Here is a 57,671-nt window from a genome sequence, read left to right on the forward strand (position 1 = left end):
CGTCATGCTCGCCGATGACGATCATTGCGTTGCCCGCTAATTTGCGCAGATCTGAAATGTACCGGTTACGCGGGTGATACGACGTGCTGAGGCGGTAGGAGTACGAGAGTGTTTCGGTGCCGTCCCGGTATCGGATGGGCTTGTTAAAGTCAATGACCGGAAGCGCATTGAGTCCGCGAATGCCGAGTGCATTCAGGATGATCAGACCGATCAGGCGGCGCGCGTGAAGCTGTGCCCAGCCGCCACCCGACCCATCCCTGAGTGTCCGGGAGGTCGGAATGACGGGACTCGACAGCAGGAATCGCGAAACGAGGTGGGCATGGGTACCGCCTGCGAACCGGGTAACAAACCCACCACCACTGGAATGTCCTCCGAGGACAACGGGGCCACCATGCCCTTGTTTCCGGAGTTCGGCGATCAGATCGGCAATGTCGTCTTCCAGTTGGCCGATGTATTCAACGTCCCCCCGGTGGCGGCCAGACTGATAGTGTCCGCGGAGATTTGGCAGGATTACCTTGGCCGCGCCGGCCTGGCTTACAGCCGAAGCCAGCGCATGGTAGGAGCGCCCGTGATACGACGATCCATGCACGAAGATTAGAATCGGGTTGGCGGAGGACGCGTAGAAGCGAAAGGCTAGTTGCTCGCCGTCTCTGGCGGGGTATCGGCAAAGCGAGGGTAAATCGCTATCGGGCACCGAATGCAGCGAGGCAAATCCGAAAACGTCCTTCTCCTTTGGCGCGGGCGGCGACGCTACCAATACGATGGCGACGCCGATAATCAGCACGAACACTGCAAGAGCTATCCCTACTACGAGCAATATGGTCAAGGTGTCTCCAGGCATGATTATGATCGGGCAATATGCGATATGGTCGCTCATGCTAAGACCGTGCGTGTAGCAGATCTTGCTGGATCTTTAAGCGATTGTCGACGATTCAGGCAGGCGTCTCGAACGGCCGGTTGTGGCCGAACGCGGGCCGACGGCGAACGCAACAGATCGACCCTGAGCCGTGATTCTGGCGCCTCGCGCAGCGATGTTGGCTGGTAATGCCGCTGATGCGCCCTACTATCGTTTGCAGGCAGCTTACTAATTTCTTCCAGCCGAGTTCATTTGGAGTGAGGTCTGCCTTAAGAGCCCCTCCCTCGCAGCACGGTGCGAACGATCGTCGTCTCTCGTTATCACCTGTGCGACATCCCGCTTTCTTGCCAGGAGACCCCGGAATGTCAGACGATCCCTTTGCTCAACTGAAGGCAGTGCAGCGCGAAGCGTGGGCGGTGTTTGCGCCGTTGGAAGTGGTTACGACGATGCCGGCGGCCGAGTTAGTTCGCTATGCACGCGTGTCTCCACAACACTCCGTACTCGACGTTGGTTGCGGCACCGGTGTGGTGGCGGTGACGGCAGCACGCCTCGGTGCTCGTGCAAGTGGCGTGGATCTGGCGCCAGCGCTAATTGAGCGCGCGCACAAGAATGCCGCACTCGCCGATGTGGAGGTCGATTTCCGGGAGGGCGACGTCGAGGCGCTGCCCTATGCTGCCGCCAGCTTCGACATAGTGCTAAGCCAATACGGCCACATGTTCGCGCCGCGGCCTGAAGTGGCGATTGCCGAAATGCTGCGTGTACTAAAACCGGGCGGCACCATCGCGTTTTCGACGTGGCCGCCCGAGCACTTTGTCGGCCAAATGTTTGCACTGGTTGGCAAATACCAGCCACCGCCCCCGGGCGCAGCGCCGCCGCCGCAATGGGGCGATCCGAATATCGTGCGCCAGCGGCTCGGCGATGCGGTCAGCGATATCACTTTCGACCGCAGCGTGTTGCGCTTCCCGGCATTAAGCCCACAGCACTATCGCAAAGTGATGGAGGAGACGCTCGGGCCGGTGGTAAAGATGGTGCAGATTTTCAAAGCGATGAGTCAAAGCTAGCGACCTTCCGCGCCGAGTTGGACGGCTACATTGGTCGCCATCTGGAAAACAACATGCTGAGGCAGCACTATCTGATGACGCGCGCGATCAAGCGCTAAGTGACCGTCGTCGCTCATCCGGCGGGCGGAAGCGCCGCACTACAAAAAAGATCCAACACGGTCCGCGCGTTGCGCTGGCCTTGGTCCTCGAAATTGTTATTCTCACACCGACAAACGTCACCGGCGACGGCAAAGGACCGTGAACGACCCTGAAGAGACCTACAGCATCTCGAAAAATCAGTCCGCTTTCCATCTGATTTCCGCCTCCGACGAGTCGTTCATCGCGCTAGAACTCGGACACCAAGGGCGTGCGTCTGCCCGCAGATAGCGCGTGGAGGTACACTGAATTCCCGGTTTGGCCAAGACCGCGCGCAGGAGAACAGGGATGCCCCCGAACGCCCCGGCGGACAGGCTTGTGAAGTCCATTTGGTACCGCGCCAGTTTGCGCCCCCGTCTGACGGTCGTGCTGTGTTTCGTCGCAGTGTTCGCGATCACGCTAATTCTTGCAGTACACCAATACTTCCTTGTCCGCGCGCGGGAACTCGATCAGCGCTTGCATCGGCTCGAACTGCAGGCCATGACGCTGGATGTCGCCGTTCAAAACAACAAGCAGCAGTTGAGGTTTCTCCGCACCAGTGCCGAGCGAATGATTGCAGGTCCGTCTGCACCTTTTAGCCCAGCTTTGGATGCTCCATTCCAGACGGTGCTCAAAGCGCAGGAAGAGCCGGTGTGGAGCCTTCGGCTTCCGGAAAGTGACGTGCCCATTCGCGGCGTCGGCGCGCGACAACTTGCGAACATTCCGGGCCTGCAGCGGACGGAATCAACGTTTCTCGATGACCTGAGGCTGTCCCGACTGATGAGCAGGTTGCTCTCCGTCCAGTTTCGGTTGAGCACCAACCTCGAGCGTACGGCGTTTGTATCTGCAACGGGCGTGGTGGTCGCCTACCCCGCATTGAGCGACGAGCAGACAGTAGGCCTTGTTCAATCGCTCGCCAGTTCGCGGCTGCTTCAAGTCTCCCGGCAACACCCGTTGGACTATGACGTGATTTTCGATCCGATGTATGAACGAAAGAGTTCCGCAGGGCCGCGCCTGCTTTTCGGGACACCGGTCATGCGCAACGACGTGGTTCGTGGCGTCATCCTCTTTGTTATCCCGCAGCGCGCTGTCCAGGACTACATGCGGCTCGACACCACACCCGACGAGATTCACGCGTTAGTGCAACGAAACGGGACAGCCATCGCAACAAGCGAGAATACCTTCACGGCCACCGACGAGAACCGGCTCGGGAGACTGCCTGCTCCATGGAACGACCTTTCTGTTGCTCCGCTGTTTCAGACGGGCGGCGGCGTATTGAGCGCACACCAGAGTCTTCTTCTCTATACGAAACTGCCGAGCACAGACCTGGTTCTGATCGACTACGTCCCTGCGAAAGCAGTGTTCCTCGCGGTAGTCCGACTGACCAGCGCGGTGTTTGCCGGAATCTGGTTGTTGCTGGGATTTCTTCTCTGGGCCACGCTTCTCGTTGTCGACCAGCTTCTCGCCCGACAAATCGCACTCAGCGACCAGTTGAAGGCGTTGTCGCGGGTGGACCCGCTGACTAATCTCGCGAATCGTCGGCGTCTGGACGAGGAATTCAACGTATTCGCACGTGGGCGACACGCCGACCGATGCGTCGCGTTTCTCATGATCGACATTGACCACTTCAAGCGGGTCAATGATGTCTGGGGACACACAGTTGGAGACGAGGTGCTCAGGCATCTGGCCGGAGTGACCACGGCGGTCGTCCGTCCGCCTGATCTGGTTGCTCGATTTGGAGGCGAGGAATTCTGTGTTCTGCTGCCCAATGCCTCCGCGGACGATGCGGCCCGGGTCGCGGAACGCATCCGCCTGGCGGTCGCTCAGACTGCATTCACTCCTGGCCAGGCAGAACTGAGACGTTTTGCGCCCGGCAGCGAGATCTGGATCACAGTGTCGATCGGCGTAGCAGAGATGGTATCTGACAACTGTCCCGATCTTGAATCGCTGGTCGCGGTTGCTGACCAGCGACTATACGCCGCAAAAGAGGGCGGCAGAAACAGGGTTGTGGCGGACGGGCCTGCGCGAAGCTGCGAAGTGGGCAGGCAGCAAGAGTAGGCGGTGGGTGTTACGCGACCACATCGACAAATGTGCGGCCGCTTTGGGCGCAAACTCAACCATCCAGCGTCGAAACATCACAGGCCCTTACTGGCCGACCGCGGGCATCAACTTGCCGGTCCGCCAAGGAGGCGACGTTCTACCTGCCCGTACCGCCTAGGCGGAGTCGAAGTGCGTTCACCAAGGCGTTGCAGGTGCGCAGCAGCCATGCTAGTTGCTCTGCATCTCGCGCGGCCCCATCTCCTTGAGCTTCGAACTGAAGGCTGAGGCGTCCCGCTACCCGCTCGCCATCCTGCCCTTCGTTGATCTTGAATCGAATTGGCTGCCCGACTTCCTGTTCTAGCGCAGCCTGGTCCTCAATGAGCGCTTGCAACGCTTCCAGCCCGTCAGCGCCCAGAAACTTGACGAACAGGCCCGCCGTCCCCGGCTGCTCCCGGTAGGCAACGAGCCCTTGCACGGGGCCCGGTAGGTCTAGGCGGACGAAGTTGTTCCCGCCGTGTCGGGGCGGCGTCTGGTCCGGGTGGTCGAACTTCACCTGCTCAATGAATTTGTCCCAGAACGCGCGGTTGTGGAGCTTGGACGCGCTAATGGCCTTCGGTTGAGCCATGACCTCGAGCGCGGGCGCCGCTTCATCAAGCGCGGTTGTGCGCTCCAGCGGCACGCCGTCGGGGCGCACGAGCACCTCGCGTTGCACGACTTCTGTGTGCAATGGGACGGACGGCACGAGAAGCGTGCGCCCAACTCCGTCGCGATACGTGCGCACTTCAACCAGCGCCAGTTGAGACAGCACACCGCCCTGCGCGGTGAGCAGCCGGCGCAACGATTGTAAGTCGCTACGAATGCCGTCGCCTGCGATGGCGCAGAGGAAGTCACCACGCTCGAGCGACCGGTTCACAGAGTCGACGAACGCTCCCTCGTTTAGTTCGGGATGCACGGCTTTGACCGCAGCGAATATGGGATTTTCGCCAGTTAGGCCACGAGCCTTCTTGAGACGCGCTTCAAGGTCTGAATACGTCCACTCGGACAGCAACGATGCATATTCGAACAACTGCGCAATGACCTCGCGGCGAGCTTCGGGGTTGCGCCACAACTTGCATTCGACAAGCACGAGTCGGCCAGTCGCGGAAACGCCCAGGATGTCGAGGAAAACGCTCGAGGAGCCATAACGCAGCGGGAGCTCGCGGCAGAGCGGCACGAAGCTCTCGCCGTGGCCGAACATCTCGGTCATGGGCAGAAGCGCCGGTAGGTCAAAAATCCGCACTTGCAGCCAGCGTTCGTTGTGACCGTTCCCGGCGGTCAGAGCGACTGGCTGAAAGGCTGCGGGCGAGTCGGCGGTCTGCTCGTCGTAGAGGTAGGTGGTCATGCACTGGTCTCGTGGTTCTGAGCCGCCCTGCTTCCACGTATGCGCGGGCGGATGTTATAGACGCCGACGATTGTACGGCTTCGCGTGACGCCTTTGCACCTCGTGCCGCTGGGCGGACTCCAGCTGGTTTATGTATTTGGGCGGGACGCTGTAGCGCTTGCGCTGGACGTAATTGACGCGGGTCGCTCTTCGGCGCTCTGTTGTCTGGGCGAAGCCGCCAGTTGAATGGCCGAATCACTGTTCGCGCCACCGACCGCTCGTGGCCTGTTGCAAGCCTCCGGAAAATCGATCGTAAGCGGACGCCCGAGCGGGGTAACAAAATCGAACTCCCATCTTCCTGTGGGAGTCTGTCATGAAGACCGAACAAGCCCGTGAGGCATGGAACAAAGGGAAGCTCATCGGCCAAAAGCCTCCGCTGCGGCCAAAAGACGTCTGGGCCATCAGGATCCACCTCCAGAACGCCCACGCCGTCCGTGATCTCGCTTTGTTCAACTTGGCCATCGATAGCAAGCTGCGCGGCTGTGACCTCGTCAGTCTGAGAGTTCGCGACGTTACTCACGGCAATCAGGTATTGCCAAGGGCGCTGGTTGTTCAGCAGAAGACCCAGCGACCCGTACAATTTGACTGACCGAGCCAACCCGGTGCGCCGTTGGAGCATGGCTCGAGAAGGCCTGCCTGAGGCCTGAGCAATGTCTTTTCCCGAGTCGACTTTCGGCGTATCCGCACATTTCGACCCGGCAATACGCCCGGATGGTACATCAATGGACGGCTGCCGCAGGGTTAGACCCAACCATTTATGGGACTCATTCGATGCGCCGCACTAAAGTGACATTGATATACAAGCGCACAAAGAACCTCAGGGCCGTGCAGCTGTTGCTTGGCCACAGCAAGCTGGAAAGTACAGTGCGATACCTTGGGATCGAAGTCGATGATGCCCTCGAGATCTCCGAGCAGACTGAGATCTAGCGGGACCGGCGCATGCCGCACGGACTGGGTATAAGTTCGTGTGGCTGCTTTTGGGCACTCCTCCGTCCGCGCGAAACCGGCCAGGAACGGTGGGTCGACATCGACGTCCTGATAATGGTCGCGCCCCTTTGAGTCACCCCAGTTCTGCGAGTGAGCACCCAAGCAGATCTGCTACTTGAGGGTGTACGTCAACGTGCCATACCCAAGTTGGTCGAAGCCACCGCTGGTCGAACCATAGTCGCCGCCACCGCCTTCCGGGCGCACCCGCTGCGCATATGCGGCAACGCCAGGCGCCTTGAGTTTCCTAAGCACCACGTAGTGGTTATAGAGCAATTCCCAGATCGGCCGCGTGTCGCCTCTTGATCCTGACGAAATCTCTGGCTGCGTCGCGAGACTGTCGGAATACAAGGTGTAGGGAACATCCTGGCCGAGGTTATATTGCGCGGCATATTCGGCACCCTTCAACAGACGGTTGCTGTCGTACCCGAACAGATCGTCTCCCTGATTCCAGGCCATCTGGCAAAACGCACCCGCCAGTGCGAAGTCGAGCATGGTGTGCCCTTGGTCGCGGCCGCTTTCCTGAACCTGACCGAGCCCGTTCGGATACAGTTTCCAGACGAGGTGTTCGATGGAACCGTTGCCCGCGCCATGCTTGAAATACTCGACCGCTTCCGTATAAATGTCCCGGCGGTCGGTCAGCACGCCAATCGCCAGCATCGACGCCATGTTGGCGAGATCCCAGTTTGCCCAGTAGTGATCGACCTTCGTGCCGTTGTGCTTGGTCAGGAAGTCGTGGTTCATCGTGTAGAACACGTTGAGCATCATCGACTGGAAACGACGAAAATCCGCCGCTTTCCACTGCGGCGACGAGCGCAGAATTTCTGCAGCGTTCGCCAGCTCGTAGCCGTAGATGCCGGAGGCGAGGAACTTGTCTGAGCTACCATCGATCTTCTTCAGATTGCCCGACCAGGCATTCAAGATCTCGATGGACTTGTCGGCGTAGGCGTCGTCACCGGAGACTTTCCAACGCAACGCGAGCGCATAGGCTGCAGCCGCGTCGTTGAACAGCAGCGGATAGTTCTCGGCATGATCGAGGTTCTTGCCGCGATAGATGGCATCTTGCGGGCGCGGAGTCCAGTCCAGCGACGCGTGGCGGTTGGCGATCAAGCGCTGCCAACCTTGCAGCCAAGGTTGTTTGCCGTACGCCACATCGACTCGCATACGCTCGAAGTCCTGCTCGCTGTGCAGCAGCCCAGGATGCGCGAACGGCTTCGCTTCGATATCGGACGGTCCTCGCGCGGCCACCGGAGCGGGTTGCCGGTCTCCGCCAGCGTAATTGTTCGCCGGTTGAGTGACGCAGGCCGAAAGGCTGGCCGCAGCGACGATCGACGCAGTAAGTGTCGATTTTCTGGACATGGGTGGATGTGCCTCAAGAATTGAACGAACGAGTGCCTCGCGCTTTGCACCGAGGGCAAGCCTCGCATCGGATGAACGAACGACTGAGAAGAATGGTTGACGTTGCCGGAACACGAAGCGTCACCGTGTACGCCCCTGCACGGAAGGCCGAGCCCAACAAGCTTGTCTGGGCGTATCGCTCTTGGTTGGACTGCACTGCCACCCAGTTGCCCTGGCTAATGTGTTGCCGATGCGGCTGATGCCGGGAGCGTTGTATACGGCATACGACATGAGGCGAACGAAGAACTAAGCCGACGAACAGAAAACAAGGTCCATAACCGTACAGGGGGGAAACGTCATCGGCGAATCAATACCAGCGCCTCCTTGCAAACTCCGGCCCAGCATAGAGATGACGGGATTAAATCCGGCAGGCATTTCGTTGGTAAAGGCCCCGTGCGGTCGAGTTGAGCGGCCGCTTTGCGCGCAGGCGACCGTCCCGTTAGGGTCGACCAGAGACGTTCTCACACCTGCGTGTCAACGTCTCGCACGTCGGTGATCGGCCACAGGTCAACCGCAAACAGTGCGGCGAGTCGAGTCGGCTGTCCGCCTCAATTGCGCTGCGCCTGAGGGCATTCCGCCTGATACCAACGATCGACCTGATGCTGCGCCGCATGTAGATTTTGCGGATAGTGCGGATCGAACCTTCTTGGGTCGTACCCAGCCTTCCTCAGCGCGGCCAGTTCACTCTGGTTTTGCTCTTTTGTGACGGGCGCGTGGTTCTTGATAGCGGCGAGATCGCGGCATTGCTTTGCGCTCAGATGTGTCGCGCCTTGCGCCATGGCTCCTGGGGCGATGCCAGCGAGCAAGATCGTCAACGCGGAAATTATCGGCCAGACCCTCGGCGAGTTCTTCATGTCACGTCCCCCTTCTGTGAGGCAACGCAGTACGGACGATGATACGCTCGACGGTGCGATGCCTGCGAAGGTGAGCGTTCATCGGCTTAAAAGGGAGAGACAGGTGACCTGAATACACCTGAAACCCGCCGCTGAGTCTGCGCTGGATCGAAGGGCAGTTCAGGGTCGCAAGTACGCATCCGCTGACAGTGAGACCTGACATTCGCGGTCGTGGCGGTTCGAATGACGGGAGTGCAACCTGAAGCTGCCTCACGAATGGTGACACCTGAGCGTCAGCAATGGCCGATAACTTGTCGTCGAGCAACGGTACGGAATGACCCGTCCTCTTCAAAACCCGCCCTGCGGCCTGATACGGCCCGAGAGATACCAACGACGCGAGATGACTCGATCGCTTGCGCACCGAAGCGCTTCCCTCGTTGGGGCGCGTCCATTGCCTGACTACGCTGCAGGAGTCCTGATCACCGACTCGCCCGAGATGCACGACGCGTCAAGCGGTTCGCCACGCGAATCTTGACATTACAGGTCAACTGTCACAGTTAGGGTCCCGCGGTCGGGGCCCGAATATTCAGCGAACGTCGCCCGCGTCCAACCGAGGGGCGCGGCATGGGCGCTGACCCGGCTGGCAAGGCGGACGCAGTTTCTCCTGCTGCCCCACTGCCCTCCTGACTGGTCTCCAGCACCGTCTCTTCGCTGTCGTCCGCTGGCGTTACGCGCAGTCGTTGCTCCGGCCGCGATCGTTTTCCGCGGTCAATGACCATCCAGTAGGTTGACCTTGATACACACTGTCGTGTAGCGCAACAACCTCTTCAATCCACAGGATGACATCGTAGCCTGTATCCCGAGCGTCATCACCTAAGTCGTGATCTAAGCTGATTTCCTCGACGATTCCGGATTCGAGCAGTCGGATCGCTTCATCAGGCCATTAGACGCGGAGCCAGCCCTTGGGTGTCGGGCGCTCATCGTCAAGAAACACCTTCATGTGTGATTTCCTATGCGTCGCAGCGCAGCGCCCGCGCTACCTCTCGAATTCGTTTCGCCGCGTCTCGCGACGTGTCAGAAACGAGTGTCCAGTCGTCATGCCACCAGCTTATAACTTCGGCGGCCTCGCCTACCGTGCGGGCCGAGACCACATCGCGAACTTCGTCTGCAACTTCACCCCACCAGTTGGCACCTTCGCCGTCGCTCGCGGTCGGGTCGATCGCTTGTCGATAGATTGCCTTTGCCGCATCAAGAGAGATATTCATCGTTTTTCGATCACGCTTCAGTCCTGGCCCGGAGCATCGAATCGTAGAGGCCGATTCCGGGCGTGACGGACAGTTTGACCCACCAGCAGAAAATGAACGACTTCTCATCGATCAAGACCCACGTCACGCCTACCACCGCAACCGCGACGGTCAAGAAAAGGTACTTTGCCTTCGCTCCCGCGTCCCCGCGTTTGCCTATTCCGCAAAGACTTCCTGCAAGGTTCGAAGGGTGTCCGACAACGTTTTATCTGCAACTGAGCCTTCCTTCTTGACCAGTCGCACCTTGTCGACCGCACGCATCTGATCCAGAAGGATCAAGCCGTGCTTGCGCTTGAACGTCACCGGAATCCGAAAAGGGGCTGGCCGCCCCTTCGAGGTCATTGGAGCAACGAGGACCGTCCGCAGATGCTCGTGCATTTCGGGAGGCGAGACCACGACACAGGGCCGCGTTTTCTGGATTTCGCTACCCATCGTCGGATCGAGCGCGACCAACCAAACGTCTCCGCGCACTACCATGCAAGCCCCTCGTCGTCGACGTTGGAGAATTCGCCCATCACCAACTCGTCATCACCGCTCTCCGCGAGCGCCTTGCTCGCTTCCGCCCATCCTTCACGGGGCTTGTGTCGGGGGCGTCGCAGCACAATTGCGTCGTTTTCGACTTCCATTTCCACTTCGTTCTCCAATCCCAACTGCGCGAGGACGGGCTTGGGAATCAGCACGCCTTGCGAGTTACCCATTCTGCGAATCGTCGTTTTCATAGGCTCTCCGTAAGTACAATGTTATGCCGCTAAGCGTGGCACGTCAACACAAAGTTATTACGCGCGAGACCGCGTGTCACTACCTGCCCTTTCGCACCCCCGCCGGACCTCGAGGAACACCAGCACGCTCCCGTGATTGCTTTGACCCATGTGCGAACCAGGCCCGTTAAATGTGCAGCAGCCTGCGGCAAAAAGGCGGCCGCGATGAAAACCGTGCTCACCGGCACTATCGCTGATGCCTGTTACAGGGCAGCGCAGTCGCCGAAAGGCGCTTTCCAGGTTAGAAGTAGTCGGACTGTTAGTTGCATTGTACTCCTTGGCCCCTGACGTCAACTTCAGCAGTTGCTCCGCGACTGCGGCGTCACTCCGGGGCACGCTCACGCCGACCGTGACGCGCGCAGTCGTGCCGCGTGCATAGGACATGTTCCGCGTCGACTTCGAGGTGCCAACGCTCGCCGACGCAGAGCTGTACGGAAGCAAGCTCGTCGCGGCGCTGGACCGCCACCTGCGCGTAAAGCGCGGTCGTCGCGAGCTTCTTGTGACCGAGCAGCACCTGGATGACGCGGATGTCGACCTTCTGTTCCAGAAGATGGGTGGCGAAGCTGTGACGCCTATGTCGCTGGATAGATAGGCGCCACTATCTGCCGTTCCGGACTATGTCGGGTAACGAGAACAAGTTTTTGCGAACGCCAGACACTCACGCGTCGTGACGCAAGGAAGCCCATCCCATCCCCCGACATAGTTTGCCCACCCTACAGGCTATTCAGGAAGCCGAGGAGTTGGTCTGTCGGCTGGTACCCCGCCCGGGTGAGCCCGGATATCCAGCGCCGCCATGAAGGAATCCCGAAACCGATCATTGACCGCGCATGGGATGCTCAGCTGCGACTGTGCCGGCGATATCGCAAGCTCGCAGCGCGCGGCAAGAATGTGAACACCGGTGTGGTTGCCGTTGCGCGAGAGCTCTCTGGGTTCATCTGGGACATCAGCAGACTGGCGATGTCCCTCGCCATACCGAAGGATGCCAGACCAGTCTGACACCACATCACATTAACGAGGATACGAGGAGTTTCCTGAAGGCGGCGTAGCCCGGCACCCGAGTAACCCGCGATTGGACTATGCAACACATCTCATGCGACTTGCGACTTTAGGTAGCGGCAGGCTCATAGGGCGGACCACAGTAATGCGGTAACCAACCCGCGGATATCAGTGTGACCCACCGTCGAGACGTACTGCTACGTCGCCCTCAGGAAATTCAGATGCACCAAACCCGAGAACCGATCGAGATTGACACAGAGAGTCATATCAGTCCATCGACCCGTTGCGGACTCTGGTCTTTCACACGATAACCGTCCCCTATCGAATGGAGAGCGGACGTCCGCTGAGTAATCGACGAGGCACTTGAAACAAATCTGATCTCGTGCTCCCGTCTGGGCCTATCACCGCGTTCATCGCCAAAACGGCGAGATAGTCGCCTGCCTCTCCAGGAAGACCGGCGGCGCAGCAGCCCGGTACGCTTCCAGTCAAAGAAGGAAACGCTTTCCTACCGCCGATGGTACGACTCGGTCTTTAAAGCGATCTGCCAGTGCGCCCATAGCTCGCCAACCAGTGCAGTGTGCGGCGGCGATCAGACTAAGACTGAACTGCTCTAGCGCTTCGACAGTGTCTGGAATGATGCTTTCTGTTGCACCGGACAAATGGAAACCGCCTAGCACCCCGTAGATCGGGAGGTCAGGGAAGCGATTGCGTGCATGAGTTAATACGTTGATGAGACCTGCGTGCGAGCAGGCTGTAAAAACAAACAAACCCTTGTTAGCGATATGCACGGCAACAAATCGTTCATCAACGAGCAGTTCGTCCAACTCCCACTCGCCGTCAGGACCGAGCCTGTGCTGGCCAGGCATGCCTCGTTCGAAGCTTGTCAAGCGCGGGATTTCGCCGCTAACGTAAAACGACTTCGACAGAACCGACTGTTCAACTTTCGTAACAATCAGATCTGCACCGTTACCGGCAAGCACCTCCTGGCTTGGAATATCCTCCATCGGCATCATGCGGCCCTGCGGAGTCTTGACCGCTCGCGATAAGAACATTTCTGGATGCATATAGGTTGGGACAGGTCTTCCACCATTCGCCAAAGTTATCATCTGCAGTGCCCGTGGCATCGCTGCGGCATGATCCCAATGTCCATGTGAAAGCACCATCGCGCCAACCTTGCCGAGGTCGAGGCCGAGCCTGACGGTATTGCGTTCGAATACCCATTCGTCAGGCCCCGTATCAAACAGAAGTGAGTGCGATGCGTCGCCAATTCGGACTGTAATCAGGCAAGACAGGCCGTGAGCGGCGCAACAAAGACATTTCCCGCTAAGCCATTTCATCCCGCGCCGCCACGCCCCGGCAAGCTCCGTTTCCACATTCTCTGGATTGGATGAAAGATTATCGGTCACGTTATCGACTATGACCGTAATCTCCATGCTGTCGACCGGCTCAATCATATCCACCTCCATAATGCCGCGGTTTCCGCGTCCATCCCTTACCTGATCAGTTCCGTCGCAAACCTTCCGCCAAGAGCGATTCCCGGACTTTCGGGCGATCCGCCGCGCGCTGCTGAAACGAAGTGATACTGGCAGCCGCGATAAATCGAGACCGACGTGGGCCGCCCAATTTGTTACTGTGAAACGATAGGCGTCGGCTGCCGCGAGCGTGGTGCAGGCTTGATTCCTCCAGTTTGCGCCAGAATTCCCAGTACCGACGAATGATTCCGATCAAATAGCTGGGCGATGTGCTGTAAAGACTCGCCTTTGCGCCAGCGCTCCCACATCAACGCCTTCTGGCTCTGGCTGTGATTTGCAACACTCCCGCCGCTCATGCGGCGTTCATTGTGTTGCATCGACCGGTTGAATCCGCCGCTTGGCAACGGACATTCGCGCAACGGAACGCGATGCACCGGACTTCTTGGCGATGGCCAGGAAGAATGCCATTCCGTCAGTCGTGAATAGGGCCCCGGATGTCAACTGCGCGCGAGACTTCGGTGCCGAGGATTGACGACGGTGCGAAGCAAACGGCCCTCATGATTCACATCGGCATTATTCTTCACTTGGGAAAAGGACGGCGAGATTTTGCTCGGCTCTAGTCCATGCACGCACTTGATACTGTCGACAAACAGAAACACTAGCGAAGAAGCCGATGATACCGGCTAGTGTGAACGTCCACGGCGGCAAGCTGCTCGCGCTTTTGATTGTCAATGCCACGAAGACGCCAGCAATCACGCTGCTGATGACGTTCACCATTCCTGCCGTAGTCATAAAAGACTGCAAACCGGTTAGCGGAAATCCAAAACTGCTTAGCGTGCCTCGGTAGTCGTCGTGTGGCGAATGCATTAGGTAAGGTCGTACACCCGGTGACCGTTCGACAAAATAGTGCCGGATTCGAGCCATTCCCCGTGCATGGACCATATCCTCGATAGCCACCTGAACTGAACGCACAAAAGTCACGATCCCGATGAAATAAAGCGACGGCAGAATGATGAGTGCGAATACATGAAACGCTTCCCCCATTTGCGTGACCTGTGCGACAAATCCTAATGTGACTGTAGCGCTTGAAACCGATGCAACGAAAAGATTGGCCCGCCCAATCCCTTCTTGAATCGTTCCAGTACGTGCTGTTTGAAGAACAAAGTGCTCCGTCGTCAGGAATTGCGCTTCCTGTTGGTTTTCGTCAGGCATGCTGATCCTCCTCGGAAACGGTCCCTCGCATCCTGCCGCAATTTACCCAAAGGACGCAGCGGAAGAGGAGCTCGGTGAAGACGGCCCTTCCCTAATTGCACTAAAACTTTCATTAAATCGGCGCTGCCGTTCATGTCGGCCAGCACGACCGAGAACAAACTCCTGGCGCCCGCAACGGTGGGCCAGCGCTTTACCCGTACACGAATAGTTCAGCGTCTAAGACGACTTGCGGACCAACGCTCGGCGAAGGTCGGGAAAATGTGAACGCGTCGTCCAGAAACGCGAGGTGCGCGCCCCTCACACGTGACGTGGTTGTCGAGGGGTACCGACTGGGCATTCAAGGGCCGCACGATCCCAGCCGCCAAGATCGGCGGCAAGTTGATAGGTGCTTTCAAGGAAAGCCATAAGCGTAGCTTCGGGATCGGACGAGCGTCGAACCGCATCGTAGGGCAGCACGAATTCGCCCCGTTTCTCGTCATAGTAAGCAGCGGCCGGTGTCGGACGCCCCGCGTTGAACCCATCAGGTGTGGGATACGCATAAGAATAGAATGCAGGAAAATCGATGCCATTACCGCCCGGCCAGAAGCCCGCCGATGAAACTTCGTGGCTGTAGGCCTCCCGTGTAATCGAATCCGGTAACGCGGGTATGCCGCCGGGATGGCGCGGCGCGGGTCGGCCTGAAAAGCGGGTTGCCGCCAAGTCGAAGCTTCCCCAGAAAAGATGTACCGGGCTCGCTTTACCGATGAAACTAGTATGGAAGCGCTTGAAGACTCGATCGACCGCGACCAACGCCTGAAAGTAGCGCGTAACCGCCTCTTTGTCGTAAGGCCGCTCAGCTTGGTCTACCGCGAACTGGATAGGATCGGGCACCTCGTTCGGCTTGCCAAAGTCGTCAGGCGTGGCACCGAGTGACCTGAGCAGATCGACAAACCGCGTGTGAAAGCCGGCTACCGACATACGCTCGAGCGCAAATTGCGACCGTCGCCCGTTTGTGGCGGAACCCGTTATGACATGGTCTAGAAGGTCGAAGCAAATCTCCACGCCGCCCGGATCGTCGGGGACGAGCGATGTCGTCAGACCACGAGTATTGACATAGAACGTCGCGTGCCAGGAGTGGTTTGTCCAAGGCGTGTGCGCTAACCGGTACTTGCCTACGATCTGTGCGTACAGGTGTAACGCGGAGCATGTCTCGTGCCACGGTTCATAAGGAATCTCGGGCCAGCTTGAAGTCACAACAGTACCCTCCGATATGCTTACCGCAAACTTTAAAAAGGGTAGATCGCCGCGCCCATAAATCAAGCCGCGCGTGCGCGCAAGATTTCCTACTACACCTGCCAAATGGATAATGTCGGACCATGCACTCAGCCGATGCGACGGCGGTCGATAGTCCGCTTATTGTTATCAAGGTAACCGAGAACAAATCGGCTCAGATGCGTCCCACCGCACGGACGAGCTTTGGCGTCGTTAGGCCTTCGGGCGCCGGTCCAGACTGAGCTACGTCTGATTACTTTGGGACAGTCGAATGCCTTGGAAATCGGCTAGGCGGGGCGTCTGAACGACCCCGGAAGCGGCCATCAACTTTGCGCCTGCGCGGACGACTGTTGAGGGTCGGTCGCCGACTCTCGCCACATGCGTGGTGGAGCCTTCGCCGGATCTGACATCGCGCCGTCAGATGACCGGTCCTGGTCAACGGCGCGCAGGCGCGTGCGCGTACTGATGGGCGGCTGCCCTTTCCTGGACGCAAATGCTTCGACCGCAAAGCGAAGCGACGCTCCCCAGCAGAATTGCCCCAGATCAGCAAAAGACAGCTTACAGGTCAAATGCGCTCCGATCTACCGCTTACCGGTTCGCGTCCGGGATGGCCCGGCAGGCATGCCTAGAGAATTCGGGCAGCCTCGCAATGCAGCTGGACGCTGGAGTCGATCAGTAGTGGTAGCGACACGAAATGATGTTGATCTGCGTGCGGTCTATTTCGTAGACCAGACGATTCGTCTCATCGATCCGGCGTGACGAGAACCCCGTCAGGTTTTCCTTCAATGGCTCGGGCTTGCCAATGCCCTCAAACGGGGAGCGCTGCGTATCCTTGATGAGTTGATTGATCCGCTTTAACGTCTTTCTATCCTGCCCCTGCCAGTAGACATAGTCGTCCCATGCCTCGGCGGTCCACATGATGTTCAAGGCGCCGCTCATTCGCTGTCTTCGACCAGCTTGCGGGACTTGACCTTGCCCGACCTTGCCTGCGCGATTGAGCGCTCCAAATGGGCTACGTTGGCCGGAGAGCGCAGCAGGTGGACCGTTTCCATCAAACTGTCGTAATGCTCCTGAGACATGACGATCGCGTTGGGTGCGTCCCGCCGGGTAATGAGCGTAACGTCTACGTCATCCACTACCTGGTCAATGACGCGCTTCAGATTCGCGCGGGCGTCCGAAAAGGGAATTGTGCGCATGCATCCTCCTTCGAGGCGGATTTGTACTAAATATCGTACAAGTCTACCACGCGCCTCAATCATGTACAAGTACTTGTACGTATTCCGCTGCACGCATCGCCAGCTTCCTGCGACGAGTAAATTGGAGCGCATGAGACGCAAAATCAAGCGGCAACACCCGCCAGTTGTACCTTCCCCGGAGAAATCCGGGCACGCTGACCATCCACGCCGGAGGCGCCCCGGGCCAGCCAGAAGCAAACGACCGTGCGCCAACGCCCTCCGGCTGAGGTCATGCGCGGGGAACCGGCGGTTACGGGTTGGCCGGGGACGGGGACCGTTAGTTGCACAGCGAAACAGAAGCGTGGCCTTCGATTGTTGGCGCAACCCCTCGTCAGCACTACCATGGGCGCCTGCAATCCGAGCGTTGGGGATCAAGGGCCAGCCAGCGGAGCCGGACGCTGGCACGGCGCCGTATCCGGTCTTGCCGGGCGAGATGCCGTTAAGTCATGAAAGCGTCAACCGTGCAAGCGGCAATCGGGTCGGGCAGGATCACTTCTGCTGTTCGCCTACCGTTCGACGAGTTCGCCTGCTTTCACTCTCAACAATACCCATGAATTCCCCCTTGCCGATACTAGAACAACGTCAATTGAGCGCTACTGCCATTATCCTTGCTGCGTGCTGCGCCCACAGCCCCCGCAGCGCCGCGCGAAGGTGCATGCCCGACCTGTTCCTGTCGCGATAACGCTCCCGTACCCTGATGACACTCTCGCCCCCAGTTGGGGCTCAGGACGACAGAAGAGAACCCCACATCGGGCCCGATCTGTATGAGCTCCTCTCAAGCGCCTTGCCTGTTCCGTCTCAGAATCAGCCTTCGCGGCGCAGCCTGCGGGCTTCGCTGAAACTCCCGGTTGCCGGTAGATCGCAATTGCCGCGCGGCAATCATAGGGTGCCGCCGTCAGGGGTTAGAACGACGAGTGTCTGCACCGGGCCTGGTTCTCTGAAAGTCGAACTCTGTCCTGTCCGTGGACTTGCTGATTGGCAGGTGTCATCCCGGCGTGGTAAAAAGTCGTCCTTGCGGGCGATCGCCCCCAGGCGATGTCGTATTCTCGCGATTTCAGGTTTCAACATCGACAGGATTCAATAGATGGCAACTGGCACAGTGAAATGGTTCAATGATGCGAAAGGCTTTGGCTTCATCACCCCGGATGACGGCGGCGAAGACCTGTTCGCCCACTTTTCCGAAATCAAGACTGAAGGCTTCAAGTCGCTGCAGGAAAACCAGAAAGTAAGCTTCGATGTGAAGATGGGGCCGAAGGGCAAGCAGGCTGCAAATATCAAGCCAGTCTGACCGGAGCGTCGCATCCCGATGTATGGCCCGTTCTGCGGGCCACTTTTTCTTGCACCCTGCGCATCAATCTTTAACGAAGCGATGGGCATCCGGCACATGCGCGCCATGCTGCTTGAGCGTGAACAGTAGTTTTGTGCAGAACACGATGTCCTGGGGCGTCCTCCTCGCGACATCGATCGATTCCCCGGATGATCTGCCGAAGCGCAAGCGTTTCGCCTGTCCGGCAGGGAATTGATTCGATGCAGCATAGGCATGAAGACGCAGGACAGAGCGCGCATTTGCGGTAGAGTTGATGTCGCGCTTTCGGCCACGCTGCCCGGATCCATCATCGCCGGCAAAACAGCGGATATCCTGTGACGGAAAACGGTTGTATTCCGCGCCGGTAACAACACTGTCCGCGACGAATCGCCATCCACGACCGGAAGCACTACGATCGAAAACATGCCGGTCGCCATGGCAGACGCTTGTCGCGAGATAATTTTCTGACAATTCGCACTAACCGCGCCAGACTGCCACCTCAATGTGGTGGGCCACTGCGCCTCGCGACGCGTGCGTGTTGAACCCACTCGGTCCCGTGCATGATCACGGTGACCGGGACGCCGTCCGCCGCGTAGATTGTTTAAATCAGGCGAGGCAAGTGCCGGAAGTTCGTGGCGCTATCCTCGCTGGGTGTCGATGCGACCACCCAGTGAATCGATGCTGCGAGCCGTGCTCTCAGGGGAATCGCCATGACGACGACTGAGTCACTTCTGACGTTGGCCGAATATCTCGAACTGTCCCTGAACTCTGGCGGAAGCGTCACCATGATGCAGAAATGCAATGACGTCTGTGCCATGTACGTTGGCGATGCAAGGCAAGATCAGGATCGCCTGAGATATCACGGGGACATCGCTGCGACCCAAGCCGAAGAGATCCTTGAGCAAACCCGCGCTGGACGAAACCGGCTGGAGATCGGCGGACAGCTACACCGTTTTATCCGGAGCTTCAAACATTTTGAGGATCGTGGCGCGGTCGTGTTCGCGCCGTCGTGACACCGGAGGGACGACGATTTCGGAAACCGTAAGGTTGGCGTTTCCGGGTATGTTGTCCATTCCCAAATACTGAAAATCCTCATCAAGGACTTGTCAGGCGAAGTCCGGCGCGATCGAATATGGCCGGATGGTCGACCTGCCGGTCGACGGCGACCAGCGTCAAGAGCGGGTCGTGCAAGCCCTCACCCCATTCGTCGATGCGACGATTTGTGGTGGCAAGCGGAGTACCGCGCCCTCCTCGAAGGGAATATCCGCTTGCCGTCGGCATCGTCGACGCCCCCCGCCCTCATCGCAGCGTCAACTGGCTCAATCGCCCTTGACGCCTCAAGCGGGGCCATGAATAGTTGCCTGAATTCTTGCGGTTCGTCATTCGTTATCCTATTTATTTAACATGCGTTCACGGAGAACCAGTACTTCCTGGAGCCCGCCCCCTCACCCGGGCGTACATTTACGCATCGTCGTGCGAATGACGCATCAAATATCAACTGCGCCGCCGCGTTTATAATGATCATCTTCAGGATGTCAACGCTCGCATGGAGCCCTACTATATGAGTCAAGCCCGCGGGCGATATGCGGGATCCCGCGACAGCGGCCAACGCCAACCTCGCCACGAAAAGAAGTCTCTGCCCAACCGGCAGAGACAACCGTATGTGAAGGCGCCTGTCCAGGACGCCACACAGACGGCCTCCGTTTTCAAGACACGGTCGTTCCAGTTTCTCGTCAACGCAGTGGGCGCGGAAAATATCGCCATCGCGCTTGAGTCCACCATGACACGCGTGGCCGAACTGATGAAGGGTGAGAGGTTCACACCCGAGACCGCCTTTCATATGGAAACTACGCTCGGGTTGCCGCATGGTTTTTTTGACCAGCCCAATCCCGGGCTGGCAGCCGAGACCATCGCTCGCCTTAAATCACCACTCGACTTCATCATTCAAGCAGACGACGGACCAGACGGGGAGTCCGAAGCACTCACGCCGGTTTCTGCCCTGACCGTCGACCAGCAACTCTCTCTTAAAGACAGTTTGTCCGAGGAAGCACAAATGCCCAGGAAAGCAACCGGCGGTACGCCCAGGTCCGTCAAGACCAGTCCTGGAGAAGCGTCCGGACAGCCCAAAGCCCGGACTCCGCGAAAAGCTTCGCGTGCAAAATACAGGACGTCTACTGAAACGGCCCAGCAGCAATCGCTGGCACTGAACGATAGCGCCGACGTTGAGAACATCCGCCGCGCCAACCTTCACGTTCTCACGAGTCGCAACGGATCGAAAGCAAAACTTGGTGTGGTCATGGAGCTAAGTGGATCCAACATGGCCCACCGGCTGCATGGCAAGAAGCGCATGGACACTTTCGAAGCAAACCGGTTCACTGAGCGACTTGGTCTGCCAACTGGCTGGCTGGATACACCGCGCTCCGAAACCGAGATTCCAGCGTCGGTGTCACGTATGCTTGCGCCTGCGGCGCGCGGACGCGTATCCGCTCAACAAAGCGATTCGCTTGTGTCCGCAACGAAACATGACGAGCCAGCGAAGGCCGCCAGCGCGAAGACGCGCGCGCGGCGCGTGCGGGCGGGCGATCCGGAGGTCCCCTCAGTTGTTACGGTGGAAGTCGCAGGTGCGAAAGAGGCGATCGTTAGCAGCCCGCGACATCCTGTCAATTGCTTTCCCGACGACTTGGCCGGTCGCCTGCCTGAAGAGAGTGATGTGGGCGCCCCGGCAGCCACACCGGCAACCCCGGAGTCATTCGCCGCGTCCGCAGTACCGCAGGGAAATCCGGCAGCGCTCCCCTTCGCTTCCGTGACGAGCCTGGACAATCTTCACGGTATTGAGCCGATAGCGGAAGCCTTGATCAAGACGCTCGCAGGTAAGGCACGCACCGGTCGCCTGGACGAACTGAAAGCGCTGGAACTACTCCAGCAGGCGATCCTTCTATGAGCCTGTGGCGGCGTGGCAGGTTCCTCGAGGCCACCCGTAATATCGCCCCCGGGGAAGAGCTCCTCATCTTCTGTGTTCGACCACAGAATTCATCGACTACGCGCTTAAGATGCCTGCGAAAGCACGCGAATCAGCCAGCGAGTACACCTGTCGCTGCGGCGCCAGGTTGCCGCGGGACCATGCTTGCTCCGATCCAGGTACGCTCCGCTGAAGCTTCCCATCGCCGGGGGGCAGTGCATCAACGCGCGCAAGCCTCGGCACATCAGGCACTACGAATCGCGTCGAACGTGCCGCTGAACTACCGGTGACGGCCAACTGCCGTCATCCGGCAGCGCGCACGAACTGACACTCGAATGGCAGGTGTGCAGTAGCTAGCGGCCTGCCACTCATGGCCATACATCGCGTGCCACATGGATAACTCAACGGGCGCTCCAGCCACGGCGCGCGCAGGGCGTCTATTAGCAATACCAGTTGCCGAGGCTCATCGACTCGATTGACAATCGCGCGGGAGAAATTTCCCGTCAACGTATTCAGGACCAACTTCCCGGGCCGATATTCCCGATCACTGTTGACACGCTTTGAGTCCTGAACCGTCCCGACCCTATGAGGCGTGGCGCACATCCTTCACCCCCGTTTAGGTGCATCATTTCCGACAGTCCGCAGGTTCTTGTCGCACTGGCAGAAGGATTGAACAAGATGAAGGCAGCTCAGGAAATGTGTGCGCTCATTCTGGTTGTGTCGTCCGCGTTCGGGACGATTCCAGCGTTTGGACAATCCACCGTCGAGCCGGTTTCAACGGCGGAACAGCCAATATTCCGGCTCGGTGACAGCTGGATCTTCGGACCAACTCCACCGACGCCGGAAACGCCTGAGCAGATGTCGCATCAGAGAGTCATCGAGATCACGCCCCAGCAGACGAGAATCTCGAAGGGCCGTTTCGAAATAGATCTCAACAGTACCAGCAACATGACCCGGAACCATGATGTTGTGTTCAATCCCTCGCGAGACCTTTTGCATTTTCCGATGAAGGTCGGAGACTCATGGAGCGGGAACTACACGTACTCGTCAGGCGACACCCATTGGGTCGCGCACCGGGCTTCCGTTGACGCCACTGAGGTCGTGCACGTGGTGGCCGGCGATTTTTTCGCTTTCAGGCTGACGGACTCGGGAACCGTTCAGCGCATGCATAACGGCATGCTCATTCGTGACTACACGTTCGAAGCCACCTGCTGGTATGCGCCATCCGTCAAGCGGGTCATCAAGTGGACGAGCAAAGGATATGCGGGAGCCCAGCCTCAGTACGACAGTCAATGGGAGCTACACAGCTTCAGCTTGGCACCGGATGTGCCCGTGGCTGCTTCTGCAGCTCAACAGACAACAGGTGCTCAATGAATCGGTGGTGACTCGATGAACAGCCCGGCACGGCGAGCGCTAGCGAACCGGGAGGGAAAAAGACATGAGCGATCTCTGGAGCAAATGCCGAACGCTGCTGTATCGCCTGATGTTGCAAACGCCAGAGGGTACCCAACGAAGCCATGTTAGCCGTGTATCAACCGACCGCTAGGCGCTCAGGACCCGCCGTTCCGCAGAGACGAGGGTGAATGGCTGAGAAGGGTCGTGAAGACTCGTTCAACGTCAGCGAGATCGGATGTTCGTGGCCGCGCAGGTGTGAATGGCAGAAGACCGAGCTGAAGCTGCCGCACAAATGGCGACACCTGAACGTCGGCAATGGCCGATACCCTTTCTTCGGGCAACGGTACGGAGTGACCTGTGCTCTCCGATTCCCGCCCTTAGACCTACCACAGCTGGCGGAATAGCAACGGGGCGCATAACTCGCTAGCGTTGACACCGCCCCCACCCTCGGCCTTCTGTGCGTACGATTCCTAGCTAAGTTGTAGGCTTCCGGATCACCGACTCGCCCGACACTCACGAGACGTCGAGCTGTTCGCCACGCGAATCTTGGCACTACAGATCGACTGTCACAATCAGGCTAGCGGCACGTGAGTACGTCAAGCCGGCATGTGCGTCGCCTCAGCGTACGAAGACGCCGAAGAACAGATGGCGAGGAGAGCCCTGCTTACCGCATCATGCCGTACGCATGACTGAACGTGGATCTTCAGGGCAAGCGGTCACGAATGGCCAGCAGCAGATCGAGGTGTCTTTCAACGAGCAGCGGGATTGCCGATTCACCGCGGGTCCATCGACCGATGGTCCGGCGGTCATAGCCCGAATATTCGGCAAACGCCCCCTGCGTCCAACCGAGGCGCGCCAATGATGCAGCGGCCGATCCCTTCGGGGCGAGAGGTATCTCTACGCTTTGTGAGGGTGGCTCATTGTAGCTTTCGAAAGCAGCAGCCAAATGTGAAAGTCCCTTTGGCAAATCGGCTTTGTTCACCTCAACGATACAGGCTCGCGATTGAGGCACATGGATTGCGGTCGTTTCCCCAAGCGGCAACTACCGCGGATCCGGGTAACTCGTCTGCCTCCGTCGCCTCGCGAACTGCCGTGGCCTGCGAAACGCCCTTCTCGCGCTAGCGAAAAGATGACAGTGACCGGGCCGCGCAACAAGCGCGCACGCGCGGCCTCTATCTAATCCATCGACCGGCTGTATCCCGGATCCGTCAAGTAGGGTTTCTGATCGCGCTTACCGATGTCGCTCCCACTGAACCGTTGCCGACCGGCGAGCGTGTCGCCACCGCAAGCGCGCCACCATGGGACTTACTGGAATTGCTTCGGTTTTGACAGATGGCTGCTGACGGCATCAAGGTCGTCAATCCGGCTCTGATAGGCTTGTGCCATACACTCGACTGTGGAACAGGCGTCACGCGCCTTTTTTCGCCATTCGATTTGCTCATCCTTGAGAGCTTTCGTGTCGTCAGTCAGGCTCATATTTCGCTTGTAGGCCTGAGCAAGCTGAACATCAAGCGCGGAAAGCTGTTGCGATCCACACACCAATCGTTCGGGACCGGTTGAGACTTTCGCACAATCGAAACTCGGCGCGAAGGTGCCCGATTGAACTGGTGCTGCTGCAGTCTGCGTAGCCAGTGCCAAATTGCTGTCCGTTGAAGCGGAGACTGGCACAGCAACTGTCGATACTGTGTTAATGGCGGGGGGCGTGGCGGATGCTGCCACTGCTACAGGCTGTGCTTGCTGTTGCTGGTCCACACTGGTGGCCGGTGCAGCGGCAGCCGCCGCGGTTTGTGCAGTGCTATCTGTCCTAGTCTGTTGCGGCTCAAGGCTTGCAATGTGATTCAGATCGTCCGTAGAGATCTTACGCACGAAACCGAAGTCCTCCTGCGTGCCGTCGTGCAATGTGAGTTGCAGGTGAAACGAAGACTTGTCTTCGTTCCAAATTTCCCGGACAGTCCACACTGCCGGCTTGCCCGTCGCTGCGAGAATGACGTTGAAATTAACGGTTTTGTTGACGTCGTCGATGGCACCTACAGTAACGGGGATAAAGTCGTCACCAAACAGCAGGCGGACCTTGTGGTCCGCATACTGGATGGTCATCAAAGTATTCTCACTCTGCGCCCTCCACACGCCGGATATTTCATCGAGCATCGTCGAAGACGGAGCAGTCACCGCAATCACCTCCTTCTTCTGACTATCACAACCCGAGAGCGCAAACATACCCATGGCGAGCAAAACGCCTAACATCTTTTTAATCATGAATGTGAACCCCTTTCGTTTGGCCTAGCGGCGACGTTATTTGCTACCGCCTGCGCGCGGCAAGATAGCATGAAAGAATCGCTGTGGGTTATTGAGTTGCCCGTACCAACGTGAATACTGAATAGAGGATATCGACCGCCAGCCGCCGGTTCTTCTGGGGTACCAGCGTCGGCCTTTATAGTCTGGCAACACCCAATCCACTGGGGTAGCAGTAGGCTATATCGAAAACAAATCACTCGATTTCGCCTGCCTTGGTACACGTAGTCTGAATTTCTCCGCGCACCGAACAATACCCGCTCCAACTCGCGATCATAGTTCGATCAAAGGAAATTTGTTCTTCGCCGCTTTCTGGCCAATAGCTCACTATGTATCCGCATTGCTGACTGAGGAACATGATCACCGACTTGTAAGGGCCGGACTTCTGCGGCGTCTGTTGCAGCAACTTCGTATCTGGACACGAAGCGCTTATGGCATCGAGCTTTTGCTTCGCAAGGTCATAGGCCGCATCGGCGTCCGCGTGCTGTTCTGCCACGGCGTGAGCCCATGACAGCGCTGTGTCTCGGCCATTCTGCGAAGTCGACGATGCGTTACTTGATGGGCGCAACGTAATAGCAAAGGTGGCGGGTGCCTCACCATTGACGTCTACTGGCATCGGATCTGATCGCTGGACCGCTCGCAAGGCTGCCTCGTCCCATTGCACATTGCCGCTCGAGCGAGAGACCGACGCGGACAGCAGAGTCCCGTCGCGATTGCAGCGAACAGTAATGGTTGCGTCTGCACCATCGATCTCAGCAGACCATACTATATTCGGACGGACTCGCCGCGCCACTCGTTCGAGATAGAGCGACGAAGGAGCAACGTCCGTTCTCGGTCCGGTTGTATCAGGCGCTGACCGTGACCGGTACTCTGCATTCCCCTGCGTTGAAGACGAACCAGCATCGTTGGCCGGCACTTGTGAAGCGGCAATGGCCGGCACAGGCTCATTCAATATCGCAACCAGCCTGTCTCGCTGTGCGTTAAACCAAGTCACGAGGCATGTTTTGTCGAAGCAATTTGCATTGCGCCAGTTCCAATTCTGCCGCGCTGCCTCCGCAAATGCGCGTTTATCAGGGGCTACAGCCTTGGCCTGTGCAAACACCGTCGCTAAGTCGAGATCCAGGGCTGCCAGCTCCTCGTCGCTACAGATTAGCTTTTCCGACGGCGATCTAGCCTTCTTGCAGTCGAAGCTGGTAATAAGGGATGACTTGTCAACGACAGGCGCTTCCGGAGTCACGGCTTGGGACGAAGAATCACCTACGGAATTACTGCGAGAGTAGTTTGTCGTTTCTGACCGGGAGTAGGGCTCGTGTTCTGATCCTTTCGTCCCCACGCGAATGAGAACGGCGATCGCAATGCCAATGAACCACAACCAGCCGTAGCGCTTCTTCTTCGTAGGCGGCACCGTATTGCGGCGATCCTCCGCGGGGTCCGAATTAGCGTTCGTCGACGCTTGCGCGCTATGGCGCTCGGGTTCCGGCGGTGGTTGCTCGGGCGGCTTGTTTTGGCGTTCGTCCGAGGTTGGGCGAGGAGGCTCTTCCACTTCCGCAGTGAGCGCGGCGTCGTAACGACGTCGACTATCTTCGTCGCTAAGCACCGCGTATGCCTCGTTGAGGATCTTCATGATCCTCGTAGCATCCGGACTGCTGTTCTTGTCTGGATGATAACGCTGACTTAACGCCTTATAAGCGGCTCGAATGACCTCTGGCGGCGCGTTGCGAGATACCTTGAGATTATCGTAGTGGGTATGCGGTCGAGCCATCCTTGAATGCAACCTTTTTTGTCTGTCTCTGGTTATCGGCACACCGAGACGGTCGCTTTAATCAGAAGTCGACGATCGGAGCAATGGCCCGGTCAACTGCGAAGGCCTATTTGTGAGTCTCCAAGGAGACCCAGAGAGAAAGGTGAACTACCGCTCGGAGACGTTGCAGCGCAGCTGTACTCCAACCCAATGCTGGTGGCGCAAAGCTGCAGCGGACAGCAGCCGCCCGACAAGAAAACACCAACCCACGCCGCACCTTTGTTCCAGCGCTCGGTGCGGCGGCCCAATAAGACAGACAAGCTGGGGGCCGAGCACCTATGCCGTAGAAGCGATCTTGCCCGAGCTCAGCACGGGCCAGATCAAAGTGCTGCAAGCTCACTATCATGCCCCCGAGCGCGCCATTGCTGCGACAGAGCCAGCGAAAGTTCATCCGACGCATCCATACGTCGTCGTCTTTTAAACCTTGTGTCTACTGCGCCTGCGTGGCGGCATGCTCCTCAGCCGCCCTCTTTGCCTTTTCTTTCGCCATATGATGCCCAACTGCGCAACCTACAAGTGCGCCAGCAACTGCGTGATGGCCGGCTACGTGCCCGGCTACAGCACCGACTGCAGCCCCTTTAAGACACCCTGCTGCAACGGCTTGACCAGCGTCGAGGCTCAGTGCCAATGCTATCGCCATACAACTTGCCTTCTTCATGATTCTTTCCTTGGTTTTGTCAGGAAAACAACTCTTCCATTGCACCTTGCGCCGCACTGGACGGGCCGTAGGGAAATGCATCAGCTATCAAGCCGTTCGCAGTCGGCTAAAAAAGCGCGCGTCGAATGCCGCGCTATTCTTGACGTACGGCCTTCGAAATCGGCGAAAATTTTAGATCGTGCACATCCGGAAACGGCTTCAGCTGATCTGGCCTGCGAGCGCCACGTTATAGCGCCGCACAATGCCTGGCAGCATGAACGCATCGACCAATACCCAGATTCCAGCAACAATCAGCAGGAAAAATCCGATGCCCGCCCACGTCGTCGCCGCACCGACCAACGTCAGGGCAATCTGTGCGATGGCCGTCAGCGCCCTTCCTGTGTAGAACCTGTGTGCCCCGAGGTAGCCCAGAAAAAACCAGAACAGAAACGCGACGCCTACACTCTTCTTCTGCGCGTCGTAAAGCATCATGTTGCGCGATGTATCGTTCATATCTTCTCCCAAGAGGAAATCAATCGATTGTCACGGGCGTGCTTCTGCATCGCTTATCGATAACGGGCAACGAGTGCCTGATAGCGCACATCCTGTCGCAACGCCTCGAATTCGGGCGTTGCATCCAGTGTCGCGAATTGCCGGTAGCCGTGTTTAAACGCCTGATTCAGATGATCGATCGCGCTGTCCGCATCAGAGCGTTTCGCCGCCAGAACTGCAAGATCGTAGTCGACGAGCGGGTGCGCCGACGGCGATGCCTGGGCCTGAGACAGCAGTTTTTCGGCTTGCGCGTCTTCATCTGCCCGCAGTGCCGCCTCTGCCTGCGGCATGAGCCCCTGCGCCGTATCGTTGCTCGCAACGGGCGCCGCAGCGGCAACCTGCTTAACCTCAACAGGCCGTGCTGCTGGCGTGACGACCGATGGTCCAGCTGGGACGACCGCCTGAACGGCATGTTCCGCTGTTGCGGTGGCGACATCAGTCGTCCCTACCTGCGAGTCATCTACACGCCGGTAATACACCTTTCCGATGATCGGCACGTTCAGATACACGCGATCGGGACTCACGAAATAAAGCGATATCCCCATGCCGTAACTGGTATCGAGCACCGCCTCGTCGCCCTTGCGCTCAATGCCGTCAAGCGGGATTTTCGCGTCAACCCCCGGACTCGAGATCGCGTCCTTGCTGATCACGACATCCGGGCCGAGCGGTAACTTCACGCTGTAGACCTGCATGCGCTCCGCGCGCCAGTGCCCGAGCACCGACGCACCATCGCTCCTGGAGCAGCCCGCAGCCAGCGCGAGGGTAACCATGGCGGCGATGGCCGCCAGCCGGATCCGCGGTATCACGTCGTCGCAGCGCGATACTTGCTGACGAGCGCGGTAAAGCGCGGATCGCGGCGAATGCTGTCCAGATCCGGATCCTTGTTCATCTCGTCGAAGTACGAGAAGCCGTTGAGGAAGCTCGCCTCGAACTGCTTCAGTGCGTCGTCGGTGCGGCCCTGCTTCAGGCGCAACACGCCCAGGTTGTAGTAGACGAGCGACTGCTTCGGGTCCCGCGTCGCCGCGTCTTTGAGTTCCTTGTCGGCATCATCGAGCTTGCCTTGCGCAATGTCCGCGATGGCAACCTTGATCATCTCCTTGGTCGCCGCGTCGTTGCTGGCGGCCTCGGCACCGGCGGCGTCACCCTGTGCGAGCTTTGCGTCTCCCGACTTGCGCAGCGCGGCGATCTCGGCTGCGCTCGGCGCAATTCCGCTTGCGGCTTGCGTGGCCGGTGGCTGTGCGTCGCTTGCCGCCGCGACAACCGCTGAGGCGGGCGCGGCTGCCACTGCTGCGGGCGCAGACGCCTGCATTTGCGTTTGCGCCTGCGCTGTGCTGTCCGCGCCCTCAGCTGCCGCGCCGTGCGTCTTCTTGTAGTAAACCCCGGCTCCCCCACCTGCGAGCGCCAGCGCGACAACGCCCGCCACTGCCGCAACGATCACCGGCTTGCGTGGGCCGCGCGCGGAGACAGGCTTGATTTGCTGCTCGAGCAAGGTTCCACAACCCGGGCATTTCAGATCCTCCCCCGGCGCCCGCTCGAAAAGCTCTCCGCTGTTTGCGCGCTCGCAGTCACCGAGCGTAGGGCACTTGTAAATCGTCATGTTGGTCCTTGTGTTCTCGTTATCGTTCGGATCACCGCACTCAAGCGGGCTCGGCCGCCGGATTGGTCAAACCAACGATCTCGCGCACCAGCGGCTTCATCCGTACCAGCGCCTTGTACGCCGGGGCTTCGGTATCCTCGCCACTCTTCTCGAACTGCTCGCGAGCGAGCTTGTTAAACTGCTCAAGGAGCGCTTCCTTCTGCTCACGGTGCTTGTAGCCTGCGTCAAGACGGCGAGCGATCTCCTTCTCAATCAGCTCCTGAACTCCCGCTGCCAGGTCTCCCTCAAGCACGTCCTGCCAGACCCGACCCGCCAGTACCTTCGAGGTGGGCAGCCCGTCGCTCTCGTAGACAAACACCCATTCCGGCTCGCCCGTGGTGCGGTTTTCGCGCAGCTTGATCATCTCGAGCAGGCGCCCGATGAGCCGGTACGGCTGCCGTTTGGCCTGGTTCGCAATTTCGGTTGCGGTACGCGCATAGAGCGGCGGCAGGTTCTTCCCGTTACCGGCGCCATGCAGCAGCCAGGATTCGTTGTAGTCACCGAGCAGGCCATCGTAATGACGCTTGAGCATCGCGAGGGGCTCGATGAACCGCACCGGCATCAGCGATGCAATCTTCATGATGACGATCTCGTTCGAGAGCTTGCCCGCCGCGACGACCGTGTCGGACGCGGGGTCCTTCTGTGCCTCGAAGAGCGCAGTAAGGTTCGCGTGGAAGTCCTTCTGGCTTTCGCATTCGGGCAGGAACACGCCGACCGTCCTCGCAGTGCCGCGCGAGCCGCCTTCGTTGCCTGCCACCATGCGATCGACTTCGGTCTTGTTGTACTGAAGCATCGTCCCCGAGGTCTCGTAGAGACCCGAGACGAAATTCTTCAGGCCACTGGGATTCGCGTCATACTGCTTTTGCAGACGCTCAACGATATTGACGTGCAACACCGGTGGCAGATTCTTCGAGATCTCCGCATGCGCCGACTCAACGATGCTCGCCGACGCCTGGGTGATCGTCGAGAGGATCGCCCCGAGCGACAGGCTACGGGAAAGCTTGTCGAACGAGTCCGCGTCGGTGCCGGCGAGATCGATGATCGACTGACGCACACGCTGCGTGCGCGCGGCCTGCGCCTGCTCGTCGACGACGACAGCCTTCATCACGTTGGTGATGGCGTTGCGATCGAAGATGCGCTGCTGGTAAATCGCATCCGCTCCCTCAAGACGCGCGGCCTGTTCCTGACGCACTTTCTCGGTCGCAGCGGCGAGATTCTGATGCAACTCGTCGATGAGGCCGCGAAGCGTCGTGAGACCGTCCTTGACAAACGGCAGCAGGCTGCTCGCAAAACGCCGCCCCTCGTGGAGTGTGCGCAGCGTGTACAGATCCTGATGCTGGTTCGCGATGTCCGCGAACAACGAGCTGCGCTTGTCGGTCAAATGCTGGCCAAAGAAGCCGACCTTGTTGAACTGCGTCGTCAGTTCGGCGATGCGTTGCAGGATCGCCTGCTCGGCTGCGGGCGCCTTTGCGATTTCTTCGTTGAACACGGCGAGGCGCTCGTCCAGCACCGCGAGCTGTGCATCCACGAACTGGCGCAGCTGGATAAGCGAATGCGTGCCCACCTTCCACTGGCTGAACAGTTCCTTCTCGATCACTGAGCAGATGTGGCGCGCCATTTCGGGACGCGCGTTGCCCTTGATCTCATAGAACTTGCGCACGCCACCCATGGTGCGGTATGTCTCGTCGAAAACCTTCGCGAGACGCGTATTGAGCGCGTGCGTCCAGTTGGTCTGTTCGAGCGTCTGGTCGGCCTGGATCTCCGGTGTGAGGCGGCTCACGATCTGCTTCCAGTACTCGCGCGCCGGCTTCCACATCGCGTTCTTCGCATCGTCTTCCAGGATGCCGGTCTCGAGCATCAGATGCGCGTCGCTTAGCAGCAGCTGGCGTGTGACTTCGGGTTTGCGCACCTCGGAGCCCCAGTCCTTCTGCAGGGGCTCGTCGGCATAGCCTTCGCCTTGGCGAAAGTTGTTGAACATCAGCTGGCGCGTGGCCTGTTCCGCGAAACCGTAGGCCAGAAACTCCTTGATTTCCTGCTCCGGCACCACGATGCGCTCGACGCCGAATGACAGAAACAGCTTCGCGCGTGCCTTGCCGATATCCGCTTCGCTTTCGAAGTTCTTGATATCGTTCTCGCCCTTCTCCGCGCGGCCGAGCCCTTCCCACTGCTTGTTGAGTGTCTTCTGGTAGATGAATTCAGCGACAACACGTGGAATTTCGGTGTCGACGTCGAACTGCAGGTTGTGCTCGTTGAGATTGCTCACGAGATAGCAGCCGTTGAAGTATACGTCGTGCTCCATCGGAGCGCCGTCGAGCACATTCGCGGGATGATACTGGCCGACCGCAATCGCGTTGAGCTCGGCGAGCGCCGCATAGCCATTCGCGTAGTAATTCGAAAAGCCCGCCACGTCACGCACGCGCTTCGAGTCCTTCTCCGGCAGCAGCGCGTAGATGAGGATACGGTGAAGATCCGGATTGGGATACTTGTTGCGGATAAGCGCGACAGCGTCCACGACCGAGCCGCTACCCGTGCCGCCCGCGAGGCCGCAGACGACGTGAATCGTCACGCCCGTGCGGCCCGGTCCGCTTTCGAGCAGGCGCATGCGGTCCTCGACCGCCTTCACGAACTGTGGGGCATTCTGTGCGAACACGAGACGACCGAGCTTGCGGCGCTGCGCGGCGCCGGCGATTCCCGGCTTGACAAAGCCGAAGATGCTACGTGGCTCGATCCAGTCGCGCAGGCCCGGAAAGGAATCCGGATCGTCGAGCACAGGACGTACGCTGCCCGCAGTGTTGACGATGTACTGGCTGCGCGCGAGATCGATGTCTTTGCCGAGCACCTTCCATTCGTCGTGCTTGTCGAGCTCGTCGGTCGACGTATCGACGTAGAGGTACTCGAAGCACGCATCCGAAGGGCTGTTGCCCTGCGCATCGCGATTGCGTTCGATGGTCTTGCGCAGGTTCCGGATGATTTTTCCGCCCGAGCCGCCAAGGCCGATGATCAGATGGTTGTGTTCCATGGTCGAAGCTGTCCGTTCAGAGGTCCATGACGACGTGCGTCACTCGTGGGCGAGATTGATCTTCAGGTAAAGGTTCGCAGCTTCGGGCTTGGTCGCCTGCTTGACAACGTAGGATGCGACCTGGCCACCTGCGACAGGCGAGGCGTCGTCGCTAAAGACGATTCCCTTGGCCGCAAACTCCTGAGTATCGTTCGCCGCTACCTTCGCGCCGCAGCCCGTATTCGCATCGGGCGCAAAGGCGATGCCCTTCGCGGCGTAACCTGTGCCAGCGTCCGCAAGACTCAGCGCCGCCGCACCGCTCGCCCCGGTGTCCGCCGCGGCCGTCGCTGCTACAGGCGCTGCTGCGCACGAACCCGCGTCAGACGCAGTCTGCGTCCGGGGCGTCGAGACGAGATCCGGCGCGGCGTGGCGCAGGCGCCGCGTGACATCACCGTGTTCGCGCTCGGGCGTGAGATAGACCATCAGCTTTTCCATGCCCGGATTGCTGTCAAAAACGAATGAGCCCTTCGCCGGGAAGAACACCACCCCCATCGCGTCGACGAAATTGTCCTGTGACGCCTGCGGGTAGATCTGCGTTACGGTGCCGTCCGGTGCTTCATTGAGAATGTAGACGTACGAAGGCCGGTTGACCTTCACACCGAGCTGGAAGTGCTCGCCGCTCTTGAACACGCGGCGCGCCAGAACGTCTTGCGTGGTGCCGTCGTTTTCCTTGAGGCGAATGAAGTAGCTTGCGCCGATCCGGGCGACCTTCTTCTTTTGCGAGACCTTCTCGACCTTGCCAGCGCCGGCCGTTTGCTGGACGCCGTCGGTCACTGGCGCAGACGCCGCCGCGAAGGCGGTCGGCGATGCGCCGGTGCCCACGGCAACTACGGCGTTGTCTTGTGCGAAGAACAGCGATTTCGCCGTGAATTCGTCTTCCGCGAAGGCGTGGGATGCAAGCACGGCCAGCGAAAGCGCGACGAGGGGATACCGCATGTCGATTCTCCTATGGACTAACGTCTGCGACCCGAACCCGGCCGCTTACTGATAAAGATCGTTCTGCTGATCGGGAATGGTCGAGTACTGGCGCGGCGTTTGATGCTTCCCGCCGTTAAGCGCTGTTTGCGACGTGAAGGTCTGCGCGTCGCGGAACGCGGGGCCGAGTTGTCCCTTGTAGTGCGCAAGGTATGCGAACAGCGACTGGGTGAAGAACGATCCCGTGAGGGTCTGGTCGGGCGCGAGCGGACTCGTGAAGTGGCCTGACTTCGGGCCGAGCGATTCCTCGTCCGGGCTCGTCGCAGTAATGATGTTGTAGCCACTGCGACTGCGATCGATCGTCGTTCTGACCGTGCCACCTTGCGCTGCACCGTTGCCCGCATCGTCGGCGAAGTGGATCCCCTTCGCGGCATAGGCCTCGCCCGTCCATGCAGCCAGCGAAATTCCCTCGTGCTCGCTTTTGCCGCCGTTGGCACGCAGAATGTAAGCCGTGCTGTCATCGGCGATATCGTCGAGCATGTCGCCGCTATAGCAGGTGTCGATCACAACGCGCATCGTGTGGCTAGGCTTGCGTGCGAGATTCTGAACCAGCGTATCGGGCACCGAATGCGCCTGGAAATGCAGCAGGACTTCGGTGCGGTCGTTCGAGCGGACCGTGCTCTGGTCGCCCGAGTCGTAGGTCATGATTGACATCTTGCGCAGATCCCGACCGCCCGGTGTCGGTACCGGCGCGTTGCCGTGACTCGATATGTAGATAAAAACGTCATCGTTCGGCCCAATTTCCTGGTCGAGCTTCGCAATCGCAGCCGTGATGTTGGCTTGGGTCGCGCGTTCGTTGAGCAGCGCCGTGACCTGATAACCAGCCTGTCGCAGGTAGCCCTGGACGACGACGGCATCGTCAGCGCCCAGGATGTCTGGCAGGTGGTACGGATCCGCAAAATGATTAATACCGACGACAAGCGCCCGCCGCACGGGCGTTGCCGACGCGTGCTTCTGCGCCCGCGTGTAGTCCGCGAGTGCCTGACCGGCGGCGGCCTCCCAGCGCTTGTGATCAATCCGTTCCGGATAGATTGGCGAAGTCGACTTCAGCCCCACGATGGACTGTGTAATAAGGAATGCGGTGTCGACTTCGTCTTCGTTGCGATATTCGCCGGCGAGCTGGATTCGGCCGGTGCTATCACGCACTACCGTTGCTCCCGCAAGGCCATGTTCGCGAAACTTGACCTTGATCCGATTGACGAGTGACGGCGGAACATCGTAGCTCTTATAGGCGTTCTGGAAACCCGGCAGGCTACTGGCTGCGCAGGCTGAAAGCAGCAGCGATCCGCCCAGGACCATCAGGCGCACTAGAAACGTTTTCATTGGTTGACACGTAGCAAGGCAGTCGGATGCGCGCCACCGACCCCGATGGCGCGCGCATCACCCCGTCCACAGGCGAACGCAAAACAGCGTGCAGGAACCGCGACGCTTATTCGGTGACGGTAAATTTCTGGGACGCGACGACGGGCGCTTTTTCGCCTGCGGCCACGCTGAATTGCACACGGTACACGCTGCCGGCCTTGGCATCGGGCGGAACAGGAATTCGCACAACATCCGTCTGCTCGCCCGGCTCGAACGTGTGGTTCTCCGAAGTCTGGCCAGGGAACTTCACTTCCGTCTCCTTGCCATCGTCACCCACCACGAACAGCTTTCGCTCCACGGTAACGGGTGTCTCGGCGCCGTCCGGCGTCATGATGATAAACGCGCTGTCGACTTCGGCCTGACCGGCGGCTTTGACCGGTCCGGCAACATTCACGGACTCAACACGCGTCACGATGCCCTGGCTGGGGCGATAGTGAATCTGCTTCTTGACGTTGTCGTAGTCCTTGGTACGCTGGATATTCGACTCTGGCATCCAGGAGGGATTCTTTTTGTAGCAGGTATCGATCGCCGTGTAGTAAGCGGTGGCGAATCCCGCAATACCACCAGCCACCCCACCGGCCACCGCGCCAATCAAGGCGGCTTTACCGGCATCCTGATTCTTGTGCGTCACAAGCATTGCAGTCAGCCCGGTGATCGCACCGATCCCCGCACCCTTCGCCGTCGTCATAACCTGTTCTTTCTTGACGCACGAATTCAGCTCGTCGTTGGCTGATTCCTGCGCCTGAGCAACCCCGCTCGTGAACAGAACTGCCATCGCAACAGCAATATATGCCTTGCCGGTCGTATTCTCTTTTCTCATTTTTCTCTCGTTAACTTCATGGCTTGATAGAGACAGATTACCTGCTCCGCGCAGAGCCCCATTGCGCATTTATCAATGCCGCGCACCGTGAATTACTCCGATAGCGCGATTCTTATGCTTGTGATTGTCGGCAGAATCCGGCGGAACTTTAGCACTCCGGATGCGTCATTGTGAATGATCTCAACGATATTCAATCTATGCGTTTTGCAACCCACCTGATACGCCGAATAAAAACCCTACGGCAAACGTTTTACATCCCCCATTCCTGCGAACAATGTAAATATCGACCCCTCGAATTTGCTCCCCTGCCATCTATTGAAAAACTGTCCGCGCCGTCACACTTTCCTGAGCAGGTTAACGCGCGGCACCTCCGACGCCCCGTATCGGCAAAGAGAATCCCTCGCTCCATTGGGACGACTCCACACGGTCAGAATCATGTGCTGATGCAGTGATGAGGCGTGACGGCAACGACCTTCGATGTCGCCGGCACATAGCGCAAGACCGGATTCCCACGCGACGCCGTTCGTTGCACATACACCAATCGCAGTGACTTCACCGCCCTGTCAGCCAGCTTCCCACATCCCCCGGAGTCGTGAACCTTCCACTCACGGCTGCGCATCAAGGCGTAGCGCTGCCCGTCCCATACCGATATAACTTTTATAACACATCTATCCAGCCTTTTGGCAAGAAACCGGCAGAGAACTTGAACCCCATCCGGCGCTCACGCGGCGGATGTCGGCTCTTCGCGCGCTCGGCTGACATATGCCAGAGCCGCTCGCAGCCCGCGCCTGACTGATCGATTGCGTGTTTTGACGAAGCCCAATTGATCGGCAAAGTTTGATGCCTGCAAAGGACGGCATTCAACCTGACAGGCGCGCAGCGGTTTCGCTGCACCCCGGAAATGCATCTCCCCTGAAACGCATCGACACGTTTACATGCGACGACCCAGATCGGGATACCAGCGCGTATCCACCGGATCGCCTGCTCGACAGACATTCCCTGCCAACGTACCTATGCAGACGCCTTGCAAGCCAATTGTTCGGATGTTATAGTTTTTGTAACGAACGCAGGACCTGAGGGAAATTGTTGGAATGCTGCACACGATCCGGTATGTCGCGCATGAAGGCTCGCGTCCAACTAACATTCCGCTTTAAAGCACATGAAAAAACTATGCAAGGCGGCAGTCGTTGCCGCACTGATGCCATCCATCTTCGCCGCGAGCCTACCCGCCGCGACTGCGGCGCAGACTGTCGACATCCAGAGGATTCGACAAACTGTCACGCGCCAAGCGCGTGCCAATCACCTTGCAGTCAACTGGAAAGGTGGCCAGAGCGTGACAGGAGATGTGGCCGGTATTGGTCAGGTCACCGCGCTGTCGTTCGGAGTCGAGCCGACTGATGGCGGAAACTGGTGGTCTGACTCTGTCCAGGTATTCTGGGCAAACGGTCACTCCGACCAGGTTGGCACCAAGGGCGTTCAGCAGATGGTCATCAAGGACAACCTGCTTTACGTCAGGAGTCTTGAACAGGGCGACAACGATCCCGGCTGTTGCCCCACCACGATTCAATTGACTGCCTATCGCATCCAGAGCGGGAAACTGGTTGCCGTGAGCAGCAAGGTCGTCGGACACCAGAGTTCCTGAACGCGGTGAGCGTGCCACGAGCTGCCTACGTGAGGCAACGTACACGTGACTACTGAGGCGACGCGGCGACGATTGGAGCTTCGTGAGGATACCAGCAGATCAGATGCGTGATTTGCCCCCCACCGGGAGCACCGCGAGGATTCCCTTCACGACATACAGCATGATGAGGGCACCGGACAGATCGCCCGCAAACATCATGAAGAAGCTTTCGACGAGGTTGTGCGTATTTCCTTCCAGCGCGAACCAGATGTGATGCAGCAACGGGTTCGCAACTGAATACGCAATTGCCAGTACGAGCAATCGCTTTGGCGTGAGATTGAGCAGCATGGAATGCAGCCCATACCACTCCCTCGCAAGGCGATATGTCGCATAGGGCGCGACCGTGGCAATGATTCCTCCTGCAAACGACCGAACCGGGTCGTGCGGAAAGAAGTAAAAGAAGTCGACGAGCCAGCTTGCTATCAGCAAGCCGATTGCGCCATCGCCGCCCAGAAGCAGCGTACCCAGCAGTCTGACGCCCGACGGCAGATAGACCCAGTTCACGCCCCGGACGAATTCCGTGTGTGTGAAAATTTCCTGATTGATCCAGAGCGACAGAACGAACACGGCAGCGGTACCCGCCACCGAAACGCAATGCAACCGTAAGCTAGACATGGAGATAAAATACTGGTGCCCGTTTATACCGGGATAATATTACGGTTTGTCTTGCGCGCTGCCCTGCACGACGCTTTCTCTGGAGCGATGGTAATGACACGCCCTGCTGATATCTATCTTCGCTTTCTTCAACTCACCGAGGCACTACGGGGTCTACCTTCCCTTCCCGCACTCGATCCACTTGAAGAGAAGATACTCGAGTTTGTTGCCCGCATGAGGCAAAAAAACGAACGGCTTTCCGTTCGGGACATGATGGGCCACAGCGAGCTTGGGTCGCCGGCGACATTACACGCCCGCATCACATCGATGCGTGAAAAGGGCTGGCTCGTACTCAACGAGACCGAAGACGCTCGCCGCAAACAGATCGAGCTGACACCGGCGGCGCTCCGACACTTTGACAAGCTTGCCGAGGCGTTTGCGAAAGCCGCGAAGGGAAGCTGATGCAAGCGCAACTCTGGCAAAGAAACAGCAAGTACCGGCATTTCTCCAACCCATTCCCCGATGCTCGTTGCAGTGCACTGCCCAGGCGAAAGACTGCCTCGGCGGTAATCGGGGCGGACGCTACCACAGTAACCTTACAATTTGGGCCAGGCGTCGATATATTCGATGGTCTGGGCGAGTTTCAGGGCGGGGATTCTGGCAATTTCAGCTTTCCCGAACCAAATGATAAAGGTGTCCGGGTCTGCCTGACTACGTTGCACCTTGACCTTTCTTCCAGCCTTGTGTGTCTTGCCAACGTTGAACCCGATGTACTGGCTCTCAACCTCGACAAGCAGCTTTGCCGGACGCAGCGGCTCGCCGCTCATATTCTTTCCCCTGGATGCCGCCGGATAAGGTACTTCGCTGCAACGGGGAGCGCGCTACACACGCGACACAAGGTACGGGTGATCTTCCTGACAGCGAACGTTCGCAAGCGCGCTATTCTTTGTCGATAGAGTCAGCCCATTGCATCGCCTCGGATATGGAAGCGACGCGAGTCGTAACCCCGATTTTGAGTCCGCCCGACCCGGCTTACCCGATCAAGGCCAATCCCTGTTAGAACGTCTCACCGTGCCTGAAAACAGCCCTTCCCTGCGCACAAGGTAATTCGTCATCCGAATTAATTAGAGAAAAAAGAACCCACGATCCGTAGCGGACTGTGGGCTCGCAAACACACGCCAAAAGCTCAGGTTTTCAAAACCGTCATAACTTTTGGAACGGTAAACATACCGGGTTTCTGATGCCATGGCAATTTGCCTGTGGTTTAAAACAACACCCGGGATAAAGCTTAGGACAGGTCTATTCCACTGGTCATAAAAAGGGCTCCGCACTGTATCGCGACCTGATGAACTGGCGGCAATTTCATCGGGCTGCAGCAAGAATGTGGACCCAGATGTTTCGCCATCGACGTAAGGTCAACACCTGCCATAGCGGACCGATTACATTGATGTGTCGTCACTCAATGCAAGCCGGCGATCGTTGGAACCTCGTCACCGAACTGGAGCTTCTGGGGAGGCCGTCAGTCAGGCGCCCATACAGAGACTGCCAGTCGACGGCGAGCATCGGGATTGTCCTGTCGTTGCGGGACCAGTACGCAAGGAACCGAGCCCAACCCTCCAGGAAAAAGCCCGCGCCAGGACTGAGCAGGCACGGTGGCCTCGCCACAAGAGGAACCCTGGCTGCGGGAAATATTGAACGCAGCGTTTCAAGTTCGTCAGATACTTCGTCGGCCGACTCCGACCTGTTTGCTCCCCTGGATAGATGATTTCGCAAAACTTGCGCGACACAGGGCGTACTGAGCTCGATGTATGACGCTCGCACTCCACCCAGATCTGTTAACAGGTTAGACGACGCAGTCGCCGCCTCCGTCATCCTGACTAGCACGGGAAGCCTGGCATAGGAGGGCAGCGCAACCAGATCAGTCTCTTCGCGTTGGAGCGCGTCCCGAAACGTCGGGTAGGATAGAAGCCATGAGCTGACGGGGCTGGCGCCCTGACGCGAAACCGGGCTCCCGTCCGGAGGACCCGGGTGGAACGTATGCATGTTGGCCTCCATTTGTTATAAAAATGATAACGAATAGCTGCCGCGAGCGCAAGAACTCGTCAGGCAGACCGAGCAGCGGCCCCTTGCCTGTCAGCGTGATGTGTAACTGCAGAAGCCCCTTAAAGAAGAGAGCCCGCACAGCACGGACGCACTGAAGACCCCGCGTCAGGCGCGTCGTTTGGCAGACGGGCCGGCACGGGAGCGATCGGAAGAAATTGCCACGTTACGAAGCTGGCTTGCATACGGTTTCGATCTGCTTTCGTTTTTCGGAGTTCTGACTGCGTCCGTAGTAATACGCGCGCGGTTGGGGCAGAATGCACCGTGGCGCAGGATCAGCCGCGACGCATCAGCAGGAAATGAGAAAATCCGGGGATAGCAGTTGAAAAATGGAAGACCAGCCGCAGTTTTTGGCGGCATTGCAGTTGCGCTGGCGTCCCAGCACGCCTTTGCGCAGAGTTCAGTAACGTTGGGCGGCATGACCGACATCAGCATGCGCTACCTGACGAACGACGATGCACAGAACAACGGCAGATTGTTCATGGCAAACGGCGCGGTCATCAATAGCCATTTCGGACTGCATGGAGCGGAAGACCTTGGTAATGGCCTGAAGGCAGTCTTCGACGTTGAGAACAATTTCAATCCGCGCGACGGCAGCCTCGGCGACAACGGGCGGCTGTTCGACAGCCAGGCTTATGTGGGCCTTGCAGGCCAGTATGGCACGTTGACATTCGGTCGCCAGAACACGCCACTGTTCGACAAGCTCATCAGCACCTATGACCCGCTGACATACGCGAACTATCCCGAGAATTCGTGGTTGCCGTATGCGCTGGGCGCAGGACTGGCCGCAGACAACGCGATGAAGTACAGCGGGCAGTTCGGCGACATGTACGTTGGCGCGTTTTATTCGTTCGGCGGCAACTACGAGTCAACCGGCGCAAGCGGCTTCTCAGGCCAGATGCCTGGTCATCCCGGGGCGGGCACGATGTACGCCCTGCTTGCGTCGTATTCGAAGGGATCGCTCAGCCTGGCTGCAGGTATGCAGCAGGTGAGCGACAACGCGAACGAAAAGCAGACGCTCTTTCATGCGAACATGGCCTACTCGTCCGGGCAGACCACGGTCTATGCCGGCTATTTGCGTTCGCGTGACAACACGGGGCTTGTCGATACGCTACTTGCCGAACAACCCGTTCCCGATGTCGGCCAGATGGAGAACACGAATCGCACGGATGACGGTCCCTACGCCGGCGTGTCGTGGAAAGCGAACGGTCCGCTCTCCCTGTCGGGTGCGTTCTACTTCGATCACATGCGCAATGCAACGACGGGCGTCGATACAGCTGGCAGCGGCAACCGCTACACGGTCGTCGCGCTCGCAGAATACTCATTCTCGAAGCGCACCGAAGTCTACGGAACGGTCGATTTCAACAAGGTCAACGGGGCGGCAGGAGTCGAATTGCCAGGTCGCAGCAACCAGACGGGTGTTGCTATCGGACTGCGAAACTTTTTCTGAACATCGGCCTGACTTGTTGTGGTGCCAACCATGGCGATCAACAGGCGTATGATTTATGTACTATTGAAAACACCGTCCGTGTAGCCACAGGTGGTGCGTCCCCGAGATTGTGTTTAGAACCCGAGGTAGCTTACTGCAATGTCTAGCTTACGTTTGCATGTCTGGTCGATCGCGGCTACTGTCATCGCGTTTCTCGCGTCCCTGTGGATCAATCAGGAGGTGTTCGCGCACACGTCATTTGTACGTGGCGTCAACTGGATCTATCTGCCATCGGGCGTCAGACTGCTGAGCACGTTGCTGGTTGGTGCCGATGGGTTCCTTGGCCTGCTCCTTGCCGGACTACTCGTGGACTTTGTCTACTGGTTTCCCCACGATCCGGTTCGGGCGATCGCGGGAGCTGTCCTTGGTTCACTGGCACCGTATCTGGTCTACCGGCTTGCGCTGGAGTACTACGACCTGCGTGCAACGCTGACCAATCTCACGCCGAAGCGGCTCCTCATCCTTGCGGTTGCCTATTCGGTTGCAAATCCGCTGTTCCATCATTTGTGGTTTGCGCTGACCGGTGCGACGACGGAATGGTTCGAGAGCTTCTTCAGCATGTTCGTCGGCGACCTGGCGGGCGCGCTGATCATGCTCTATACCATGAAGGGAATTTTGGCCTTGTTGCCCAGACAACGGAGTAGTTCACGTATGTCGAACGGCATGTTCAAGATTCAACTGGCGCTAAACAGGGCATATGACAATCAGTCGGCACGCCACGGCACATAACTTCTCGCCACTATTCTTCCTGGCTTTACTGGAGCAAGTTCGTTTGCCCGCTGCTATCCCTGGCCGGGCGCGCGAACGCGCAAGGCAGTGCCGATATGGTCTGGATAGCCGCTTTTCCACGAATGCAGCAGCACCCGAGGCTACTGCTGCCATACAATGCGCAATCATAGGCCCCGCGAAGATTGCCCAGAAAATTTCAGGCATTCGCCCCGGTGTTCCGATAGTCAATCCGGCAAGCGCGGCTGTCGAAGCTTTGGAGCATTTCGGCTTAACAGCGCGGGACTCGAGGATGACTATACCTGGGCGCGCTTGCGAACTGGGCGCTTAATCACAGGCTTCTCAGAGAGCGCGCATTGCTGGATCACGCGCTGAAGATGATCCGGCCCGGCCGTGATCGCACTTAGTAAAGTCATCAAGACAAAATCGATCAACTTCGGTATGGCGACTTTTGTGTCCGCCCGCGGCGCACGGTTTGCCAGGATCAGTGTGGCGAGACCATGTTCCATGCTCCACGCGGCATCCGTCACCAGCTTGAGATCGGCCTGGGACCAGCCACTCTCGATGGCGAGCGCCTCGATCGTCTCCGAAAACAACCCGAAAGACCGGTTACTTTCCTCGATGAGTTCTGGATACGCTTGATGCGCCACGATGCGAGGCCCGATCATCAGACCGAACAGCCCATTGTGGCGCTGCGCGAACTCAACATACACCCGCATCATCCGGTACGCTTTGGCAAGCGCCGTATCGTCGCTTTCACGGATCGCAACGCGCAACGCAGCGAGGTCGCGATAACCACTCGCCGCGATCATGGCAAGCAGTTCGTCGATTCCCGCGAAATGTCGCGAGGGCGCGGCCTCCGATACGCCCACCATGCGCGCGAGGTAACGCAGGCTCAGGTCCTGCGCCGATACCTCCATGAGTGCACTGCGCCCCGCCTCGATGAGCGCGTTGCGCAGATTGCCATGGTGGTAATCCGCATTCTTGGCGATAGATGACTTGGGACTCACGTGACCTTCGTTCGTCTAGGAAAAACAAGGAACCAGCTATAAATCCTGCGCGCAAAACGCCCGCAAAATATGCGGATCGCGCGCCAAACATGCGTGTTTCGCACATGCATTCTAGCGTCTTAACGGCGTGGCCGGGCACGAAACTGCATCCCATGCCCGGCTGCTCCGAGCCTGCAGCGTCAGAAGCAGCCATTCGTTGCGCAACGGGGCGCGCGCGACAAGTACCTGGTGCGCCCGCGTCTGCATCGACGAATCACTTTGCGCATCAGACCGATACCTCCTCAACGGGCGATCGGCTCCTGGCAATGCGCCGTACGCCGAAAAGAAGAACGACAACGCCGAGCGCCTGGACACTGGCAATCACGATGAATCCGCTCGCATAGGTTCCGGTTGCGTCCCGGATATATCCGATCAGGAACGGCGTCGCGAAGCCGGCGACATTGGCAACGGAGCTGATCAAAGGCACGGCAACAACCAGCGACTTGCCGCTGAGAAAGCCAACGGACATTTGCCAGAACAGTGTGATACCCGCTCCCGTTCCTGCGAAGCCAAGAGCAAGCAGGAAAAATGTCGCGGCGGTACTGCTGTGCCATACAAAAACGAGTCCCGAAAGGCTCACCGCAGTAAAGACCGACGCCAGGGCACAGAAGAGCCGTCGACGCTGCGCACTGCCACCGATGCTACAGATAAGCACATTGCCCAATGCCCCTAAGACGCAGGCGCCTGCGACTGCGCGGCCAATTTCCTTGTATCCGCCGAAGCCCGCCTCGCGAAGTATCGTCGGCGAGAAGAAAAACAGGGCTGCCGTGGCGGCCAGGAGGCAAAAATAAGCAGCGCTCAGGATCCAGACGGCGGGGTCGAGTAACAGGGGACGCCCGCCTTCGCCGGTATCGCTCGTCATTTCCGCGTTCTGTCGGAGATCGTCCTCGACGAGCGTACGCTGCCGCGCGGATAGCCACCTGGCGCTGCACGGCAGATCCGGAAGCATCACGAACGCAACGCAGGCCAGCACGACCGTAGGGACCGCCTGAGCGAAGAACATCCATCGCCAGCCCTGAAAGCCGGCCACTCCGTGCATGTGCTCGAGCACGAATCCCCCTGTTAAACCAATCGTGACCGTCGAGAAGAGTGACCCCGAATGGAAGATGCTGAAGTTGCGCGTACGCCTTTCCCCTGCAAACCATGCATTGAAGTACAACACGACGCCCGGATAGAAGCCGGCCTCGAACACACCGACCAGGAACCTTAGCGCATAGAACGTCGGCGCGTTATTGACGAACGTCATCGCAACGCTCGTCAGCCCCCAGGCGCCGGCGAGACCGGCAAGCACTGCGCGTGCGCCATACTTCTTTTGCAGCATCGTGGTCGGGACGCCGAACAGCACGTAGCCCACGAAGAAGAGGCCGGCGCCCAATCCATAGACCGTTTCGCTGAATCGCAGATCGACGACCATTTGCAACTTCGCAAAAGCGACGTTCGAACGACCCACCCACGCCAGCATCCACAAGCCAAACAGTATCGGCAGTATTCTCCATTGTGCCGAGGCGTAGGCCTTGCGAAGGAGCGCGCTGTCATCCGACGTTGACGCCTCTGCACACGCTTGTTTTGCCACTTCCATCCGGTCCTCCGACAGGTTGTGTCGATACGGGTGCTACGAGGCGAACTGCCGTGTTCAGAGAGCGTCCGTCACTTTCCGCAACTCACTCGCATCCGCAAGATTGGCGGCCTCGATTTTCCCCGCGGACGGTGGCGGGCCGCCGACCAGAATGCCGGTATCGATTGCATGGCGGATTTCGCCTTCCGCCATTCCCGCTTCGCGGAACACCTGCTCGTTGTGCTCGCCGCGAAAAGCGGGCGCACTGCGCATGCCAAGCTCGTCGTCGGAAAATTGCCATGGATAGCCATGTATCAGATAGGACCCGCCACGGCGATCCGTGATCTCCTGTACCGCACCCCACTGCCTTGCCCAATCGGTCTCCGCCAATTCCTTCAGCGTACGGATCTGGCCAATTGCGATCTTGGACTCGTCGAGTTGCGCATCGAGTGTCCTGAGATCGCGGAACGACAGCATCCACGTCTGGATCACTGCATGCAGTGCCTTGTAGTTCTGCAGACGGCGCTCAGCGGTGCTGAAGCGCGGATCCTGAGCAAGGTCCATACGGCGCATCGCACGCAAGTAGTTCGGAAACGTATTGCTGCCGACGATACTTTGGGCCGCCACGAACGCTTCGCCCCCAGGGCCGACGAAGTGCGGTCCGTCGGCAGCACCGAGAATGCCCGGCTCGGCGCCTGTATCGATACCCGCGAGATCGAGGTGAGCGCGCTCGTTGATCGACAGCATCACAGCCGCCATCGCCACGTCAATGTACTGGCCGCGCCCGGTAACTTCCCGCTTGCGCACCGCCGCGAGCACGGCGATGGTCGCTTGCAGGCCTGCATAGACGTCCGCGTGCGACAGGGGATCGGTCCACCTGCGGCCATCGCTTGCTTGCTCGAAATGCCGCAACGTGTTGTGCGTAAATCCCGTTTCCGCCTGCACGGTCGGCGCGTAGGCCATGCGCGACGCCCATGGGCCGCGCTGGCCATAACCTGTGATCGATACATAGACCAGCTTGGGATTGCGCCTCGCGAGTGTCTCATAGTCGAGCCGAAAACCCTTGAGCGTGCCGGCCCGAAAATTCTCGACGATGATGTCGGCTTCGTCGCACAGGCGTAGCACGAACTCACGTGCGCCCGGTGCGTTCAGATCGATGCTGATATTGCGCTTGCCGCTATTTTGCTGTGCGTAGTAGCCGGACATGCCATCGCGATTCGGGAACGCGGCACGGGATACGTCGGGTCGGGGCGGCTCTACCTTGATGACGTCAGCACCTAGATCGGCTAGCGTGCGCGCGCACAGCGGGCCGGCCAGCACGCGGGAAAAATCGACAACCTTGAGTCCTTCGAGCGGTCCTGCCATGTCAGTTCCCTTCAAAAACAGCGGTGCCGGGGCCGGCCTTGTCGAAGGCCGCCAGCCCACGCTTGAGATCCTGCGACGCCCAGATCGGCTTTTGCAGTTCGAACATCGCCTCGTCGGCAGCAGCCACACCTTCGTCGACCGCGACCCGGACAAGCTGCTTGGTGGCGGCATGCGCGACGGTCGGTCCGGCGGCCAGTTCCCGCGCAACCGACAGCGCCACATCATCGAGCTTGTCGTCGGGTACGACGAGATTGATTAGGCCCCAGCGTTCGAGCGTGGCCGCGTCGTACCGGCGGCCGAGCATTGCGAGTTCTTTCGCACGCGCTGGACCGGCTCGCATCACCTGACGCTGGATGCCACCAAGCAGCGGATGCAAACCGAGCGCGACCTCGACCGAGCCGATCCTGGCCGATTCCGCAACGACGCTGAAGTCACAGGCGAGCGCCACTTCGAAGCCACCGCCAAGGCATGTGCCGTTCACTGCAACAACGATCGGGATCGGTAATGTCTCGAAGCCACGCAGCACCTCGAGCGGATCCATCAGCGCCTTGCCCTGTTTGGCAATACGATCCGGAAAAAGCGCCACTTCAGCGCCGGCTGAGAAGTGCCGCAGGCCGCTGCGCAGCAGGATTGCGCGCGAGCCGCGTTTGACTGCCGCATCGAATCCGTCGAGTAGCGCACGATACAGCGTGGGGCCCATCAGGTTGTGGGGGCGACGGGTCATCGTAAGAACCGTTACGTGGCCTTTGATTTCTGTCTGAACAATTGCTTCGTCCATACTTGCTCCTTCGTCAGATTTGCATGTCTTTCATGCTTTAATGTTAACGTCAATAACATTAGGCTAAATTAACACCAGTGAGTAAAGGCACAGCTGGCGCCCATCGCGGGGCGAACTTGTGCAGGAGGAAATGAGCGCCTTACGCCATCGTCGTGACGACAGAAGAACATTGCCGCGCGGTCTTCTGTCATTGCCACCGCTACACATACGTGGCGTTGCTGCCTGGGCGGTTGTTCCCAAACTCAACGACTCTAACTTGATGCCTCGCGCCTAGCGCAAGCCAATGCTCGACCAGAGCACTCAGCGATTTTTGTTCACAAGCCAAAACTTCCTCCGGAAAGCCACAACCGGGAGGGTGCTGGCATTTCAGTCATCGAGGCCCGCAACGACGCGCGCATCTCTTTCGGCGCCATCCCCCAATACGTCCAGCGCTTTCCGATAAGCCTCGCTCTGGAACGTGGCAAGCGCCTGCTGGAAGCTCGGGAATTCCACAACAACGGTTCGCTCCTTGAGACCCGCCTGAAACGCGACGACTTCACCGCCCCGCACGAGAAATTTCCCACCCGCCGCTTTCACCACCTCTGTCGCGAGGACGCCGTACGCCGCGAGCTTGCTTGCGTCGTGGACCGCCCGGTACGCTGCCACCCAATATCCCTTTGCCATATCGCCTCCCCCAATCGAAAGTGGATACGTGGCAATAGTAACGGTGTTAACATGATAGATCAATGAGGGTTTATCCTGGAAAAGAAGCCGCCAGGAATCGGTGTTAACGGTGTTAGCATGGATCAATGCGATGACTCGCTGCCAACTTTTTCGCGGAGAACTTCATGCCGTACACGACGATCAATCCTGCAACGGGCGAACTGCTCGCAACCTATGACGACATATCCGACGCGTTGCTCGAAACGAAGCTCGCTGCCGCCCGGCGCGCGTTTGAAACCGACTGGCGCCATCGTTCGGTCACTGACCGGGCACGCGTTGTGTCGCGCGCAGCGGCGCTGTTGCGCGAGAACGCGGAGCAATACGCGGGCTATCTGACGCTGGAAATGGGCAAACGCAGCGGGGAAGCACGCAAGGAGGTGGAGTCGTCGGCCGCCATTCTCGACTACTACGCAAAGCATGCGCACGCGTATCTGCAACCCCGAGCGCTCGCCGAAGCGCCCGGCGCTGCCCTGCACATCGAGCCCATCGGTGTGCTGTTCGGCATCGAGCCCTGGAATTTCCCGTACTACCAGATCGCGCGCGTAGCCGGACCGCAACTGATGGTAGGCAACGTTCTACTGCTCAAACATGCGGAAAGCGTGCCGCAATCTGCGTTGGCCTTCGCACGGTTGTTCGAGGAAGCGGGCGCGCCCGAAGGCGTCTATACGAACCTGTTCATCTCGATCGAGCAGGCCGGCCGCGTCATCGACGATCCGCGCGTCCAGGGCGTGACGCTCACTGGCAGCGAGCGCGCTGGTGCCGCCGTCGCCGAGCGTGCGGGCCGGAATCTGAAAAAAGTTGTACTCGAACTGGGCGGCAGCGATCCGTTCATCGTGCTCGAGGATGCGCCGCTCGACTGGGCGGTCCAAAGCGCTGTAGCAGGCCGCATGCTGAATGCCGGTCAATGTTGCGTAGGCTCCAAGCGCATCATCGTGATCGGAAAGGAACGGGGTGCGGCGTTCCTCGAAGGTTTCACGCAGCGGATGGCGGCGCTCGAGACGGGCGATCCGGCCGATCCGGCGACGGCTGTGGCACCGCTGTCATCGGCGCGCGCGTTGCAACTGCTCCTTGACCAGATCGATCGCGCTGCTTCCCACGGCGCTCGCATCGCGTGCGGCGGCAAGCGCGTGGAGCGTCCGGGCTTCTATCTGCAACCGACCGTCCTGACCGACATGTCTCCACAGAATCCCGTCTTCGCCGAAGAACTGTTCGGCCCTGTCGCCGCGTTCTATGTCGTCGAGGACGAAGCCGCCGCCATTGCGCTCGCCAATGGCACGCCATATGGTCTCGGTGCGTCGGTGTTCACCGCGGATACCGATCGCGGCGAGCGGGTCGCCGCGCAGATCGACAGCGGCATGGTATTCATCAATCAGCCCTTCGGCACTGCGGCGGAACTGCCGTTCGGAGGGGTCAAACGCTCGGGTTTCGGCCGCGAGCTGTCTCAACTGGGCTTCGACGAATTCGTCAACAAGAAGCTGATCAGGGTTGCACCCGTCGGCGCTTCACCCTTCGGCCCCGCGCGAGCCTGACGCGATAGTAGCGCTTAATTCTTACTTCCCTTGACGACATCATGACAAGCAAGACGATTATCAGCTGCGCACTCACCGGCAGCGACGATACACCGCGGCTGAACCCCGCAGTGCCCGTGACGCCCGAGCAAATCGCCAATGAGGCCATCGCTGCATGTGAAGCCGGTGCGAGCATCGCACACATTCATGTCCGCGACCCGAGAACCGGAGTGCCAAGCACCGAGTTGGCACTGTACGGAGAAGTCGTCTCGCGCATCCGCGATAGCGGGTGTCCGATATTGATCAATCTGACGACAGGCCCAGGCGCTCGTTTCGTCCCCAGCGACGAGGACCCGAACCGGGGAAGCGAGCTCAGCACGATGATGACGCCCGAAGCGCGCGTGCGACATGTGCTCGAGTTGCGTCCGGAAATTTGCACGCTGGACGTCGCGACGATGAACTTTGGCAGTCGCGCATTCGTGAACGTGCCCGACCATCTGGTCAAGATGGCAACCTTGATTGAAGAGGCAGGCGTGAAGCCGGAACTTGAGGTATTCGATCTGGGCCACGTGCGTTTGGCGCGCCACCTGATCGAAACGCAGGGCATTCTGCAGGCACCGCTGTTCCAGTTATGTCTTGGCGTGCCATGGGGCGCGTCCGCCGACACAGAGAGCCTTCTCCAGATGAAGCGCTATCTGCCCGAGAACGCCCGCTGGTCCGCGTTCGGCATCTCGCGGGCCCAGTTTCCGATCGTCGCGCAAAGCGTGATTCTCGGTGGGCATGTCCGCGTCGGCCTTGAGGACAACCTTTACCTCGCCAAAGGAGAACTGGCGTCGGGCAACGCATCGCTGGTCAAACGCGCGGTCAGCATTGTCAAAAGCATCGGCGGTGACGTGGCAACACCGGACGAGGCTCGCAACATCCTCGGCCTTTCCCGTCACCAATAGAGGGAAAGCGACGCTGTAATCGCACTTCCGTGTGACGAGTCGCAATCAATGCTGCAGTGCGAAAGCATTGAATGCAAACGGTAGCCTATCCTTGGGCTATCTGTAACGCCGCCTCAATTATGTCTGACTCATCCGTCTTTCAGGAGCGCTGGATGTACTGGCATAAGAAACGCGGCATCTATTGATGAATGGAGACAAAGATGCCTTTGTGGAATATCTATCATCCCCCCGGTGCCTACACCGCTGAAGACAAGCAGGAGATGGCGAACCGAATCGCCGACATTTACATCATTCCTCGCTTCTATGTCGGCGTGCTGTTTCATGAGCAACCGAAAGACTCATTCTTCATGGGAGGTGTGTCGCGGGACGATTTTGTCAGAATTCGACTGGATCAGTTCGCCAGGCATATCTCAAGGGACGTTGCATGGACGGAGTCCTGGTTGCGCAAGGCGAACGCCGCGATTGCGCCATTCGTCCAGGAGCGGGGCTATCACTACGAGCTGCATGTCGGCGAAACGCCTCGAGAACTGTGGCTGATCGACGGCATTCGCCCCCCTCGGCCCGATACGGAAGCTGAGAAGAAATGGAAGCACGAAAACCGGGCGTCGCCCTATGAACCGGGCGAAGGTTGAATCGCTCAGCTACCTTTCAAGCGATTGGCAGGCTGAACTCAATCGACTGCGGTGCAAGCCCGGCTTTCGCCGCGGTCTCTTTCGATGTGGATGAGCCCATGAAGGCCTTGATAATCGAACGCAACGGCGAGCCGTCAGACGTAGTTCACTGGCGCGATTTACCCGAGCCTACGCCAGCTCCCGCGCAGGTCCGCGTGAAGATGCTTCTCGCGCCCGTGCATCCTTCCGATCTGCACGTCATCCGTGGACGATTCGCGCGCCAGCGTCAGCCGTCACTGCCAGCCTCGCCCGGGTCCGAGGGTGTGGGCGTCATCGACGCCGTGGGCAGCGACGTGCCGCGCACACGGCTAGGAGAGCGCGTTGTGTTGCTGGATGTGCCCGGAACCTGGAGAGAGATGGTCATCAGTCCCGCCGACCGTGCAATACGCGTACCGGCGGAGATTTCCGACGAGGACGCCGCGCAGGCCTTGATCAACCCGATGACGGCATGGGCGATGACGATGTGCGAGCACCAGCTCGAAAGCGGCGACTGGCTGGTGCAGAGCGCGGCGGGCTCGACGGTCGGTCGCCTCGTGCTCCAGATCGCGAAGGCGCAGGGGTTCCGCACCATCAACCTTGTGCGCCGTGAAGCGCAGGTCGCCGAGATACAGGCGCTTGGTGGCGACGTCGTACTATGCACGGCCGATGAACACTGGCCTGAGCAATTGAAGAGGGCCACTAGCGACAATGGCATCGTGAGCGCGATCGACTGCGTCGCGGGCCGCACGGGTGCCGTGCTTGCGCGTCAGTTGGCCATGAACGGACGCCTGCTTGTCTACGGAGCGTTGTCGTCGCATCGTCAGAGCGACCCAGCGGCGTTCGAGATGCCGATTTTCGCCCCTGCGCTGGTCTACTCCGCTGCAGAGGTTCGCGGCTGGTTCATCTTTTCCTGGCTCGCGAGCAAGGGCGTGACTGAAAGCAGCCAGACACTGCGCAATCTGCTCGACCGTATGGCCGAAGGCACCTTAAAACCGCCTCCCGCGCAGCGCTACCGCTTCGACCGAGCGTACGAGGCGTTCGCGGCCGTCGAAAGCGCCGCACGCGATACCAAGCCGCTGCTCGCGTTTGGGTAGCGCTGAGCGTCGCTCCGCGTCGGAGCAATCAAAGGCAGTGCTTGCCGTGCCCACGAGAGTATCGGGATCAGTCAAGCGACTTTCGACCTCTGGCTGCGCCCGGTCGCCGGGCAGTGTGCCGGCATCCTCGCCGGCTGGGACGGCAGGGGGTTCATCGTGGGGATCGAAGAAGACCAACAGGTCCTAATGAGTCGTACTCGCATTCCAGGGACAACATCGTGTCACGAGATTTTCGCGCCGCCGCTTCCTCGTCTCCGGAGCCACCGTCGTCGCAAGCCTCGCGCTTGCCGACTTGCCCTCCTCCCTCGCAGCATCCTCGTCCTCCGTAGACGTTGCCGGAAAAGGGTCTGCGCTTCCCGCGCGCCCTGGCGATCCGGGCTCAATACAATTCGTGAACTATGCGACGTACGTTCAGGACCGACGCGGCTGCCACCGCGAACCAGGGAAGCGCCGTCGTGGAACAGGGCATTTGTCAGGACGCTGGGCCAACCTCCGCAAACCATGCGTCTGGGCTTACGCGCAACGGGCGCGCCGCCGTCCCCACGCCTGCGCGGCACGGGCGTTGCGCTTTCGGCGGAGCCAACTGCGCCCAACACGCTGCGAAGGAGGGTTCGATGCTGCTCACCGCCGAAGAGATTGCCCGGCTCGACTCGGTCGAGCCGTTCCTGCGCAGCAGCGCGCGCGCTGCGCTGCCCCCTGCGATGCACTACGAAGTCACGTCCGAACTAGCGCAACACCTGCAACCGGGCCTGCGCATCCGCGCACCGGACACGCCTGCCCGGGCCGGCGATCCCGATACGCCGCCCTTTCCGCTCAACCTCTTTGTCGCGCTGCCGCTCGAAGAACTGCGCGCGCTGACCGACCCCGATGACACGGTACGCGAAACCACGATCGCGCGATTCGGCGCGACGTTTGCCGGGCGTCTGCGGCGTGCAATCGAGACCCAGGTCGCGCAGGAAATCAACTTTGAAGCGGGGGTGCAGAGTGAAGCCGGAACATTGGCGGTGACGATAGATATGGCATGAGTGTGCATCGACGCTCATCGTCATCGGAAAGCCCGCCCGGGTTGCGCGCTAAAGTGGGTGCGGGTTCGCCGGGAAGTGCGTACGGGTGAGAGTCCGTCTGCGCGGAGGCGGGCCTCGGGCTCTGTCAGGTGCAACCTCATGAGGCCCAGCCAGATCGTACGCCATGACGCCCGATCGCCTCTTGCCGCCGAGTGGAGTCTTGCACACGATCAGTATTGCGCACTGCACAAGGCGGGTGCGGATTGCCCGTGTTGCATAATCTGGTGCACGGCGGACTCGCAACCGGGGAACATCGCATCGCAGCGCCGGTTCGTTCCGCCTGATGACGAGGGAACGCGCAACGGACGCCTGCCTGTACGCTGGAAGGTGCAGTCGTCCACTTTATCGGACGTCGACATCGACGAGGGATCTGATGGAAGGCGAGCAATTCCACGATATCGATTCTTTATGGCTGCCGTCCCTGGTCACGCGCGTTTCGGAATACGCGATCTTCAGACTGACCGGGCGAGGAGAGGTTGCCAGCTGGAATCCCGGCGCCAGGCGTATCAAAGGCTACGAGGCTGACGAAATCATTGGCCGGCATTTCTCCGCCTTCTATACGGAGGAGGACCGGCGCAACGGCGTCCCCGAAGCAGTCCTGCAGGCCGCCAGGGAGCACGGGCAATACGAAACCGAAGGCTGGCGCGTGCGCAAGGACGGTACGCGATTCTGGGCCAGTGTCCTTATTACAGCGCTTCACGCCGTTGACGGCGCATTCATCGGCTTCGGAAAGATCGTGCGAGACACGACCGACAAACGCCTCGCTCATGAAGCTGTAGTGGAAAGCGAGCGGCGATTCAGGCTGCTGGTGCAAGGCGTGACCGATTACTCAATCTTCATGTTGTCACCGGAAGGACATGTGACGAACTGGAACCTTGGAGCAGCACGCATCAAGGGATATGAAGCGACCGAAATTATCGGCTCGCATTTCAGGCGCTTCTATACGGCCGAGGATGCGGCACAGGGGCTGCCAGAGCGTAACCTGAACACCGCCGCTACGCAGGGGCGCTTCGAGACCGAGGGATGGCGGGTCAGGAAAGACGGCAGCCGGTTCTGGGCCAACGTCGTCATTGACGCGATACGGGATGAGCAAGGCGATCTGATTGGCTTCGCCAAGATTACGCGCGATGTCACGGAGCGCAAGACTGCTCAGGAAGAACTCGAAAAGGCGCGCGCGGCATTGCTCCAGTCGCAGAAGATGGAGGCCCTGGGAAAGTTGACCGGCGGCGTTGCACACGACTTCAACAATGTGCTGCAGGTATTGCGCGGTAACCTGGAACTGCTCGAAGGCCGGCATGGGCGCGATGGATGGACGAGAGAGCGTCTTGACAAGGCCATCGACGCGGTCGAGCGTGGGGCGAATCTGGCGTCGCAACTGCTCGCATTCGGGCGGCGGCAGGCGTTGCAGCCAGTCGTCGTGAACCTGGCCGTCATGTTGCGCAGCATGGACGACCTGCTCAGGCGGGCACTGGGTGAAATGATCGATGTGGAGACCGTCATTGCCGGCGGTCTATGGAACACCCTGGTGGATCCGAACCACCTCGAGAACGTCGTATTGAACCTTGCGATCAACGCGCGCGACGCCATGCCTGAAGGCGGCAAACTGACGCTAGAACTGTCGAACGCAACGCTGGACGACCACTATCGCGCGCTCCCGTCGGATGTTCTTGAAGGGCAATACGTGATGCTCGCGATCACTGACACCGGAACGGGCATGCCCCCGGACGTTGTCGAGCGGGCGTTCGAGCCTTTTTTTACAACCAAGCCGGAAGGGCAAGGCACGGGCCTGGGCCTTAGTATGGCTTATGGCTTCGTCAAGCAGAGTGGCGGCCATATCAGGATCTACAGTGAGCCTGGACACGGGACGACGGTAAGGGTTTATTTGCCCCGCTCAATGGAGACAGCTGTCGTCTTCGACCCCGTTGCACCGGATGTGCTGACCGGTGGCTCCGAAACGATTCTCGTCGTCGAGGACGACCAGCGGGTACAGGCAACGGTTGTCGAATCACTGAGACAGATGGGCTATACGGTGCTGAAAGCAGACAATGCACAAAGCGCGCTGGCGATAGTGCAAAGCGGCGTGCAGATCGACCTCCTGTTTACCGACGTGGTGATGCCCGGGACGATGCGAAGCACCGAGCTCGCGAAGCTCGCGACGCGCGCGCTGCCAAATCTGAAGGTGCTTTTTACCTCGGGATACACACAGAATGCGATTGTGCATGGCGGCCGCCTCGACCCGGGCGTTCACCTTCTGAGCAAGCCTTACAGCCGCGAGCAGCTTGCCTCCAGGATCCGTCGGCTGCTCGGGCCCGCACGCACCGAGGACTTCAGCGATTCCTCGGCCACACAGTCGCCGGACCGATCGGGGCAAACGGCTGTCCATGCGCCAACGGACATCTCGGTCCTCATCGTGGACGACGACGGCGCCTCGCGGGAGGCAGTGAGCGAATTGCTGACCAGCATGGGCTACGACGTGCAACAGGCCAGCAGCGCAGAACAAGCGATGCAGGTATTGACGGCGGGAAAGGCGGACGTGCTTCTGACGGACATCGTGCTTCCCGATCAGTCGGGCGTTGAACTCGCCCGGGCTGCGTACGAGCGGCATCCGGGCATCCACATCGTGTTTGCGTCCGGTGGGGAACCGCCGCCTCCCGACGCGCTTGGATTCGGCTTCACTTCTCTTCGCAAGCCGTTTACTGCAGAACAACTGCGTTCGCTTATCGCAGCGATGCACGGACAGATCAAGCAAAAAGAAGACGAATAAGCCCGTAATGGTCCTGCTGATACAGCGTTCTCCGCCAATCGGGCCTATTCAGCAAGGGCAGACAGGCGCGGGCACGATTCGCGTCTCCGAGAATTGGGAACAAAGTTTTCTCTGCCGCTAGGGCCATGCTGAAGCCCGACAACACGCGTGCATACGACGACCGGGAGGCGTTTCAATTCCTCCGCCGCCGTGCCCAGTTCAGCGAACGCAACGGGAGCGTGGCTTCGACAGTTGGCGGACAGCTTCCTTGAGCAATCGCAGCAGCGAGTCGTCCTCGACGTTCCCGGTTCGCGATTCTCTCGCGACGCTTGGGAGTGGTTCCTGGTCCCAGTATTGCCAGCGAAAGGCCACACATCATCGCGCCGGTGTGGCCGCAGGACGCACCGAGTTTCAAAGGCAAAGTTGACGACCTGATCGCCACGCCACTCGTGTTAAAGAATCTGCTTCACGCGATCGACCGAATCAATTCAGAGGCTGAGGCGGCGAGCGCATTGCGCACGACTACCGACCGGAGACGGCAAATCGCAGCCGTGTCATAGTCAACAGGACTGTCCTTTATCAAACGTCTGGCAGCATTCCCAGCAAGAGCGGACACAACCTTGCTGACGGTGGATGTCAGCAACGGGTCGATTTCGCGCGGTTGCATCGGAGCAGCAGGAGGCCAACTAGAGCCGTTCACCATGGCTTGCGCATGGACGGTCGAACGTCAGCTATGTACTCGACGGCGGCCCGTCAGAGCGCCACACGGCTAGTACAAGACGAACGGAGTGGACAAATCTCTAGCGTACGGGCTGTCACGCCAATGGCATCGCCGGGTAGCCACGTTCGCAAGAGAAAGCCGCCGAAAGCATCGTAGCGGGAAACTCACCTCACCGAGAAAGTGCCACGACGCTGTTGCGCTGGCCCGCGCACCCGATGCGCGGTCCGCGTCCGTGGGCATGAACGCGTCTTTAGAACATCGTGCGAAGTCCGATCGCCACGCCCACCTGATTGGTCCGGCCAATGGTGTTGGTCGGAACACCCTCGCCGTTGACCCCACCCGGGTAGTCGGCGGAGAAGGCGCCTGTGCCGCGCGCGAAGTCCGTGATCCCGTAAACTTCCGTGCGCTTCGTGAACGAATATTCGGCGAGAACGGTAGCCGATTGGTTCACCCCCCTGCCGAGCGTGCCGTCGAGCAGTTCAGCATTGCGCGTTTGCCCGTAGTAGTAGGCGAACGTGAACAGCAGTGCAGGCATGGCGTGCCAGTTCGCACCGACGTACCAGGTGTCGTCGATACGGTTGGGGCTGCCACCCTTCAGTATCGGCGCGCCAGATTGCTGCATGTAGCTGTCAGTCAGACCAGTCCGGTCCTGCCCCCGCAGCCAGCCGGCCAGCAGGCGGATGTCATGGGTGACCTGAAACGCGCCGCTGACGTGCAGAAAGTTGGTCTTGGCGCCATTGATTGAGCTACCGACACTGGTGCCGACCGAGGAGCCGGTCGCAGATGTCGGCACCGAGACCTGCTGGAAACCTGCGTTGAGCATGGCAGGGCCGTACGTGTACGTCAGTTCCACGGCATAGGTGGCGCCGAGACCGACCGCGCCCGGCTGGTTGCCAAAGCCGTAAAGGGCATTGACATCCAGGCCATCGAAGCTGCCTTTGTACTTGACCGAGTTGTTAACTTCCAGGTAAGGGCCGATGCCGTTATACATCCAGCTGTTTTGCCAATAGTTGCCAACGGTCAGCGGGTCGAAGATATCGCCCAAGGTGTCGTAGGCCGGCGCATATTGCCTGCCAAAGGTCAGTGAGCCCCACGTTTTGTTGGACAGCCCCACGAAAGCTTGCCGACTGAACAGTGTGCCGGGGACGTGTAGCTGCCCATTGAAGGCTTCGAAGCCG

48 protein-coding genes, 5 pseudogenes and 1 other annotated feature (1 of these 54 running past the window's edge) are annotated in these 57,671 nt (G+C 59.3%); of the genes and pseudogenes, 19 read left to right on the forward strand and 34 right to left on the reverse strand.

Translation table 11 applies throughout. The features are described 5' to 3' along the window. Nucleotides 1-877 (reverse strand): alpha/beta hydrolase (locus M3I53_RS30730; RefSeq protein WP_254319592.1); only part of this gene is annotated, 877 nt, incomplete at its 3' end. 341 nt (nt 878-1,218) lie between these two features. Here M3I53_RS30730 and M3I53_RS30735 point away from each other — a divergent pair. Both M3I53_RS30735 and M3I53_RS30740 read left to right on the forward strand, forming a co-directional pair. Next, nucleotides 1,219-1,917, forward strand: coding sequence for a class I SAM-dependent methyltransferase (locus M3I53_RS30735; RefSeq protein ID WP_254319593.1), 699 nt, complete (start codon nt 1,219-1,221; stop codon nt 1,915-1,917). 423 nt (nt 1,918-2,340) lie between these two features. After that, on the forward strand, nt 2,341-4,089 hold the full coding sequence (locus tag M3I53_RS30740; protein WP_254319594.1) for a diguanylate cyclase: 1,749 nt from the start codon (nt 2,341-2,343) through the stop codon (nt 4,087-4,089). A gap of 139 nt (nt 4,090-4,228) precedes the next feature. Here the strand turns inward: M3I53_RS30740 and M3I53_RS30745 are convergent, their stop codons facing one another. Next, nucleotides 4,229-5,452: a hypothetical protein gene (locus M3I53_RS30745; protein WP_254319595.1), complete on the reverse strand. Its 1,224-nt coding sequence runs from the start codon at nt 5,450-5,452 to the stop codon at nt 4,229-4,231. 352 nt (nt 5,453-5,804) lie between these two features. Between M3I53_RS30745 and M3I53_RS30750 the strand changes: the two are divergent. After that, nucleotides 5,805-6,418 (forward strand): annotated as a pseudogene (locus M3I53_RS30750) (tyrosine-type recombinase/integrase). Between the two features lie 171 nt (nt 6,419-6,589). Here the strand turns inward: M3I53_RS30750 and M3I53_RS30755 are convergent. The 6 genes and pseudogenes from M3I53_RS30755 to M3I53_RS30775 all read right to left on the reverse strand — a co-directional run bounded on the left by M3I53_RS30755 (nt 6,590) and on the right by M3I53_RS30775 (nt 10,729). Continuing rightward, nucleotides 6,590-7,834: an alginate lyase family protein gene (locus M3I53_RS30755; protein ID WP_254319596.1), complete on the reverse strand. Its 1,245-nt coding sequence runs from the start codon at nt 7,832-7,834 to the stop codon at nt 6,590-6,592. Nucleotides 7,835-8,421: 587 nt separating this feature from the next. Beyond that, nucleotides 8,422-8,727, reverse strand: coding sequence for a DUF4148 domain-containing protein (locus M3I53_RS30760; protein WP_254319597.1), 306 nt, complete (start codon nt 8,725-8,727; stop codon nt 8,422-8,424). 706 nt (nt 8,728-9,433) lie between these two features. Beyond that, nucleotides 9,434-9,706: pseudogene (locus tag M3I53_RS38500) on the reverse strand (cyclic-phosphate processing receiver domain-containing protein). 10 nt (nt 9,707-9,716) lie between these two features. Next, nucleotides 9,717-9,971 (reverse strand): hypothetical protein, encoded by a 255-nt coding sequence (locus tag M3I53_RS30765; RefSeq protein ID WP_254319598.1) that lies wholly within the window; start codon nt 9,969-9,971, stop codon nt 9,717-9,719. 195 nt (nt 9,972-10,166) lie between these two features. Then, a complete protein-coding gene (locus M3I53_RS30770; RefSeq protein ID WP_254319599.1) occupies nt 10,167-10,487 on the reverse strand; it encodes a type II toxin-antitoxin system PemK/MazF family toxin in 321 nt (106 codons plus the stop codon). After that, complete coding sequence (locus tag M3I53_RS30775; protein ID WP_254319600.1) at nt 10,481-10,729, reverse strand: AbrB/MazE/SpoVT family DNA-binding domain-containing protein; 249 nt, start codon at nt 10,727-10,729, stop codon at nt 10,481-10,483. Before M3I53_RS30775 ends, M3I53_RS30770 begins: the two co-directional genes overlap by 7 nt. A 418-nt stretch (nt 10,730-11,147) precedes the next feature. On the opposite strand from M3I53_RS30775, the pseudogene M3I53_RS30780 reads away from it, so the two are divergent. Beyond that, nucleotides 11,148-11,231, forward strand: a pseudogene (locus M3I53_RS30780) (nucleotidyl transferase AbiEii/AbiGii toxin family protein); the annotation flags it as partial. On the opposite strand, the pseudogene M3I53_RS30785 reads toward M3I53_RS30780, so the two are convergent. Further along, nucleotides 11,202-11,339: pseudogene (locus M3I53_RS30785) on the reverse strand (tyrosine-type recombinase/integrase); the annotation flags it as partial. The pseudogenes M3I53_RS30780 and M3I53_RS30785 sit on opposite strands and share 30 nt — an antisense overlap. A 185-nt stretch (nt 11,340-11,524) precedes the next feature. Here M3I53_RS30785 and M3I53_RS30790 point away from each other — a divergent pair. After that, nucleotides 11,525-11,764, forward strand: a pseudogene (locus tag M3I53_RS30790) (IS110 family transposase); the annotation flags it as partial. A 485-nt stretch (nt 11,765-12,249) separates the two neighbouring features. Here M3I53_RS30790 and M3I53_RS30795 read toward each other — a convergent pair. From M3I53_RS30795 to M3I53_RS30815, 5 genes are all read right to left on the reverse strand, one after another. Then, nucleotides 12,250-13,218 (reverse strand): MBL fold metallo-hydrolase, encoded by a 969-nt coding sequence (locus tag M3I53_RS30795; RefSeq protein WP_254319601.1) that lies wholly within the window; start codon nt 13,216-13,218, stop codon nt 12,250-12,252. Nucleotides 13,219-13,809: 591 nt separating this feature from the next. Beyond that, on the reverse strand, nt 13,810-14,448 hold the full coding sequence (locus M3I53_RS30800; protein WP_254319602.1) for a hypothetical protein: 639 nt from the start codon (nt 14,446-14,448) through the stop codon (nt 13,810-13,812). Nucleotides 14,449-14,745: 297 nt separating this feature from the next. Next, nucleotides 14,746-15,681 (reverse strand): DUF5996 family protein, encoded by a 936-nt coding sequence (locus M3I53_RS30805; protein WP_254319603.1) that lies wholly within the window; start codon nt 15,679-15,681, stop codon nt 14,746-14,748. 690 nt (nt 15,682-16,371) lie between these two features. Continuing rightward, nucleotides 16,372-16,638, reverse strand: coding sequence for a Txe/YoeB family addiction module toxin (locus tag M3I53_RS30810; protein WP_302057901.1), 267 nt, complete (start codon nt 16,636-16,638; stop codon nt 16,372-16,374). Further along, complete coding sequence (locus M3I53_RS30815; RefSeq protein WP_069262059.1) at nt 16,635-16,895, reverse strand: type II toxin-antitoxin system Phd/YefM family antitoxin; 261 nt, start codon at nt 16,893-16,895, stop codon at nt 16,635-16,637. Before M3I53_RS30815 ends, M3I53_RS30810 begins: the two co-directional genes overlap by 4 nt. 1,123 nt (nt 16,896-18,018) lie before the next feature. On the opposite strand from M3I53_RS30815, the gene M3I53_RS30820 reads away from it, so the two are divergent. Then, nucleotides 18,019-18,222: a cold-shock protein gene (locus tag M3I53_RS30820; RefSeq protein WP_012406518.1), complete on the forward strand. Its 204-nt coding sequence runs from the start codon at nt 18,019-18,021 to the stop codon at nt 18,220-18,222. A 63-nt stretch (nt 18,223-18,285) separates the two neighbouring features. Here the strand turns inward: M3I53_RS30820 and M3I53_RS30825 are convergent, their stop codons facing one another. Further along, nucleotides 18,286-18,711, reverse strand: a complete 426-nt coding sequence (locus M3I53_RS30825) for a hypothetical protein (RefSeq protein ID WP_254319604.1) — start codon at nt 18,709-18,711, stop codon at nt 18,286-18,288. Between the two features lie 239 nt (nt 18,712-18,950). Here M3I53_RS30825 and M3I53_RS30830 point away from each other — a divergent pair, with 239 nt between their 5' ends. From M3I53_RS30830 to M3I53_RS30840, 3 genes are all read left to right on the forward strand, one after another. Further along, a complete protein-coding gene (locus M3I53_RS30830) occupies nt 18,951-19,253 on the forward strand; it encodes a hypothetical protein (protein WP_254319605.1) in 303 nt (100 codons plus the stop codon). 548 nt (nt 19,254-19,801) lie between these two features. Then, a complete protein-coding gene (locus tag M3I53_RS30835; protein WP_254319606.1) occupies nt 19,802-21,181 on the forward strand; it encodes a hypothetical protein in 1,380 nt (459 codons plus the stop codon). A gap of 696 nt (nt 21,182-21,877) precedes the next feature. After that, complete coding sequence (locus M3I53_RS30840; protein ID WP_254319607.1) at nt 21,878-22,573, forward strand: hypothetical protein; 696 nt, start codon at nt 21,878-21,880, stop codon at nt 22,571-22,573. A gap of 724 nt (nt 22,574-23,297) precedes the next feature. Here the strand turns inward: M3I53_RS30840 and M3I53_RS38505 are convergent. The 11 genes from M3I53_RS38505 to M3I53_RS30900 form a co-directional block, all read right to left on the reverse strand. Further along, entirely contained in the window at nt 23,298-23,576 is a 279-nt protein-coding gene (locus M3I53_RS38505; protein ID WP_254319608.1) for a helix-turn-helix domain-containing protein, read from the reverse strand. A gap of 323 nt (nt 23,577-23,899) precedes the next feature. Next, nucleotides 23,900-24,850: a lysozyme inhibitor LprI family protein gene (locus M3I53_RS30850; protein WP_254319609.1), complete on the reverse strand. Its 951-nt coding sequence runs from the start codon at nt 24,848-24,850 to the stop codon at nt 23,900-23,902. Between the two features lie 232 nt (nt 24,851-25,082). Beyond that, nucleotides 25,083-26,648 carry a TonB family protein gene (locus M3I53_RS38510; RefSeq protein ID WP_309249557.1) on the reverse strand — a complete coding sequence of 522 codons (1,566 nt, stop codon included), beginning with the start codon at nt 26,646-26,648 and terminating at the stop codon, nt 25,083-25,085. 469 nt (nt 26,649-27,117) lie between these two features. Then, nucleotides 27,118-27,345 carry a hypothetical protein gene (locus M3I53_RS30865; RefSeq protein ID WP_254319610.1) on the reverse strand — a complete coding sequence of 76 codons (228 nt, stop codon included), beginning with the start codon at nt 27,343-27,345 and terminating at the stop codon, nt 27,118-27,120. 198 nt (nt 27,346-27,543) lie between these two features. Continuing rightward, entirely contained in the window at nt 27,544-27,837 is a 294-nt protein-coding gene (locus M3I53_RS30870) for a TM2 domain-containing protein (protein ID WP_254319611.1), read from the reverse strand. Nucleotides 27,838-27,890: 53 nt separating this feature from the next. Beyond that, on the reverse strand, nt 27,891-28,646 hold the full coding sequence (locus M3I53_RS30875) for a TPR end-of-group domain-containing protein (protein ID WP_254319612.1): 756 nt from the start codon (nt 28,644-28,646) through the stop codon (nt 27,891-27,893). Between the two features lie 32 nt (nt 28,647-28,678). After that, nucleotides 28,679-29,473 carry a M48 family metallopeptidase gene (locus M3I53_RS30880; protein WP_254319613.1) on the reverse strand — a complete coding sequence of 265 codons (795 nt, stop codon included), beginning with the start codon at nt 29,471-29,473 and terminating at the stop codon, nt 28,679-28,681. A gap of 40 nt (nt 29,474-29,513) precedes the next feature. Further along, nucleotides 29,514-32,531 (reverse strand): tubulin-like doman-containing protein, encoded by a 3,018-nt coding sequence (locus tag M3I53_RS30885; RefSeq protein ID WP_254319614.1) that lies wholly within the window; start codon nt 32,529-32,531, stop codon nt 29,514-29,516. A 39-nt stretch (nt 32,532-32,570) separates the two neighbouring features. Next, a complete protein-coding gene (locus M3I53_RS30890; RefSeq protein ID WP_254319615.1) occupies nt 32,571-33,506 on the reverse strand; it encodes a DUF4384 domain-containing protein in 936 nt (311 codons plus the stop codon). Nucleotides 33,507-33,551: 45 nt separating this feature from the next. Next, entirely contained in the window at nt 33,552-34,868 is a 1,317-nt protein-coding gene (locus tag M3I53_RS30895; protein ID WP_254319616.1) for a caspase family protein, read from the reverse strand. A 106-nt stretch (nt 34,869-34,974) separates the two neighbouring features. Next, nucleotides 34,975-35,727 carry a hypothetical protein gene (locus M3I53_RS30900; protein ID WP_254319617.1) on the reverse strand — a complete coding sequence of 251 codons (753 nt, stop codon included), beginning with the start codon at nt 35,725-35,727 and terminating at the stop codon, nt 34,975-34,977. A 1,159-nt stretch (nt 35,728-36,886) separates the two neighbouring features. Between M3I53_RS30900 and M3I53_RS30905 the strand changes: the two genes are divergently transcribed. Beyond that, entirely contained in the window at nt 36,887-37,369 is a 483-nt protein-coding gene (locus M3I53_RS30905) for a hypothetical protein (RefSeq protein ID WP_254319618.1), read from the forward strand. 99 nt (nt 37,370-37,468) lie between these two features. Here M3I53_RS30905 and M3I53_RS30910 read toward each other — a convergent pair whose 3' ends face one another. Then, nucleotides 37,469-38,023, reverse strand: a complete 555-nt coding sequence (locus M3I53_RS30910; protein WP_254319619.1) for a hypothetical protein — start codon at nt 38,021-38,023, stop codon at nt 37,469-37,471. A 93-nt stretch (nt 38,024-38,116) separates the two neighbouring features. Here M3I53_RS30910 and M3I53_RS30915 point away from each other — a divergent pair, with 93 nt between their 5' ends. After that, nucleotides 38,117-38,464 (forward strand): winged helix-turn-helix domain-containing protein, encoded by a 348-nt coding sequence (locus tag M3I53_RS30915; protein WP_254319620.1) that lies wholly within the window; start codon nt 38,117-38,119, stop codon nt 38,462-38,464. Between the two features lie 134 nt (nt 38,465-38,598). Here M3I53_RS30915 and M3I53_RS30920 read toward each other — a convergent pair whose 3' ends face one another. Beyond that, nucleotides 38,599-38,829 carry a hypothetical protein gene (locus M3I53_RS30920; RefSeq protein ID WP_254319621.1) on the reverse strand — a complete coding sequence of 77 codons (231 nt, stop codon included), beginning with the start codon at nt 38,827-38,829 and terminating at the stop codon, nt 38,599-38,601. Between the two features lie 1,595 nt (nt 38,830-40,424). Here M3I53_RS30920 and M3I53_RS30925 point away from each other — a divergent pair. Both M3I53_RS30925 and M3I53_RS30930 read left to right on the forward strand, forming a co-directional pair. Next, nucleotides 40,425-41,552, forward strand: coding sequence for a porin (locus M3I53_RS30925; protein WP_375542607.1), 1,128 nt, complete (start codon nt 40,425-40,427; stop codon nt 41,550-41,552). A gap of 138 nt (nt 41,553-41,690) precedes the next feature. Then, complete coding sequence (locus tag M3I53_RS30930; RefSeq protein WP_254319623.1) at nt 41,691-42,320, forward strand: hypothetical protein; 630 nt, start codon at nt 41,691-41,693, stop codon at nt 42,318-42,320. Between the two features lie 293 nt (nt 42,321-42,613). Here the strand turns inward: M3I53_RS30930 and M3I53_RS30935 are convergent, their stop codons facing one another. The 5 genes from M3I53_RS30935 to M3I53_RS30955 all read right to left on the reverse strand — a co-directional run bounded on the left by M3I53_RS30935 (nt 42,614) and on the right by M3I53_RS30955 (nt 47,727). Then, the gene (locus M3I53_RS30935; protein ID WP_254319624.1) at nt 42,614-43,327 is read right to left on the reverse strand and encodes a TetR/AcrR family transcriptional regulator; all 714 of its coding nucleotides are present in this window, start codon (nt 43,325-43,327) and stop codon (nt 42,614-42,616) included. 265 nt (nt 43,328-43,592) lie between these two features. After that, nucleotides 43,593-44,945, reverse strand: coding sequence for an MFS transporter (locus tag M3I53_RS30940; protein WP_254319625.1), 1,353 nt, complete (start codon nt 44,943-44,945; stop codon nt 43,593-43,595). 54 nt (nt 44,946-44,999) lie between these two features. Then, on the reverse strand, nt 45,000-46,286 hold the full coding sequence (locus M3I53_RS30945; RefSeq protein WP_254319638.1) for a CaiB/BaiF CoA-transferase family protein: 1,287 nt from the start codon (nt 46,284-46,286) through the stop codon (nt 45,000-45,002). 1 nt (nt 46,287) lies between these two features. Then, complete coding sequence (locus M3I53_RS30950; RefSeq protein ID WP_254319626.1) at nt 46,288-47,064, reverse strand: enoyl-CoA hydratase/isomerase family protein; 777 nt, start codon at nt 47,062-47,064, stop codon at nt 46,288-46,290. Nucleotides 47,065-47,430: 366 nt separating this feature from the next. Continuing rightward, entirely contained in the window at nt 47,431-47,727 is a 297-nt protein-coding gene (locus M3I53_RS30955) for a DUF1330 domain-containing protein (protein ID WP_254319639.1), read from the reverse strand. A 164-nt stretch (nt 47,728-47,891) separates the two neighbouring features. On the opposite strand from M3I53_RS30955, the gene M3I53_RS30960 reads away from it, so the two are divergent. The 6 genes from M3I53_RS30960 to M3I53_RS30985 all read left to right on the forward strand — a co-directional run bounded on the left by M3I53_RS30960 (nt 47,892) and on the right by M3I53_RS30985 (nt 55,793). Next, nucleotides 47,892-49,295: an NAD-dependent succinate-semialdehyde dehydrogenase gene (locus tag M3I53_RS30960; RefSeq protein WP_254319627.1), complete on the forward strand. Its 1,404-nt coding sequence runs from the start codon at nt 47,892-47,894 to the stop codon at nt 49,293-49,295. Nucleotides 49,296-49,336: 41 nt separating this feature from the next. Then, nucleotides 49,337-50,221 (forward strand): 3-keto-5-aminohexanoate cleavage protein, encoded by an 885-nt coding sequence (locus M3I53_RS30965; RefSeq protein ID WP_254319628.1) that lies wholly within the window; start codon nt 49,337-49,339, stop codon nt 50,219-50,221. A 200-nt stretch (nt 50,222-50,421) separates the two neighbouring features. Beyond that, nucleotides 50,422-50,853, forward strand: a complete 432-nt coding sequence (locus M3I53_RS30970; RefSeq protein ID WP_254319629.1) for a tautomerase family protein — start codon at nt 50,422-50,424, stop codon at nt 50,851-50,853. A gap of 98 nt (nt 50,854-50,951) precedes the next feature. Then, entirely contained in the window at nt 50,952-51,965 is a 1,014-nt protein-coding gene (locus tag M3I53_RS30975; protein WP_254319630.1) for a zinc-dependent alcohol dehydrogenase family protein, read from the forward strand. 614 nt (nt 51,966-52,579) lie between these two features. Then, complete coding sequence (locus tag M3I53_RS30980; RefSeq protein WP_254319631.1) at nt 52,580-52,990, forward strand: hypothetical protein; 411 nt, start codon at nt 52,580-52,582, stop codon at nt 52,988-52,990. 412 nt (nt 52,991-53,402) lie between these two features. Then, nucleotides 53,403-55,793 (forward strand): PAS domain S-box protein, encoded by a 2,391-nt coding sequence (locus M3I53_RS30985; protein WP_254319632.1) that lies wholly within the window; start codon nt 53,403-53,405, stop codon nt 55,791-55,793. Between the two features lie 737 nt (nt 55,794-56,530). After that, nucleotides 56,531-56,661, forward strand: a sequence feature (23S ribosomal RNA rRNA prediction is too short). Nucleotides 56,662-56,743: 82 nt separating this feature from the next. Here M3I53_RS30985 and M3I53_RS30990 read toward each other — a convergent pair. Then, nucleotides 56,744-57,671: the 3' portion of a porin gene (locus M3I53_RS30990; protein ID WP_254319633.1), read on the reverse strand. The gene runs 248 nt beyond the window's last position; the window shows 928 of its 1,176 coding nt (coding positions 249-1,176); its start codon lies off the right edge, out of view; its stop codon occupies nt 56,744-56,746.

The sequence above is a fragment of the Paraburkholderia sp. CNPSo 3272 genome (assembly GCF_024206495.1).
In the GTDB taxonomy this organism is placed as follows: domain Bacteria; phylum Pseudomonadota; class Gammaproteobacteria; order Burkholderiales; family Burkholderiaceae; genus Paraburkholderia.

Excerpts from the sequence above, each read along its gene's own strand:
- M3I53_RS30735 (WP_254319593.1), top strand. The coding sequence starts at position 1,219 with ATGTCAGACGATCCCTTTGCTCAACTGAAGGCAGTGCAGCGCGAAGCG.
- M3I53_RS30740 (WP_254319594.1), top strand. The coding sequence starts at position 2,341 with ATGCCCCCGAACGCCCCGGCGGACAGGCTTGTGAAGTCCATTTGGTAC.
- M3I53_RS30745 (WP_254319595.1), bottom strand. The coding sequence starts at position 5,452 with ATGACCACCTACCTCTACGACGAGCAGACCGCCGACTCGCCCGCAGCC.
- M3I53_RS30755 (WP_254319596.1), bottom strand. The coding sequence starts at position 7,834 with ATGTCCAGAAAATCGACACTTACTGCGTCGATCGTCGCTGCGGCCAGC.
- M3I53_RS30760 (WP_254319597.1), bottom strand. The coding sequence starts at position 8,727 with ATGAAGAACTCGCCGAGGGTCTGGCCGATAATTTCCGCGTTGACGATC.
- M3I53_RS30765 (WP_254319598.1), bottom strand. The coding sequence starts at position 9,971 with ATGAATATCTCTCTTGATGCGGCAAAGGCAATCTATCGACAAGCGATC.
- M3I53_RS30770 (WP_254319599.1), bottom strand. The coding sequence starts at position 10,487 with ATGGTAGTGCGCGGAGACGTTTGGTTGGTCGCGCTCGATCCGACGATG.
- M3I53_RS30775 (WP_254319600.1), bottom strand. The coding sequence starts at position 10,729 with ATGAAAACGACGATTCGCAGAATGGGTAACTCGCAAGGCGTGCTGATT.
- M3I53_RS30795 (WP_254319601.1), bottom strand. The coding sequence starts at position 13,218 with ATGATTGAGCCGGTCGACAGCATGGAGATTACGGTCATAGTCGATAAC.
- M3I53_RS30800 (WP_254319602.1), bottom strand. The coding sequence starts at position 14,448 with ATGCCTGACGAAAACCAACAGGAAGCGCAATTCCTGACGACGGAGCAC.
- M3I53_RS30810 (WP_302057901.1), bottom strand. The coding sequence starts at position 16,638 with ATGAGCGGCGCCTTGAACATCATGTGGACCGCCGAGGCATGGGACGAC.
- M3I53_RS30815 (WP_069262059.1), bottom strand. The coding sequence starts at position 16,895 with ATGCGCACAATTCCCTTTTCGGACGCCCGCGCGAATCTGAAGCGCGTC.
- M3I53_RS30820 (WP_012406518.1), top strand. The coding sequence starts at position 18,019 with ATGGCAACTGGCACAGTGAAATGGTTCAATGATGCGAAAGGCTTTGGC.
- M3I53_RS30830 (WP_254319605.1), top strand. The coding sequence starts at position 18,951 with ATGACGACGACTGAGTCACTTCTGACGTTGGCCGAATATCTCGAACTG.
- M3I53_RS30835 (WP_254319606.1), top strand. The coding sequence starts at position 19,802 with ATGAGTCAAGCCCGCGGGCGATATGCGGGATCCCGCGACAGCGGCCAA.
- M3I53_RS30840 (WP_254319607.1), top strand. The coding sequence starts at position 21,878 with ATGAAGGCAGCTCAGGAAATGTGTGCGCTCATTCTGGTTGTGTCGTCC.
- M3I53_RS30850 (WP_254319609.1), bottom strand. The coding sequence starts at position 24,850 with ATGATTAAAAAGATGTTAGGCGTTTTGCTCGCCATGGGTATGTTTGCG.
- M3I53_RS38510 (WP_309249557.1), bottom strand. The coding sequence starts at position 26,648 with ATGGCTCGACCGCATACCCACTACGATAATCTCAAGGTATCTCGCAAC.
- M3I53_RS30865 (WP_254319610.1), bottom strand. The coding sequence starts at position 27,345 with ATGAAGAAGGCAAGTTGTATGGCGATAGCATTGGCACTGAGCCTCGAC.
- M3I53_RS30870 (WP_254319611.1), bottom strand. The coding sequence starts at position 27,837 with ATGAACGATACATCGCGCAACATGATGCTTTACGACGCGCAGAAGAAG.
- M3I53_RS30875 (WP_254319612.1), bottom strand. The coding sequence starts at position 28,646 with ATGGTTACCCTCGCGCTGGCTGCGGGCTGCTCCAGGAGCGATGGTGCG.
- M3I53_RS30880 (WP_254319613.1), bottom strand. The coding sequence starts at position 29,473 with ATGACGATTTACAAGTGCCCTACGCTCGGTGACTGCGAGCGCGCAAAC.
- M3I53_RS30885 (WP_254319614.1), bottom strand. The coding sequence starts at position 32,531 with ATGGAACACAACCATCTGATCATCGGCCTTGGCGGCTCGGGCGGAAAA.
- M3I53_RS30890 (WP_254319615.1), bottom strand. The coding sequence starts at position 33,506 with ATGCGGTATCCCCTCGTCGCGCTTTCGCTGGCCGTGCTTGCATCCCAC.
- M3I53_RS30895 (WP_254319616.1), bottom strand. The coding sequence starts at position 34,868 with ATGAAAACGTTTCTAGTGCGCCTGATGGTCCTGGGCGGATCGCTGCTG.
- M3I53_RS30900 (WP_254319617.1), bottom strand. The coding sequence starts at position 35,727 with ATGAGAAAAGAGAATACGACCGGCAAGGCATATATTGCTGTTGCGATG.
- M3I53_RS30905 (WP_254319618.1), top strand. The coding sequence starts at position 36,887 with ATGAAAAAACTATGCAAGGCGGCAGTCGTTGCCGCACTGATGCCATCC.
- M3I53_RS30910 (WP_254319619.1), bottom strand. The coding sequence starts at position 38,023 with ATGTCTAGCTTACGGTTGCATTGCGTTTCGGTGGCGGGTACCGCTGCC.
- M3I53_RS30915 (WP_254319620.1), top strand. The coding sequence starts at position 38,117 with ATGACACGCCCTGCTGATATCTATCTTCGCTTTCTTCAACTCACCGAG.
- M3I53_RS30920 (WP_254319621.1), bottom strand. The coding sequence starts at position 38,829 with ATGAGCGGCGAGCCGCTGCGTCCGGCAAAGCTGCTTGTCGAGGTTGAG.
- M3I53_RS30930 (WP_254319623.1), top strand. The coding sequence starts at position 41,691 with ATGTCTAGCTTACGTTTGCATGTCTGGTCGATCGCGGCTACTGTCATC.
- M3I53_RS30940 (WP_254319625.1), bottom strand. The coding sequence starts at position 44,945 with ATGGAAGTGGCAAAACAAGCGTGTGCAGAGGCGTCAACGTCGGATGAC.
- M3I53_RS30945 (WP_254319638.1), bottom strand. The coding sequence starts at position 46,286 with ATGGCAGGACCGCTCGAAGGACTCAAGGTTGTCGATTTTTCCCGCGTG.
- M3I53_RS30950 (WP_254319626.1), bottom strand. The coding sequence starts at position 47,064 with ATGGACGAAGCAATTGTTCAGACAGAAATCAAAGGCCACGTAACGGTT.
- M3I53_RS30955 (WP_254319639.1), bottom strand. The coding sequence starts at position 47,727 with ATGGCAAAGGGATATTGGGTGGCAGCGTACCGGGCGGTCCACGACGCA.
- M3I53_RS30960 (WP_254319627.1), top strand. The coding sequence starts at position 47,892 with ATGCCGTACACGACGATCAATCCTGCAACGGGCGAACTGCTCGCAACC.
- M3I53_RS30965 (WP_254319628.1), top strand. The coding sequence starts at position 49,337 with ATGACAAGCAAGACGATTATCAGCTGCGCACTCACCGGCAGCGACGAT.
- M3I53_RS30970 (WP_254319629.1), top strand. The coding sequence starts at position 50,422 with ATGCCTTTGTGGAATATCTATCATCCCCCCGGTGCCTACACCGCTGAA.
- M3I53_RS30975 (WP_254319630.1), top strand. The coding sequence starts at position 50,952 with ATGAAGGCCTTGATAATCGAACGCAACGGCGAGCCGTCAGACGTAGTT.
- M3I53_RS30980 (WP_254319631.1), top strand. The coding sequence starts at position 52,580 with ATGCTGCTCACCGCCGAAGAGATTGCCCGGCTCGACTCGGTCGAGCCG.
- M3I53_RS30985 (WP_254319632.1), top strand. The coding sequence starts at position 53,403 with ATGGAAGGCGAGCAATTCCACGATATCGATTCTTTATGGCTGCCGTCC.